This is a genomic window from Pseudoalteromonas haloplanktis ATCC 14393 (assembly GCF_000238355.1).
GTDB classification, from domain to species: domain Bacteria; phylum Pseudomonadota; class Gammaproteobacteria; order Enterobacterales; family Alteromonadaceae; genus Pseudoalteromonas; species Pseudoalteromonas haloplanktis.
Window position 1 is genome coordinate 402,189 of the sequence record NZ_AHCA01000002.1, and the last position, 57,671, is coordinate 459,859.

General features: G+C 39.8%; 48 protein-coding genes (1 of these 48 only partly in view). 22 read left to right on the forward strand and 26 right to left on the reverse strand.

The window, feature by feature from the left end; translation table 11 throughout:
- The 4 genes from PHAL_RS0105940 to pgi form a co-directional block, all read right to left on the reverse strand.
- Nucleotides 1-2,213, reverse strand: the 5' portion of a protein-coding gene (locus PHAL_RS0105940) for a TonB-dependent receptor (RefSeq protein ID WP_016707506.1). It extends 436 nt beyond the left edge of the window; the window shows 2,213 of its 2,649 coding nt (coding positions 1-2,213); its start codon is at nt 2,211-2,213; the stop codon falls past the left edge of the window.
- A gap of 846 nt (nt 2,214-3,059) precedes the next feature.
- Nucleotides 3,060-3,770, reverse strand: coding sequence for a 6-phosphogluconolactonase (gene pgl, locus PHAL_RS0105945; RefSeq protein WP_016707507.1), 711 nt, complete (start codon nt 3,768-3,770; stop codon nt 3,060-3,062).
- Nucleotides 3,771-3,772: 2 nt separating this feature from the next.
- Nucleotides 3,773-5,245, reverse strand: a complete 1,473-nt coding sequence (gene zwf / locus PHAL_RS0105950) for a glucose-6-phosphate dehydrogenase (RefSeq protein WP_016707508.1) — start codon at nt 5,243-5,245, stop codon at nt 3,773-3,775.
- 302 nt (nt 5,246-5,547) lie between these two features.
- On the reverse strand, nt 5,548-7,194 hold the full coding sequence (gene pgi / locus PHAL_RS0105955; protein WP_016707509.1) for a glucose-6-phosphate isomerase: 1,647 nt from the start codon (nt 7,192-7,194) through the stop codon (nt 5,548-5,550).
- Between the two features lie 349 nt (nt 7,195-7,543).
- Here pgi and PHAL_RS0105960 point away from each other — a divergent pair, with 349 nt between their 5' ends.
- Entirely contained in the window at nt 7,544-8,572 is a 1,029-nt protein-coding gene (locus PHAL_RS0105960) for a LacI family DNA-binding transcriptional regulator (protein WP_016707510.1), read from the forward strand.
- 67 nt (nt 8,573-8,639) lie between these two features.
- Here the strand turns inward: PHAL_RS0105960 and PHAL_RS0105965 are convergent, their stop codons facing one another.
- From PHAL_RS0105965 to PHAL_RS0105975, 3 genes are all read right to left on the reverse strand, one after another.
- Nucleotides 8,640-10,889, reverse strand: a complete 2,250-nt coding sequence (locus tag PHAL_RS0105965; protein WP_029216047.1) for an aminotransferase class V-fold PLP-dependent enzyme — start codon at nt 10,887-10,889, stop codon at nt 8,640-8,642.
- Nucleotides 10,890-11,009: 120 nt separating this feature from the next.
- Nucleotides 11,010-12,083, reverse strand: a complete 1,074-nt coding sequence (locus PHAL_RS0105970) for an AI-2E family transporter (RefSeq protein WP_016707512.1) — start codon at nt 12,081-12,083, stop codon at nt 11,010-11,012.
- Nucleotides 12,076-12,294, reverse strand: coding sequence for a sulfurtransferase TusA family protein (locus PHAL_RS0105975; RefSeq protein ID WP_016707513.1), 219 nt, complete (start codon nt 12,292-12,294; stop codon nt 12,076-12,078). The genes PHAL_RS0105970 and PHAL_RS0105975 overlap by 8 nt, the downstream gene beginning before the upstream one ends.
- A 133-nt stretch (nt 12,295-12,427) precedes the next feature.
- Here PHAL_RS0105975 and PHAL_RS0105980 point away from each other — a divergent pair, with 133 nt between their 5' ends.
- The 5 genes from PHAL_RS0105980 to PHAL_RS0106000 are packed head-to-tail and all read left to right on the forward strand — an operon-like array spanning nt 12,428 to nt 15,975.
- Nucleotides 12,428-13,093: a hypothetical protein gene (locus tag PHAL_RS0105980; protein WP_016707514.1), complete on the forward strand. Its 666-nt coding sequence runs from the start codon at nt 12,428-12,430 to the stop codon at nt 13,091-13,093.
- 1 nt (nt 13,094) lies between these two features.
- On the forward strand, nt 13,095-14,555 hold the full coding sequence (locus tag PHAL_RS0105985; protein ID WP_016707515.1) for a M48 family metalloprotease: 1,461 nt from the start codon (nt 13,095-13,097) through the stop codon (nt 14,553-14,555).
- Between the two features lie 54 nt (nt 14,556-14,609).
- Nucleotides 14,610-14,957, forward strand: coding sequence for an arsenate reductase (glutaredoxin) (gene arsC, locus PHAL_RS0105990; RefSeq protein WP_016707516.1), 348 nt, complete (start codon nt 14,610-14,612; stop codon nt 14,955-14,957).
- On the forward strand, nt 14,957-15,511 hold the full coding sequence (gene wrbA, locus PHAL_RS0105995) for an NAD(P)H:quinone oxidoreductase (protein WP_016707517.1): 555 nt from the start codon (nt 14,957-14,959) through the stop codon (nt 15,509-15,511). The genes arsC and wrbA overlap by 1 nt, the downstream gene beginning before the upstream one ends.
- Nucleotides 15,508-15,975 carry a DUF2069 domain-containing protein gene (locus PHAL_RS0106000; RefSeq protein WP_016707518.1) on the forward strand — a complete coding sequence of 156 codons (468 nt, stop codon included), beginning with the start codon at nt 15,508-15,510 and terminating at the stop codon, nt 15,973-15,975. Before wrbA ends, PHAL_RS0106000 begins: the two co-directional genes overlap by 4 nt.
- Nucleotides 15,976-16,032: 57 nt before the next feature.
- Here the strand turns inward: PHAL_RS0106000 and PHAL_RS0106005 are convergent, their stop codons facing one another.
- Entirely contained in the window at nt 16,033-17,370 is a 1,338-nt protein-coding gene (locus tag PHAL_RS0106005) for an ankyrin repeat domain-containing protein (protein WP_016707519.1), read from the reverse strand.
- Between the two features lie 258 nt (nt 17,371-17,628).
- Nucleotides 17,629-18,225, reverse strand: coding sequence for an MlaC/ttg2D family ABC transporter substrate-binding protein (locus tag PHAL_RS0106010; RefSeq protein ID WP_016707520.1), 597 nt, complete (start codon nt 18,223-18,225; stop codon nt 17,629-17,631).
- A gap of 239 nt (nt 18,226-18,464) precedes the next feature.
- Here PHAL_RS0106010 and PHAL_RS0106015 point away from each other — a divergent pair, with 239 nt between their 5' ends.
- Nucleotides 18,465-19,007: an acyloxyacyl hydrolase gene (locus PHAL_RS0106015; RefSeq protein ID WP_016707521.1), complete on the forward strand. Its 543-nt coding sequence runs from the start codon at nt 18,465-18,467 to the stop codon at nt 19,005-19,007.
- Nucleotides 19,008-19,221: 214 nt separating this feature from the next.
- On the forward strand, nt 19,222-19,362 hold the full coding sequence (locus PHAL_RS24635; protein ID WP_016707522.1) for a DUF2897 family protein: 141 nt from the start codon (nt 19,222-19,224) through the stop codon (nt 19,360-19,362).
- 37 nt (nt 19,363-19,399) lie between these two features.
- Here PHAL_RS24635 and metE read toward each other — a convergent pair whose 3' ends face one another.
- Nucleotides 19,400-21,673, reverse strand: coding sequence for a 5-methyltetrahydropteroyltriglutamate--homocysteine S-methyltransferase (gene metE / locus PHAL_RS0106025; protein ID WP_016707523.1), 2,274 nt, complete (start codon nt 21,671-21,673; stop codon nt 19,400-19,402).
- A 291-nt stretch (nt 21,674-21,964) separates the two neighbouring features.
- On the opposite strand from metE, the gene PHAL_RS0106030 reads away from it, so the two are divergent.
- Together PHAL_RS0106030 and PHAL_RS0106035 are read left to right on the forward strand one after the other, a co-directional pair.
- Nucleotides 21,965-22,852, forward strand: a complete 888-nt coding sequence (locus PHAL_RS0106030; protein WP_016707524.1) for a LysR substrate-binding domain-containing protein — start codon at nt 21,965-21,967, stop codon at nt 22,850-22,852.
- 52 nt (nt 22,853-22,904) lie between these two features.
- Nucleotides 22,905-23,669, forward strand: a complete 765-nt coding sequence (locus tag PHAL_RS0106035) for a YdcF family protein (protein WP_016707525.1) — start codon at nt 22,905-22,907, stop codon at nt 23,667-23,669.
- 13 nt (nt 23,670-23,682) lie between these two features.
- On the opposite strand, the gene PHAL_RS0106040 is transcribed toward PHAL_RS0106035, so the two are convergent.
- Nucleotides 23,683-24,435: a Nif3-like dinuclear metal center hexameric protein gene (locus tag PHAL_RS0106040; RefSeq protein WP_016707526.1), complete on the reverse strand. Its 753-nt coding sequence runs from the start codon at nt 24,433-24,435 to the stop codon at nt 23,683-23,685.
- A 150-nt stretch (nt 24,436-24,585) separates the two neighbouring features.
- On the opposite strand from PHAL_RS0106040, the gene PHAL_RS0106045 reads away from it, so the two are divergent.
- A complete protein-coding gene (locus PHAL_RS0106045; protein ID WP_016707527.1) occupies nt 24,586-24,954 on the forward strand; it encodes a hypothetical protein in 369 nt (122 codons plus the stop codon).
- A 27-nt stretch (nt 24,955-24,981) separates the two neighbouring features.
- Here the strand turns inward: PHAL_RS0106045 and PHAL_RS0106050 are convergent, their stop codons facing one another.
- Nucleotides 24,982-25,458, reverse strand: a complete 477-nt coding sequence (locus PHAL_RS0106050) for an HPP family protein (RefSeq protein ID WP_016707528.1) — start codon at nt 25,456-25,458, stop codon at nt 24,982-24,984.
- Between the two features lie 92 nt (nt 25,459-25,550).
- On the opposite strand from PHAL_RS0106050, the gene PHAL_RS0106055 reads away from it, so the two are divergent.
- Entirely contained in the window at nt 25,551-26,132 is a 582-nt protein-coding gene (locus tag PHAL_RS0106055) for a TetR/AcrR family transcriptional regulator (protein WP_016707529.1), read from the forward strand.
- A gap of 51 nt (nt 26,133-26,183) precedes the next feature.
- On the opposite strand, the gene PHAL_RS0106060 is transcribed toward PHAL_RS0106055, so the two are convergent.
- The 8 genes from PHAL_RS0106060 to PHAL_RS0106095 all read right to left on the reverse strand — a co-directional run bounded on the left by PHAL_RS0106060 (nt 26,184) and on the right by PHAL_RS0106095 (nt 41,029).
- The gene (locus PHAL_RS0106060) at nt 26,184-29,363 is read right to left on the reverse strand and encodes an amidohydrolase family protein (protein WP_016707530.1); all 3,180 of its coding nucleotides are present in this window, start codon (nt 29,361-29,363) and stop codon (nt 26,184-26,186) included.
- Between the two features lie 125 nt (nt 29,364-29,488).
- Entirely contained in the window at nt 29,489-30,313 is an 825-nt protein-coding gene (locus PHAL_RS0106065; protein WP_016707531.1) for a M90 family metallopeptidase, read from the reverse strand.
- 162 nt (nt 30,314-30,475) lie between these two features.
- Nucleotides 30,476-31,714 carry a M23 family metallopeptidase gene (locus tag PHAL_RS0106070; RefSeq protein WP_016707532.1) on the reverse strand — a complete coding sequence of 413 codons (1,239 nt, stop codon included), beginning with the start codon at nt 31,712-31,714 and terminating at the stop codon, nt 30,476-30,478.
- Nucleotides 31,715-32,028: 314 nt separating this feature from the next.
- Entirely contained in the window at nt 32,029-33,954 is a 1,926-nt protein-coding gene (locus PHAL_RS0106075; protein ID WP_016707533.1) for a hypothetical protein, read from the reverse strand.
- 313 nt (nt 33,955-34,267) lie between these two features.
- Entirely contained in the window at nt 34,268-37,159 is a 2,892-nt protein-coding gene (locus PHAL_RS0106080) for a ligand-binding sensor domain-containing diguanylate cyclase (RefSeq protein WP_016707534.1), read from the reverse strand.
- A 176-nt stretch (nt 37,160-37,335) separates the two neighbouring features.
- On the reverse strand, nt 37,336-37,971 hold the full coding sequence (locus tag PHAL_RS0106085; protein ID WP_016707535.1) for a CatA-like O-acetyltransferase: 636 nt from the start codon (nt 37,969-37,971) through the stop codon (nt 37,336-37,338).
- Nucleotides 37,972-38,062: 91 nt separating this feature from the next.
- The gene (locus PHAL_RS0106090; RefSeq protein WP_016707536.1) at nt 38,063-39,103 is read right to left on the reverse strand and encodes a Leu/Phe/Val dehydrogenase; all 1,041 of its coding nucleotides are present in this window, start codon (nt 39,101-39,103) and stop codon (nt 38,063-38,065) included.
- Between the two features lie 399 nt (nt 39,104-39,502).
- Entirely contained in the window at nt 39,503-41,029 is a 1,527-nt protein-coding gene (locus PHAL_RS0106095) for a fumarate hydratase (RefSeq protein WP_016707537.1), read from the reverse strand.
- A 159-nt stretch (nt 41,030-41,188) separates the two neighbouring features.
- Here PHAL_RS0106095 and pabB point away from each other — a divergent pair, with 159 nt between their 5' ends.
- From pabB to PHAL_RS0106110, 3 genes are all read left to right on the forward strand, one after another.
- Nucleotides 41,189-42,535, forward strand: coding sequence for an aminodeoxychorismate synthase component I (gene pabB / locus PHAL_RS0106100; RefSeq protein WP_016707538.1), 1,347 nt, complete (start codon nt 41,189-41,191; stop codon nt 42,533-42,535).
- Nucleotides 42,536-42,539: 4 nt separating this feature from the next.
- Nucleotides 42,540-43,124, forward strand: coding sequence for a CoA pyrophosphatase (locus tag PHAL_RS0106105; RefSeq protein WP_016707539.1), 585 nt, complete (start codon nt 42,540-42,542; stop codon nt 43,122-43,124).
- A 100-nt stretch (nt 43,125-43,224) separates the two neighbouring features.
- Nucleotides 43,225-44,601, forward strand: a complete 1,377-nt coding sequence (locus tag PHAL_RS0106110) for an L-serine ammonia-lyase (RefSeq protein WP_016707540.1) — start codon at nt 43,225-43,227, stop codon at nt 44,599-44,601.
- A 58-nt stretch (nt 44,602-44,659) separates the two neighbouring features.
- On the opposite strand, the gene cysB is transcribed toward PHAL_RS0106110, so the two are convergent.
- Nucleotides 44,660-45,637 carry an HTH-type transcriptional regulator CysB gene (gene cysB / locus PHAL_RS0106115; protein WP_016707541.1) on the reverse strand — a complete coding sequence of 326 codons (978 nt, stop codon included), beginning with the start codon at nt 45,635-45,637 and terminating at the stop codon, nt 44,660-44,662.
- 310 nt (nt 45,638-45,947) lie between these two features.
- On the opposite strand from cysB, the gene PHAL_RS0106120 reads away from it, so the two are divergent.
- Entirely contained in the window at nt 45,948-46,706 is a 759-nt protein-coding gene (locus PHAL_RS0106120; protein ID WP_016707542.1) for a hypothetical protein, read from the forward strand.
- Nucleotides 46,707-46,742: 36 nt separating this feature from the next.
- On the opposite strand, the gene PHAL_RS0106125 is transcribed toward PHAL_RS0106120, so the two are convergent.
- On the reverse strand, nt 46,743-48,035 hold the full coding sequence (locus PHAL_RS0106125; protein ID WP_016707543.1) for an NCS2 family permease: 1,293 nt from the start codon (nt 48,033-48,035) through the stop codon (nt 46,743-46,745).
- A gap of 126 nt (nt 48,036-48,161) precedes the next feature.
- On the opposite strand from PHAL_RS0106125, the gene PHAL_RS0106130 reads away from it, so the two are divergent.
- Nucleotides 48,162-48,617 (forward strand): tetratricopeptide repeat protein, encoded by a 456-nt coding sequence (locus PHAL_RS0106130; protein ID WP_016707544.1) that lies wholly within the window; start codon nt 48,162-48,164, stop codon nt 48,615-48,617.
- A gap of 94 nt (nt 48,618-48,711) precedes the next feature.
- Here the strand turns inward: PHAL_RS0106130 and PHAL_RS23565 are convergent, their stop codons facing one another.
- Nucleotides 48,712-49,182 (reverse strand): LysR substrate-binding domain-containing protein, encoded by a 471-nt coding sequence (locus tag PHAL_RS23565; protein ID WP_016707545.1) that lies wholly within the window; start codon nt 49,180-49,182, stop codon nt 48,712-48,714.
- A gap of 6 nt (nt 49,183-49,188) precedes the next feature.
- Nucleotides 49,189-49,599, reverse strand: coding sequence for a LysR family transcriptional regulator (locus PHAL_RS23570; protein WP_016707546.1), 411 nt, complete (start codon nt 49,597-49,599; stop codon nt 49,189-49,191).
- Between the two features lie 123 nt (nt 49,600-49,722).
- Here PHAL_RS23570 and PHAL_RS0106140 point away from each other — a divergent pair, with 123 nt between their 5' ends.
- A complete protein-coding gene (locus tag PHAL_RS0106140; RefSeq protein WP_016707547.1) occupies nt 49,723-50,799 on the forward strand; it encodes an NAD(P)/FAD-dependent oxidoreductase in 1,077 nt (358 codons plus the stop codon).
- A 1,079-nt stretch (nt 50,800-51,878) separates the two neighbouring features.
- Here the strand turns inward: PHAL_RS0106140 and PHAL_RS0106150 are convergent.
- Together PHAL_RS0106150 and PHAL_RS0106155 are read right to left on the reverse strand one after the other, a co-directional pair.
- Nucleotides 51,879-52,178 (reverse strand): hypothetical protein, encoded by a 300-nt coding sequence (locus tag PHAL_RS0106150; protein ID WP_016707549.1) that lies wholly within the window; start codon nt 52,176-52,178, stop codon nt 51,879-51,881.
- Nucleotides 52,179-52,249: 71 nt separating this feature from the next.
- Complete coding sequence (locus PHAL_RS0106155; protein ID WP_016707550.1) at nt 52,250-53,416, reverse strand: acyltransferase family protein; 1,167 nt, start codon at nt 53,414-53,416, stop codon at nt 52,250-52,252.
- A gap of 153 nt (nt 53,417-53,569) precedes the next feature.
- Here PHAL_RS0106155 and PHAL_RS0106160 point away from each other — a divergent pair, with 153 nt between their 5' ends.
- From PHAL_RS0106160 to PHAL_RS0106175, 4 genes are all read left to right on the forward strand, one after another.
- Nucleotides 53,570-54,715, forward strand: a complete 1,146-nt coding sequence (locus tag PHAL_RS0106160) for a sensor histidine kinase (RefSeq protein ID WP_016707551.1) — start codon at nt 53,570-53,572, stop codon at nt 54,713-54,715.
- Complete coding sequence (locus PHAL_RS0106165; RefSeq protein ID WP_016707552.1) at nt 54,693-55,307, forward strand: response regulator; 615 nt, start codon at nt 54,693-54,695, stop codon at nt 55,305-55,307. Before PHAL_RS0106160 ends, PHAL_RS0106165 begins: the two co-directional genes overlap by 23 nt.
- Nucleotides 55,308-56,324: 1,017 nt before the next feature.
- Nucleotides 56,325-56,759, forward strand: a complete 435-nt coding sequence (locus PHAL_RS0106170; RefSeq protein ID WP_029216051.1) for a SulA-like leucine-rich domain-containing protein — start codon at nt 56,325-56,327, stop codon at nt 56,757-56,759.
- 38 nt (nt 56,760-56,797) lie between these two features.
- Nucleotides 56,798-57,277 (forward strand): YchJ family protein, encoded by a 480-nt coding sequence (locus PHAL_RS0106175; RefSeq protein ID WP_016707554.1) that lies wholly within the window; start codon nt 56,798-56,800, stop codon nt 57,275-57,277.
- Nucleotides 57,278-57,671 lie beyond the last annotated feature (394 nt).

Below are 57,671 nucleotides of genomic sequence, written 5' to 3' on the forward strand. Positions count from 1 at the left end.
CCTGTAGTCGTTCCACCAGGACCATTTTCTGGACGTGTTACTGTCGCACTGATCCACATATCTTCTTCTTGGTCGTAGAAGTCTTGCATGTAGGTACCAGAGGTTTGGTAGCTTTCAATATCTTTATAAAATAATGTTATTGCAAAAAGTGATGCTTCATCAAAATAAAATTCCCATGCAGCATCAAACTGATTAGCTAACTGTGGGTCTAAGTTAGGATTACCCGCTTGCGCTGTTGGGTTATCTTCACCTAAATCACCAGGTGCTGTAATTGGTGAGATATCAAAAAAGTTAGGACGAGCCATTGTTCTTGCCGCTGATAAGCGAACAATTTGATCTTCAGCTAAATCATATGACAAGTTAAAGTTAGGTAAAATTTCAGTATAACTACGCGATTCTGTTACCCACTCAAGCGTTGATGGAACTAAATCAGGATTCAAGCCTGGATTATCAACTGTTAATAGACCTGCTGAATCAGAAGAGAATAAATAACCTGAAGAGTCTTGATCAGTCTTCGCAACACGAACACCTATGTTACCTCGGAAATCATCACCAGAGAAGTCACCCTGAATGTAATATGAGGTCTTTTTCTCTTCAACTGCAAATATTTCGCCAAGTACTTTGTGTGCTGCATATGATGCGTCTGGACCTAAGCCAAGTTCAAACATTTTAGCGCTGTTATGCGTTAATTGCTGCGTGATATCACCATTTACAACATCAGCACCTACTGAATCAGAACCAATAGCAAGGTCACATTGTGCTAAAGTAGGGCAATCAGTACCAATAATTTGGCTCATGTAGTTAGCACTAACACCATCGTTTGCATAACCCCAGTGCCAGCTGTACGCTTCTCTATCTTGAGTACGTTTCTGGTCACGATACTTCACACCCACTTTAATAGCAGTGAATGCGCCCATATCAACAGGAATATCAAAATCTACTTGACCATAACTTTCTTCGTCTGTCGTTGGCTTATTACCACCCCAGATCCAGCCGCCATTAAATTTAGAAGGATCAGTACCATCAACACCTGCATTAACCGTTGGTGTGCTTCCCGTTAAATCAAAGTTATAATCGCCTTGACCACCATACTCCCAAGACGTTTCATTCAAAGTACCACCTTCAGCCTCGGTTGTACCTAACTCAACATTCATGCTGAAAGAATCTGTTGCAAAATCAATATCTAAATGAATTGAGCTTGTGTCAGTGCTTGAAATACGGTTAATGTGATTCCAGCGAACATCAGTACCACCACTTCCATACACAGCATTTTCCCCTTCGTAACTTAGGGTAGCGTTAGATGCTGGATTCATAAGTAGATAGTTTGAGTTCGTGTTATTCACATCCATATTTGAATCTAAGATGTTTAAAGTAGCACTAAAATCATCTGATGGTGCAAATTGAATTGCTGTAAATAATGTTGTTCTTTCACGGTCTTGACGGAATACTGGTACACCCATAGTACGAGGTGTGTATGTACCATCATCTTGTGCATCCCAACCTAGCACTTCAAAGCCTTCACGACGAACTGTACGGTCTGATTTAGAGCCAGAAACTAAAATACCAAACTTTTCATCTTCATTTTTCCATGAAAATAAACCTTCAATTAGTGGGTCATGCTCTTCAGATGTTTCTGAATATTGGCTTTGAAGGTTGATGTGAGTCGTACCAGAGTCTAAGTCCAGAGGTTTACGAGTATGAAGAATTACTGTACCACCGATCGAACCTTCGTCTAAACGCGCTTCTGGTGACTTATAAACTTCCAAGTTACTTACCAAAGAAGATGGTAACATAGTGAAGTTAAAGCTACGTGATGGATTATCAAGAATAAACCAATCAGCTGTACCTACGTTTTGACCATTAAGTAAAGTACGGTTTTTAGTAGGATCAGAACCACGAACAGTGATCTTCTCACCTTCACCAAACTCTCGACTTACACCAACACCCGTAATACGTGAAAGTGATTCAGCAACGTTTTTATCTGGAAATTTACCAATATCTTCAGCAGTAATAGAATCAACAACTGCATTTGCAAAGCGTTTGTTGTTAATATCAGCTTTAGTTGAGGCACGAATACCACGTACTTCAATGACTTCAACGTCTTCTTTGATTTGCGTTTCTTCAGCTGCGAATGCAGCACCAGTGAATCCGGCACTCATTACAAGACCGATATTTACTGCTAATAAGCTTTTTTTAAAATTTTTAGCTAACACAGGATTCCCCTTGAATCATTTTGTTGGTTTTATTTATCACTTCTGCCCAGTGATGATGACAGCGTTGTCATCTAGTAACAAACCATACACTCTAAATTACAATTGTGCTACATCTTTTTAGCTATATTGTGTAAAAAAATAGCTATAAAAACACTAAGCAATTGAAATTAAAAGAAATAAAAATAATGAACTTTATGGATTGTTACTTTTTAACGGCGTGAATATAACATGAATATGTCAAAAAAGAGAAAAGCAAATGTACGATTTTAGGTAATTTTAAGATTTTTGATAAGTCAAAGTGTAAAAAAAACGTTCCACCTGATCCTTACAAGTGGAACAATACTCGTTTAAACTACAATAATATTAATTCGATTAGCTGTAATAAAACGCACCTATTGACACTCATTATTTGGTAAATTAGGGCAAATAATCTACCTAAGGGGAACTTGAGTAAATGGTTATCAATATCAATGACAGCGTTGTCATTTTTCAATTATAAAGACCTATACTACTTATGTCTACCTTTATTTCGTGAGTATTCCATTTATCGTAGCTAACTATCGAAAGAATACATTAAGGTCAATCGTGTTAACTCAGACTATTTGCAGTGACTGATAGACACAGTAATAACAAGGTGAAATTTTTGACATGTTACTGTTCTACTTAAAAATTCATAACGCTGTCAACGTCTTAGTTTAAGTTAAACATTTAATCGATTAGTGTCAGGTGGCAATTTTCACATAAACTCAAGTGTGCAGCCTCAGCTATACAATGAGCTAATTTTAGCTGAAAACAAAAAATGCAGACTTAAAAGTCTGCATTTTAAAGTGTTGAGCAACTATATACTTATGGTGCCCAATAAACTTCAATATTAATGCTTGGGTGATTTAATACTGCACGCAACGGCATATCATTGACATCACCACCAGCTTTTGCAGCTTTATAAACAGCTAGCTTTTCTTCACCGCTTATCAACAACTTAACAACTTTAGATTGGGCTATGGCTGCCAACGTCAAAGTCATACGCTCAGTAATACTGCCTGTCACGTCACTTTCAATAGCGTTAATTGCACATACCAAGTCTGATGTCGTTAGTCCGTATTCAAGACCTTTAGCATGTGGAAATAATGAAGCTGTATGGCCGTCAGGACCCATCCCCAAAATAGTCACATCAAATGGACGTTTAAGCTGCTGATATGCGGCTTCACATTCTGCGCTGCCCTGCTGAGCTGTAGCAGCACTATTCTTCATTGTGATAAAGTTTGCATCGGCGCCATGGTTTTGTAGTAATGTGCTTTTTATGAACGCTTCATTACTTTTATCATGCTCTGCATCAACCCAGCGCTCATCGACCATGGCAACGTCGATTTTCGCCCAATCTAAAGCTAAATTAGATAAGTGTTTATATGCAGGTGCAGGAGATGAACCACCTGATACCATAAGTACTGCACGTCCACTCGCTTCAATACCATCAACTAGGCTTTGTTCAAGCGTTGCTGATAACTCTGCTGTTAATGCATCTTTTGAGTCAAAAAACTTTTCTACGATGGTTGCCATGCTTATACCTTATCGCCAGTGTTAAACCAAACATGGTTATTTTCAGCTAATAATTCGTCAGCATCATCTGGTCCCCAGCTACCAGCACGGTATAAGGCCGGTTTACCTTTTTCTTGCCAACGCTCAATAATAGGGTCAATCCATTTCCATGCCTGACGTACTTCGTCACGATGTATAAACAATGATGGGTTATTTGCTGCAGCATCAAGCATTAAACGTTTGTACGCATCGGAGTGAAAACCATTACTATAAGCTTGGGAAAGCTCAATATTCATAGTTACAGGCTCAAGTTGCATCTCAAGATTATCAAGACGTTTTGACATCAAGGTTAATTGAATTGTCTCTTCAGGTTGCAGACGAATAACTAAGCGGTTTGGTTCAATTTTTCCTACGTTATCGCCGTACACGTTATGTGAAACTTTTTTGTATTCAACCACAATTTCAGCACAACGTTTAGCCATACGCTTACCTGTACGCAAGTAAAATGGCACACCAGCCCAACGCCAGTTATCAATGTGCGCACGAATAGCAACGAAGGTTTCTGTCTTACTCGAACCTTCATTAAGTTCTTCAAGGTAACCTGGAACTATTTTACCCGCTAAATCGCCTGGTACATATTGACCACGAATAATATTGTCGTCTACATCCGTTCCTACAAGTGGACGAAGTGACTCTAATACTTTTAATTTTTCAGTACGAATACTGCTGGCATTTAATTTGTTTGGTGATTCCATTGCCACTAAACATAGCAACTGTAATAAATGGTTTTGCACCATATCACGTAATGCACCGGCTTTATCGTAAAAACCAGCGCGACTTTCAAGGCCTACGGTTTCAGATAAGCTGATTTGAATATTATCAATTGATTTAGCATCCCACATATTTTCAAATATTGAATTTGAAAAGCGCAATGCCATTAAATTCTGAACGGTTTCTTTACCCAAGTAGTGATCGATACGGAAAATTTGCTCTTCAGTAAAATACTCAGCAATTTTTGCATTGATCTCTTCAGCCGAGCTACCGCAATAGCCTATTGGCTTTTCGACTACAACACGAGATGTTGGTGTGATAAGACCTTTCGTGGATAATATTTCACAACAACTGCCATAAACGGCTGGAGGAAGTGACAAATAAAATACGCGAGATTTATCTTCATCATGTTCATTAAGAATTGTTTTTAGTTTGTCCCAATCGTCATCCGCTTCGGTAACGTTAGTTACGACAGGTACTAAACACGCGGAAAAAGCTTTCCAGTCTTTGGCGTTAAACTCACCTTTACTTAAAAACTCTTTTAATGCTTGGTGAGCTGTTTCTATATATTCCGCACGTTTACTTTCTTCACGAACCGTCGGTAAAATACGTGAACCTTGCGGAAGGTTGCCTTCTTGATATGCGCGATACATTGCTGGTAATAATTTGCGTAATGCAAGATCACCACCGCCCCCAAAAATTACAATATCAAAAGGATTTAGCATAATTTACTCTCTACGTTTGCTATGCCTCGTTGTCGACTATCTGTTATTGATAGTACAGGCATACATTCTTATTGTTTAGATGATGTCAGCTTTTTGGCATCGTGATCGAGAAAAAGCCTGTTGAATTCGCTTGTCTTTAGTGCTGAATATTGTTCCAGCTTTACTCATAGTAAACTGGTAATTAAATGAGTCTTAGGGGCTCTGTATATCCTCTCACAAATACACAGGCCCTAAGAACTCCAGCGCTACCCGTTCAAAGGTATTTGGTTGCACAATACAACTCATTATACTGTGCGAATTTTTTACTGTGCTCGTCGTTGTTTATAGTAGCTCATTAAACCATTTGTTGAGCTATCATGAGGGTGAGTGACACTGTCATCCAATAACTCAGCTTCAATTTTTGATGCTAAACCTTTACCTAATTCAACACCCCATTGATCAAACGAACATATCGCTAAGATGATACCTTGGCAGAAAATCTTGTGCTCATACAAAGCGATTAAACGACCCACTGTTTTGGCATCTACGGTGTCTAACAACATTGATGTCGTTGGACGATTACCTTGATGAATTTTATGATTCAGCAACTGCGTGATTTCAGCCTCAGTTTTACCTTTGGCTGTTAAATCTGCACGCACTTGCTGTGCATCAACACCCATCATCATTGCTTCGGTTTGCGCAAAGAAATTCGATAATAATATATCGTGGTGCTCACCTACGTTGATTTGCGGCTTAATTGACGCAATAAAATCAGCGGGTACAACAACGTTTCCTTGATGCAAACACTGATAAAAGGCATGTTGACCATTGATACCTGTCATACCCCAGATAATTGGCACTGTAGTATACGGCACGGTATTGCCCGCAAAGTTTACATGCTTACCATTACTTTCCATCTCACCTTGCTGTAAATAAGCTGGCAACATATGCAATGCTTGGTCGTAAGGCAAAATGGCCTGTGAATCAAAACCTAAGAAGCTGGTGTTCCACACACTTAATAATGCCATCAAAAGTGGAATGTTTTCCTGAAACTCAGCTGTTTTAAAATGTTCATCTACTTCAAATGCACCATCAAGCACGGCTTCAAAGGCCTCAAAGCCTAAGTATAATGCGATTGGTAATCCTATCGCACTCCATAATGAAAAGCGACCACCAACCCAATCCCACATAGTGAATACGTTTTCATCGGCAATGCCAAATGCAGCCGTTTTTTCTAAGTTAGTACTTACAGCTACAAAGTGTTTTGCAATCGCTTGCTTGTCATTCGCTGATTCTAAAAACCACGCAACGGCAGTTTTTGCATTGGTCATGGTTTCTGATGTAGTAAACGTTTTTGATGAAATCACAAACAACGTCGTTTCTGGATCAATCTCTTTCAAAACAGAAGCGATTTGCACACCATCGACATTTGAAACATAATGCACTTTCAAAGTGTCATCAGCGTAGCTTTTCAGCGCTTCAGTTGCCATTTGCGGCCCTAAATTTGAGCCACCTACACCAATACTGACAACATCTTTAACCGCTTTACCGGTATAACCTAACCATTGTCCACTGCGAACTTTATTCACGAACAACTTAATCTTTTGTAATTCAGCGTTCACCACCGAGCTTACATTCTCATTATCAACAACTAGCGATGATTCATTGCGATTACGAAGCGCTGTATGAAGAACCGCTCTATCTTCAGTGATATTGATTTTTTCACCGCTGAACATTTTGTCACGCCAAGTGGCGATATCGCACTCTTGCGCTAAAGAAATCAATTGAGTGACCACATTGTTATCAATCAATTGCTTTGAATAATCAAATAAAACACCAGGGATTTGAGTCGAAAATTGCTCGAATCGAGTGCTGTCATTGGCAAATAAATCTTTAAGATGAATTTCCTTCATCTTATTTGCACTTGTTTGTAATGCTTGCCAACTAGCTAACTGTGAACGACAACTCATTTTTTAACATCCCCTTAAACTTGCAACAAACTGATTTGTAACTATCTTTATATAAATAAAGTGAACTGATAGCGTATTAACCTACAAACGAAGTTAACGATAAGTTAAAATGACAACGCTGTCAATAAGCTACTTTTATATTTTACAATCGAGATAATAACGCACTTTTACTCATTTGACACCGGTATCATAAAAATTATCTCAATTATTTTACTGCTAATTTTGTTGAACATTAGATACACTAACTGGTCTAGATGAAGAATTAATGAATAGAGCACTGCTAAGTCTACTCATAAATACTCATCGCAGGAACAAGACAACACTAAAACAATAACCTAAAAGTAACTCTATGAAAGTAACTATAAATGATGTAGCGAGACTCGCCGGAGTGTCGATGAAAACAGTTTCACGGGTGATCAACAAAGAACCTTCTGTTCGTAAAAAAACTTACGATATCGTGATGGAAGCTGTCAATGAGTTGAATTACCAACCTAACCTTGCAGCGCGAAATCTAGCCGGTACGTCATCATTTACTGTAGGTTTAGTCTATGACAACCCCAATGCCTATTATGTTATTGATATGCAAAATGGTGTGCTCTCTCGCTGCAAAGACGAAGGCTATGAATTGGTGATCCACCCTTGTACTTACACTGATGCCAATATGGAAGCAGACTTTATCACTATGATAAAACGCTCTCGTCTAGCAGGGCTTGTACTCACCCCTCCATTATCAGAGCAAAGTAGCATCACTAATTTGTTAGATGAATTAAATATTCACTACGTTCGCGTCCTATCTGGGCGACCCACTGATGATGATCAAGATACCTGTATTTATGTAAACGATTACAAAGCCGCGTATGAAATCACTACTCATTTACTTGCACATGGCCATGAAAATATAGGCTTCATTTGTGGTGATAAAGAGCATAAATCCACATCAGAGCGTCTTGAAGGCTATAAAGCCGCACTGGCAGATCATCAAGTAAAATTTAACTGTGACTTTGTGTATGATGGTAAGTACTCTTTTGAATCTGGTGTTGAAGGCGCAAAAACATTACTAGCCGACAACAACAAACTGGCGATCACCGCCATCTTAGGTGGTAACGATGAAATGGCCGCTGGAGCCTTGTTTGCATCACGCTTAATGGGTATCGCTATTCCTGAGCAATTATCCATTACCGGCTTTGAGGATTCACCCTTCTCACGCCAGACATGGCCAAAACTAACCACCGCACACCAAGCAAATGATATTATATCTCAACATGCAGCACGCTTGCTCTTCACAAAAACCCGAGGGGCACGCAATCAAGATAAAGACATCATTACTTCGTTTACTCCCTCTATTGTTGTAAGAGAAAGCTCAGGACCCAAACAATAGCATTGCCACGTTACTAACAACAATAAAGGCGCTTGTAAGCGCCTTTATTGTTGTTAGGCACTTTTAATTAAAGTAATGCCATACCACCGCTGAGGTTATACACTTGGGTAAAGCCAAGTTGAGATAAATTAGTAGCCGCTTGTTTTGAGCGATTACCACTGCGACAAAGTAAAATATATTTATTTTGCGTATTCAATTGCCCATCTACCAACGCATTTGCCATTCTACTAAGCGGAATATTCATCACACGATCAGGGGTAATTGCTAATTGCTGAGAAATATCATTAGCGCCATGCTCATAGGGTTCTCGGGTATCAATTAAATGGACATCTGCAAGTATTAACATTTCTTTCGCTTGCGCTGCATTTACCTCATACGCTGTACTGTGCTGTAAACTATCTGCATAGCCGCACAAAGTTGCAAATTTCGATAGGTTGCACTCGTCACTGTGGTGTTTTTGCTGTGAGAATTCGGCATCTGTTATTTCATTCGTTAATAGTGCCTTCAATAACGGTGTCTGCTGTTGTTGCACTTGCCAATTAATCGCAAAACATTGCTGGTAATCATGCCCTGAGCAGATCACTGTCGAATTGTCCAAGCATTGAGATAGTTGCCGTAATGAATGTGCCATCACTAACGCATTACCACCATCAATAGCTGTATTACCAAGCCCTGCTGGAAGCAGTAGATCGCCACAAAAGCAGAAGCGTACTTGGTGTGAGTCATTACACTTTAATAAATAACTAACACTATCTTCACTGTGACCTGGTGTTGCGATCCGTTCTATTGTGCACTCTGACAATTCAATCCGATCCTGTGAAATTGGCCAACCTAATTGATCTGTGTCAGCAAAACTGAACTTTAGGGCTTGTGCTAACAACGCTGTTGCAGCACAGCGTTCTTGATGTGCGTGAGTATCTAAAATCGCTGCTACAGTTAAATTTTGGGTATGCACTATTTTTTCAAGGCGTGGAATGAGCTCTACAATCGGATCAATAATCACCGCGTGCTTATTTTGGCTGACATAAAGCCAACAACATGCACCTTGGTGTCTAAATTGAGTGAGTCCTAAGGCACATACTTCTTGCAACGGTAATGATGAATCAGACACCATTAAACAGTTTGCTTGTAATATAGGTTTAAGTGAACGAATACGTGTACAAGCTGTGGTTATTTCAGCTTGGGTTGTCGCAGGTCCAAATGATAAACGTATTGCATTTTCACTACGCCAATCACTCACCCCCATAGCATCAAGAACAAAGCTGCGACTCGCCCCTGAGCTACACGCAGAGCCGCCACTGATACGAATACCGGCCGCATCAAATAAATCCATTACTTCTTTGCTGCTTAGTTCATCAACCGAAAAGTTTAAAGTGGTTGGTACTGATAAATCAAAGTCATGGTTAAATGTTAAACTGCCGAAGGTATCAACTAACGCATGCTGCAATTGTTCACGGTAGCTATGCAACACATCAAGTGATTTAAACGTGTCGTTTGCTTTATCAAGTAATAAGGAAAATAATTTGTTAAGTCCTGCAATACCGGGTAAGTTTTCAGTGCCTGATCGCATCCCACTTTCTTGGCCCCCCCCAGCAATAAATGGGGTGTATGCACTGCCTTGACGAATATACAACACACCAATCCCCTTAGGTGCATAGAGCTTGTGGCCTGAAAAAGGCGCATAGTCTATACTGGTATCACTTAAAGCAAGTGCCGTTTTACCTAAAGCTTGTACACAATCAACCATCCAAGCAACGTCAGCATTATGACTGCGAATTACTGCTTCAATGGCCGTTAAATCTTGATAAACACCGGTTTCATTATTTACAGCCATAGTACAAATCATCAATGCATTTCTAGCATGCTCAGCGATAAATTCTAAGTCTAATAGACCATCATTTGAAACAGGTATCGCAAGCACTTTAGCGTTAATGCCTAATACGCTATTCCAGTGTATTAATGTATTTGGTACCGCTTTATGCTCAGTTGCACCATATAATAAAACGGGGTTTTTAATAGTGTGATTTTTAGCAGCAATTAACGTCGACACAACAGCCGTTTGAATGCCTTCTGTCGCCCCTGAAGTAAATAAAATACCCCCCTGCTGCGCGCCAATGACATCACGCGCTTTTTGACGAGTTTGCTCTAATAAATGCTTAGCTTGAATGCCAGTAATATGTGAAGAAGACGGATTACCAAAGCAAATTTGCATGGTGTGTGACACAACCTCGGCAATACAAGGTAGCACGGGAGTCGTTGCGTTTGCATCAAGGTAAATTTGTGACGAAGTGTCAGTAGGGAATAATAGATCAGACATTAAAAAACGCACCATATTACTAAAAGATATATCTTATAACCCATTCTACATAAAATTAATGCATTGCGTAATAATCAATTAGTCTCTCAAGTGCGTTATCTATGCTATTTATGACTAAAGCTAGTTTTCTTCGCTCGCGACTTCTTCATATTTAGTTGACCAAGCGTTGAGTAGCGCTTTCACTAGAGAAGCGAGTGGGATGGCAAAAAACACCCCCCAAAATCCCCATAAACCACCAAAAAACAATACTGCGACAATAATAAACACTGGATTTAAATCAACCGCTTCAGAAAACAGTAACGGCACTAATACATTGCCATCTAGCGCCTGAATAACGCCATAAATAATTAATATCGTCCAAAATTGTGTTTCTAAACCAAACTGAAATAGTGCTACAGCTGCAACCGGAATAGTCACTAAAGCCGCGCCCACAAACGGAATGAGCACCGATAGACCAACCAATACACCTAATAACGCGGCATAGCGTAAATCAAAAATAGTGAACGCGATAAACGAGACAGCACCAACAATCAAAATTTCAAACACTTTGCCACGAATATAATTCATGATCTGCTGGTTCATTTCGTGCCACACCTGCAATATTAATCGACGCTGTTTTGGTATCAGTTTTTCAGCACTGCCGATCAATTCAAGCTTATCTTTGAGCATAAAGAACACTAGTAGGGGCACCAAAATTAGGTAAATAAGCCAAGCCACGACATCTTTTAATGACGTTAAAGACACCGATAACAGCACTTGACCAAATTCAATGGCTTTAGTTTCGACACTTGTGACCACTGACTGTACTTGCTCTGCACTAATTAAACTGGGGTACTGCTCAGGTAAATGCAATAAGAAAGACTTTCCTTGCTCTATCATGTGTGGCGTTTCTTGTACTAGGTTACTAGCTTGCTGCCAAAGAACAGGCCCCATACCAATAACTAAAGTCAACATTAAACCTGAAAAAATCAACATCACGATAATAGTAGCAGTAAAACGATGCAAGCCAAGCCGCTCTATGTGCGCTACTGGCCAATCAAGTAGATAGGCAATGACCAATGCAATTAATACCGGTACGATAAACGCACCAAAGAAATAAAACATTGCCATTAGCGCCAGTAGTAAAAATAATAACGTCACAGAATGTGGATCTGAAAACTTCCTTTCATACCACGTTTTTACATATTCAAACACGATTTAGCTCCACGATTAACAACCCATGTTGTTGCTCTAATTGGTAAAGGTAATGATTTTTTTGCAAAAAACGTTCAATATCTCGAGTCGATTGATGCGCCAAAAAAGTGAACTTAATAGCTTGCTCAGTTTTGACCGCTTCGCGTAATGCTAACTTAAATTGTATAAATTGCTGTGGGCATGTAAATCCTCGCAAATCTTGTTCTAGCATAACCAATTATCTACTCTATAAAAATGAATAATAAGTCTCATATCAGCGGTGTTGATAACAAATGTAACTTTTTCTTAAAACACGCATCGCAATAGTTTATCCTTATAACATAATTTGTAGTAAGGATAAGTTAATGTCTGGTACGCATAATAAAGCGCAACTACCCAGTAATCCAACGCTTAAAGAAATTAACTGGTATAAAAAACAAATAAATTGGGGCGAACTCCCGCCTTTCTATCACTTGGTGGCCTCATCTGTTAGTGAGTCAGAGGGGATATTAGAGCATGGTTTTGATAATGCAGTGAAAAGAATCATTGATAAACGTAATTGGAACCTCGATCTATTAGACGGACATGAAGACACTTTTGGAGAAATTCACTGTGTTAATAAACCACGGATTGCGTTACATCAAGTATTCACAGACAGAGGCTTCGAATTGTGGGCTCTACCCTACGCTAAAGACGCCACAATAGATACTTACGTAAAAGATAACCGATTCATGGAGTTTAAAGAGTGGGATCCGGTTTCAATGAAAAGCTTGATCCGCATTAATCAATTACATAAATTTATTGGCTTTTACTTTGAGCGTGGGGATAAAGCAGATAAGGCGCTTATTTTACACGCACATAAAGTTGTGCATAAAATCATTAGTTTTTTACAAAGAGAATTGAACGTTGTAAAGCTAGATGGGGTCACAATCAAAGAGTTATATCAATTATGCGAACGAGACAGCAGAGCATGCAGTGACGAAATTGACATTGCAAAACTGATGCTCGGTGAAAACCAAAACAAGGAATAAAATGCAGCTTAAATCAGCCTTTATTACATTATTCAGTACACTTTTAACATTTAGTGTGCTGGTAAGTGAGCCATTAAAGGCGCAATCCAGTTTTACACTACCTGATCTTGGTACTTCAGCATTACAAGCCTTACCTCTTGAAAAAGAACAAGCGATTGGTAAAGTGATGATGATGCAAATTCGTGGCTCTTCGCCAGTCATTAACGACCCAGTGCTTGATGAATACTTAACCACACTTGGCCGAAAACTGGTGGCCAGTGCCAATGATGTACGTTTTCCATTTTCATTTTTTTGGATCAACAACCCTGAAATAAATGCATTTGCTTTTTATGGTGGGCATGTAGGTGTACACACAGGCTTAATTGCACAATCGGATAATGAGAGCCAATTTGCTTCGGTATTAGGGCACGAAATAGCTCACGTAACACAGCGCCACCTTGCACGCCGCTTGCAACAGCAGCAAGATAACAGCGCAATGACAATCGCTGGGATGATTGCTGGTATTTTAGCGACTGTGGTATCACCCGATGCGGGGATTGCAATTATTTCAGCAAGTCAAACACAAAGTGCATTTAGCCAATTAACTCACAGTCGCTCTGCGGAGCAAGAAGCTGATCGTATTGGTATGCAAACGCTCAATAACGCAGGGTTTGACCCCTACGCTTCGAGTGAGTTTTTAACTAAACTTGCAGCGCAAATTCGTTACAAATATAAACCACCGGCATTTTTACTGACTCACCCATTGCCAGAGAGCCGAGTTTCAGATGTTCGTTTGCGCGCGCAACAATTTGAAAAACGACAACTTCCAGATAGCTTGGATTTTAATCTTGCCAAAAGTCGAGTGGTTGCTCGTTATCACCATAAACCCGAAGCGGCAGAAAACTTATTCAGAAAACTCATTCGTGAAAACAGTTTCTATAATACAACGGCACTTAACTATGGTTTAGGTATTAGTTTATTGGATCAAAAAAAGCTTGATGAAGCCGCTTCAATTTTAGACAAGCTTTTAACGTCTGATCCTAAAAATTTATTTTATATTGATACACATACCGATTTATTGATCGCACAAAATAAAGCCGATGAAGCAGTAAAGTTTTTAGCTACATTGCATGACAATCGTCCCAACAATCAAGTCATTACATTAAACTACGCAAATGCCGCCATAGAAGCTAAACAATATGATCTTGCAGTGACTATTTTAAAGTCATTTTTGCTGGAAAAGCCTGAGCATAATTTAGGCATGCAATTATTAACGGATGCTTACAAAAAGCAAGAAAACTTAGCTGCTTACCACGAGTCGAATGCTGAAGTATTAGCGCAATATGGCGCCTATTTAAAAGCCGCTGACGAAGTTCAAAAAGCACTTAATTTTGTCGAACCGCAAGAACTAATTAAACAACAGCGCCTCAAAGCACTGCTAACTCAATACCGACAAATGCAAAAAGAGCTCGCGAGACTTTAAGTCTCGCGCTGCTTGCCCTAAAATAGCCCTACTTTATCTAATTGGATTGTTACTATGTCTGTTACTATTTTTCATAATCCACGTTGCTCAAAATCACGTGAAACTTTGGCCCTACTTGAACAAAAATCGATTCAACCAGATATCATCGAATATTTAAAAACACCACTTAGCACTGAGCAGATCAGTACTTTAGTGCAGCAGTTAGGGTTTTCATCAGCACGTGAATTAATGCGTACCAAAGAAGATATCTACAAAGAACTAGACCTTAAAAATGAGCATGATGAAAGTGCTTTAATCGCCGCAATGCAAGCTCACCCTAAGCTAATTGAGCGCCCAATTGTCATTAACGACAATAAAGCAGCATTGGGCCGTCCACCTGAAAACGTCCTAAGCGTACTTTAATGAGCACGACTATCGTTGTTTTGTATCACTCAAGTCATGGCTCAGTTGCCGCCATGGCTCATGAGATAGCAGAATCAGTTGAATATCAAGGTGCCACGGCACTGCTGCGTACTTTTGAAAAAAGAGAACCTCACGATATCGTGATCAGTAAAGATGATTTGATTCAATGTGATGGTTTAGCATTTGGCACCCCTACGCGGTTTGGTATGATGGCCGCCCAAGCAAAAGCATTTTGGGAAACCACCAGCGATATCTGGCTTAAAGGGCAGTTAATCGATAAACCTGCGTGTGTGTTTTCATCTTCAAGCAGTATGCATGGCGGAAACGAAGCAACCTTGCTTAACCTGTCATTACCCCTGTTACATCATGGCATGATGTTACTAGGTGTACCTTACGAAGTGCCTGAATTACTTGCAACACAAACCGGTGGGACTCCGTATGGTGCAAGCCATGTAGCGGGTTCACAAAATAGTGCTCAATTGAGTAAAGACGAAATAAAAATTTGTCAAAGCGTTGGTCAACGCCTAGTTAAAATCACGAGAAAATTACAATGACAACCCGCAGCGATGTAACTCCACAACTAACGCCGAAAAAAGCCATCACAGTTCGCTTCCAGCGTATTGCTATTATCGGCTATGTTGGCCTATTACTGCTTATGCCACTTTGGTTATTTTTAATTGCTCCTAGAGAGGGCCACAGTAACGGCTTTATTTTTACTGTGTATATTTTACCGTTATTACTACCACTAAAAGGCATAATTCAAGATAAGCCCTACACCTACGCATGGGCTAATTTCATCGTTATGTTCTACTTTATTCATGGTTTTACACTACTATGGGTCGCACAAGATCAATTGCTATGGGTATTATTAGAGTTATTATTTGCCAGTATGATGTTTATTGGTTGCACATATTATGCGCGCCATCGCGGCCAAGAACTAGGACTGAAAATTCGTAAATTAAAAGATGAATTAGCACAAGAAAAAGCAGAGCAAGAATACGATAGAAAAAATCGTTAACCCGATATATATAACAAAAAACGCGCCAATTGGCGCGTTTTTTATATAAAATATGAACTACACAACCTCACTCAATGTTGCAAGTGCAACGATGCTCGCTAAGCCTAGTTGCGCGATTAAGCTAAAAAATGAAAAACAGCGTAATACAAACAAGCCCCATGGGTGCTTTAAATGAGGGTATAATGCGCAGCGTTTTAAACTCATTGCAAAAAAGAAACAGACGATTGCCAACATAGTTAAGCACAGCGTCAACTCACTTTTGATTGCTATCGAATCATCAAAAAAGAAAAACAGCTGCAATGGTAATAACAGTGTCACTATCGCATGTAAACCATGAACTTTCTTAATTCGTGAAAACTGCCCTTCTGGCGATAATTCCTTGATGCCAAAGTCTCGTTCGAGACACTTAACTAATTGAGTAGCTTTAACACTCACGGCTAAACGATAGCAACTTAACCCATCACTATTACGCGCTCGAAAATCATACCCCGACTTCAATAACAGTACCATCAGCGGTTCATTTTTTGCTAATACAGCATAATGTAAAGCACTGTTACCAAGCACATCACGTTGTTTTTTATCTTGCTTATCTAAAAGGGTCTGTACTAAATTAACAAAGCCTTTTTCAACTGCCCACATGAAAGCCGTTTTACCATTGTCATCCGCAAGCGTTCCTGTTGCTCCTTGCTCTATAAACCGCATAGCCATTGTTTGCTTAGCCGTTTTAACACTTAAGTGTGCCAGCAATGCTTGTTCTAGTAACACCACAGAGTCAACTTCAGGCGATACTTGGGTCAGCAAGGTAAAATAATCTTTACCGCTGGCCACTTTTTGCGCAGCTAAATCACTAAGCGTACTTACATCATCAATTGCATCTGGAATAAAGCTGCTTAACCGCTCTCTAAAATCAACTTCTTTCCATAAAGCCAATGCATCTTCTGCCGTCATTTTACTGCCCGCATTAAGTACATGCTCAATCACTGTAAAATAGCGTTTTGAAAATAACTGAGACAGTAATGTGATCGGTGTTTTTATCGTTGTTTGCGCAGCAACACCCGCATATTTTTCAAGACGTTGACACAGTAATAACACGAGGCCTTCGGGGCTGTAATCGTTGTCAAAATAGTAGTTTTTTGCTGCTAAAATATATTGCTGAGCCGCTTCATCATACTCACAAATATGTTGAAAAAAACACTCTTCAAATGGCTCGAGGGGAGTTAACCAGGTTAGGTAATAAATAGGCGGTAATACAGTGGTACATACACCGTCATCTTCTTCTGTCGAGCGACATGCAGGCCATGCTTCTAAAGCGTCTAAAATGAATGCACCGTTTTGCTCAATAAGTCCTTTGACTAGTAACGGGTATTCTTTCGGCCAAATAAGTACATTTTCCATTAAAAAAACACAACTCCAGTGTCTGTCTTGCTCGGTACAAAGGTCAGTTGATAAGTTTAACAACTAAAAACTGACACTGCGCTTAATATAATTATATGTGCTCTGCTAATTAAAAATGCAAGAGGTTACATTGGCGTTTATTCTAGCATACCCAAAACCACACGCTATAGACAAACAATGTGATTTTAAAAGAAAATAACAAAGCGGCACGGTGTTTTCACAGCGTGCCGCTTTTGGTTGGAGACGTACTTAAAAAGATTACTTACTATTAAGTTCAGCTATAACTTGATCAAGCCCAACCTCTGAAATTCGTTGGATCACTTCTTTTTGTTTTGCACTAAGTAATGAGATACCCTCAGCAACAATGTCGTACACTTTCCAGCTGCCATCTTTGCCTTGACGAAGCTTAAAATGTAGGTCAATGGTGGGCGCATTATCATCAATGATTTGTGTCTTTACCGTGGCAAAATCACCTGCTGTTGTGTCACTGCTTTCTTCAAACTTGATTTCTTGACCAGTATATTTCATTAACGCACTTGCATATGTTGTGGTTAAGTAATGCTCTACCGCACTGATGAATGCAGTCGCTTGTTCACGCTCAATCCCTTTTATATGCTTACCTAACAACTTATAAGACACAAATTTAATATCAATGTTAGGCATTAAATACTGTTCAACAATCTGCGCCATGTCATTTTTACTTGCACTACCTTGACTGTTTATTTTGCCAATTTCGCTAAACAGCTGATCACCTACTTGGGTGAGCAACTGGTGTGGTGACGGTTGAGACTGCGCGAACAGTGAAGCACTAAAAAAAAGTGAAACAACTAAAAAAAAACGGCTAAATAAAGTCATTGTTGAAAATTCCTAAGTAAATCTTATAGGGTAATTTACGCTGTCTATAAGAGATTAAAAAGACACAAAATGGCACCTTATTAATGCCAATCTGGCACCAATAGATTTAATCTTTTTATTTCATCTTGTTAGCTAAACTCTTGCATAAATGCACAGAGTCTGTGAATTTATGCTACTTGAATTAACATTCTTCTCGCCCTTACTTTGTAAATATCATTCACACCATAAGAGCTTTATTAATGTTGCTTAAGAAACTCACCTTAGTAGTTTTAGTCTTAACTTTCATGTCCAGTGGTTTATCCTATGCCAGCGATTCCATGCTTTCGCCTCACGGTTATGCGATTGATTACATTCAGGGTGAAGGTGATGTGAAAGGAATAAAATTAGCATATCAGTATCATCCTGAGCCCCTACAATCACTGTTTAAGAATACTCATATTTACTTAGAATCAAGTATTAACTTTTGGCAATATGGTACTGAAAATAATCATCAGACCAATACCGTGCTCGCTTTGTCGCCTGTATTTCAATACCCAATCGGGTCAGTGGCAGGCATCCCTCTTTTTTTTGAAGCAGGAATTGGGGTTTCATTAATTAATGACACTCATTTTGCTGGCAAAGACGTAAGTACCCACTACCAATTTGAAGACCGCCTCGGCTTTGTGGCTGACTTTGGAAAAACCAAAGCCGCACTACGTTATTTACATTATTCAAATGCAGGCTTTAAAAGTCCAAACCCCGGGCTTGATTTTATTTCTCTGTCGTTAGCAAGGCGTTTTTAATTCCAATCGTGTTAAGTTACTGACCATTTATAGCGACAGATAAATGGAGTGATAACAAGGCATAAATTTTGACATGTAGTTGTTCTACACGAAAAATTTATAACGCAGTTAGCGCTTTATTTAGCCCGCTAGAATGGTTAAATATTTAAGTCGATTGGTATAAGGTGCATAATATCGGCTAAACTAGCTAAAAATTAATTTATCACTACACGTTATGCAGATTTGGCAAGTCCTGATTATTATAGTTGTGCTCGCAGTTATTATCGGCAATATCATGCTATTAAAGCACTCAGCAAAAATTGGCTTTAAAATCCCGGATAAAAAAGCAGACACCAAACAGCAAAAAAAGCCCTAACCGAGTAGGGCCTTGCTCGTAGAGGATGCTCTTTAACCTATTTTAGTTCAGCTCTGAGCTCTTTAGCTGCTTTAACCATGTTATCGAGCGCTTGTCGCGTCTCTTCCCAGCCACGAGTTTTCAAACCACAGTCTGGATTAACCCACAAGCGTTCAACCGGTATTTTTCGCGCCGCTTTGTGGATCAGGGTTTTTATCCACTGGATGTCTGGCACATTTGGCGTATGAATATCATATACCCCAGGGCCGATATCATTTGGATATGCAAACCCCTCAAATGCGTCAAGTAATTCCATGTTTGAGCGTGACGTTTCTATGGTGATCACATCAGCATCCATATTTGCAATCGCTGCAATGATGTCGTTAAACTCGGCGTAGCACATGTGGGTATGAATTTGCGTTTCATCTTTTACGCCGCTGGCCGACACTCTAAATGCATACGCAGCCCACTCTAAATAGGCTTGCCACTGGCTTACTTTTAGCGGCATGCCCTCACGAAATGCTGGTTCATCAATTTGAATAATTTTGATACCCGCATTTTGTAAGTCTAGCACTCCATCTCGCAGTGCAAGTGCAATTTGCTTGGCAATGGTTGCTTTATCTAAGTCATCTCGGATGAATGACCAAAATAATAAAGTCACAGGACCTGTTAGCATGCCTTTCATTTTCTTGTCTGTTAGGGATTGTGCATAGTGAATCCATTCAATCGTCATTGGTTTTTCACGGGACACATCGCCCCAAATTACTGGAGGTTTCACACAGCGAGTACCGTAGCTCTGCACCCAGCCAAATTGAGTAAAAGCAAAACCTTCAAGAAGCTCACCAAAATATTCAACCATATCGTTACGCTCAGCTTCTCCATGGACTAACACATCAAGGTCAAGCGCTTCTTGCTCTTTAACTGCGTAGCGAATTTCTGCTGCCATTTGCAATTGGTATTGTAAAGTTGATAACTTACCAGCTTTAAAATCACGACGGGCTTGGCGAATAGTGTGTGTTTGTGCAAATGAGCCAATCGTTGTGGTAGGTAATAATGGTAAGTTAAGTGCCGCGCGTTGCTTAGCGATACGTTGAGTAAATGAGCTATTACGCTGACCATCTGCTACCGCTAATGCACTGACACGTTGTTGTACAGTAAGGTTATTCACACTTTTTGATGTCAAACGCGCTTTTATCGGCGCGCAATAACTTTGCAACGCACTGATATCATGACTGATTAGTGTGGCTTTTAATAATGCCAGCTCTTGTCCCTTTTGCTTAGAAAATGCAAGCCACGCACGTAACTCATTATCTAGTTCTTGTTCTTGCTCTAAATCCACAGGGGTATGTAACAACGAGCATGATGGTGCAAGCCATAAGTTATCGCCTCGCTTTGCGGCAATGTTTTTGATCTTCGCATAAGTAGTCTCTAAGTCAGTGCGCCAAATATTACGCCCATCGACGACGCCAAGTGACAGCACTTGCGCTGAACTAAGCAGTGAGTCGAGTTTTAGCATATCAACATCACTAGTAACACAATCAAAGTGCACGCCCTCAACGGGGTAACTCGCAATATCGGTATAATAATCACTCACCGAATCAAAATAGCTGGCAAGTAGTAATTTTACACCTTGCCCTGCTAATGCACTGCAACTTACTTTTAGTGCATCTCGATACTCTTGCGTGAGCTCAAGAGTCAAAATAGGTTCATCAATTTGCACCCATTCAACCCCTTGCACGGCAAGTTTAGCCAATACTTGTTGATAAACAGGCAGTAGCTTTTCGAGTAGACTTAATTTATCAAACTCTTGACCTGCACATTTAGCCAAATAAAGATAAGTAACTGGGCCGACTAACACCGCTTTCGCTTGATGGCCTAATTTTTGTGCTTGTTCCACCTGCTCAAATAATTCACTCCACGTTAACTGAAATTGCTGATCGCAGCTAAGCTCTGGCACAATATAATGATAGTTAGTGTTAAACCACTTAGTCATTTCGCTTGCTGCACACGCGCAGCCAGTAGGTGCACGGCCCCGACCAATACGAAATAAAGTATCCAGATCGACGCTACCACATGCTTTTCTATGACGCTCAGGGATCGCCCCCACTAACAAACTAGTTGCCAATACATGGTCGTACCAAGCAAAGTCACCAACAGGTAATAGCTCAACCCCCGCACTGGCCTGCAGTGCCCAATTTTCTTCACGAATAGTCTCACCTTGCGCTAGTAGCTGCGTTTGAGTGATATTCCCCGCCCAATAGGATTCAACTGCAAATTTCAGTTCGCGTTTTTTACCTACGCGTGGAAAACCCAAGTTATGTAATCGTGCCATGTGATGCCATCTCCATTTAGCTGTTTAGATGGCTAAAATTTACGCTCGTGATTATGATCAGACAACTGATGCTTTCTCAGTTTCAACTTGAGGTAAATTCATGAAAATAATTTTAAAAATATCTAATAACATAATGACAACGCTGTCAATTTTAGTGCTATAGTAAAGTTGTAAAATTTACGTAAAACAAGTGAGATTATTTAGCCATCTAGACGTTGAAGCATCTTCAATAAAAGCGTACTATGTCTGTAATCTGAGTTAGACTCACTTTTACCATGAGAATTATTAAAGATGATTGATGTAAAACATTTAAAGACCATCGCAACCTTGAAAGAAACCGGTTCTTTGGTGAATACTGCGCGGGAATTATTTTTGACTCAATCAGCTTTATCTCATCAAATCAAAGATTTAGAGAATAAGCTTGATTGCCAACTGTTTGAGCGTAAAACACAACCCGTACGTTTTACTCCCCAGGGTATGCTGTTGCTAGAGCTTGCAAACGAAGTATTGCCTCGCGTTGAAGCAACTAAGTGCCGTTTGAAAGAAAGCCTTAACCAACCCATTTCACAATTACGCCTAAGTGTAGAATGCCACGCCTGCTTCCATTGGTTGCTACCGACGATTAAAGAGTTCAATAACTTTTGGCCAGATATTAAAGTGGATTACGAACGCGGCTTTAGTTATGACGCTATACCCGACCTGCTCAACGATGAACTGGATTTAGTATTAACCTCAGATATTCGTGAGCCAGATAAACTTGAGTACGCACATTTATTTGATTTTAAACTTAAGCTAATTGTTGCGCCTGATCATGAACTGGCAAAAAAAGCCTATGTCACGGCGCTTGATCTAAAAAACGAAACCATTATTTCGTACCCTATTCCTCGTGAACGTCAGGATATATTTAAGCATTTCATTCAAAATGCACGTTTTGACGGTACATTAAAAACGGTTGATCAAGGCTTATTAATTTTTCAGCTGGTGAGTGCTGGAATGGGGGTCGCAGCATTACCTGATTGGTTAGTCACACCTTACGAAAGCCAAGGGCTGATAAAATCGATTCCGCTGGGAGCACTTGGGTTAACTCGCCCTATGTACTTAGCAATGAAGAAAAATATGAAAGATAACCCAGTCTATCGTCACTTTTTAAATACTTGTAAGTTAAATAACGGTCGATAAAATAACAGTTACGCAGTAGCATACAAAAAACCCTTTTATGTGTGCTACTGTAATGTTTGAATTAAAAAAAATCCTCGGCGCAATGCTCATGCCGTTACCTTTTTTAGGCATGCTGTGCTTTATTACTTTGATTATCGCTTTGCGCACCAATAAGTTCAGCGCGTATATTGGTATCATTGCAATCAGCTGTTTATTGCTTATCAGCACCCCTTTTATTGGCCAAAAAATAATAGATCCGGCCACACAATTAAAATACACCTTTCCCTCAAGTAAGCAGCCAATACTCGATAAAATTGTAGTGCTTGGTTGTGATGTAAACCCCAACCCACAGCTGAATGCTAATAGTCAACTCGGCAATTGTGCTAAAAGCCGCTTAATTGAAGGCTTGCGACTAGCTAACATCTATCCTAATGCGCAACTTATTGTTTCAGGCGGAGGCTATGGGAAAGTCACAAATAGTAGCTTGATGCAACAAACAGCTATTAGCTTAGGCATTGCAGCTGCGCGTATAAAACAAAACCCCGCAGCGATGGATACCGCCGACGAAGCAAAACTGTTAGCTCCAACACTTGTTGATTTTAAAGTGGCACTGGTCACCTCAGCCAGTCACATGGCCCGGGCAAGCAATTTATTCAATGCTCAAGGCGTTGATGTGATCCCTGCGGCTACGGATTTTCATGACTTTAATGCTTGGCCGGCTCATAAACAATATATTCCAAACGCAGACGTACTGTTGGCAATAAGTCGTGATATGTATGAAAAGATAGCTCTATGCTGGATAACTTTACGCCGCTGGATTGACCCAGAGGCGCTATAAATCAAGCTCAGCGTTATACTGGGTTATCGATGTCAATAAAGGTTACGTCAAAGCCATGATGCTCAGCCAATAATTCACCGAGTGCTTTAATACCATAGCGCTCGGTGGCGTGATGGCCTGCGGCAAAAAAGTCAATCCCTTGCTCTCGAGAGCTATGAATCGTTTGCTCAGATGCCTCACCAGTCAAGTAAGCGTCTATGCCTTGGTTTGCAGCTAAATCAATATACCCTTGCCCACCACCGGTGCACCAAGCAATAGTTTCAATTGGCTCATCACGCACTGAACTAACCAACGGCTCTCGATCTAATACTTTTGCAATTTTTTGTGCGAAATCCTCAGCACTTAGCGGGGTTTTTAATCGCCCTTTTACCGCGACACTATTTGCCATAGGTTCTAAACCTGCGGTCATTTCTAAATCAAGTAATAAAGCAAGTTGTGCGTTATTGCCTATCTCTGGGTGCACATCTAGCGGTAAATGATAGGCAAATAAATTGATATCATGGTTGAGCAGCGACGCTATACGACGTTTTTTCATACCCGTAATGGGGTGTGCTTCCCCTTTCCAAAAATAACCATGGTGAACTAATATTGTATCTGCCCCCTGAGCAATTGCTGCATCTATCAGTGCTTGACTGGCAGTGACACCTGTCACAATTTTTTTAACCTGTTCTCGCCCCTCAATTTGTAATCCATTAGGACAAAAATCTTGGATAGTGTCAGGTTTTAAAATAGTGTTTAATAAGTGGTTAAATTCTCTGCGCTGCATTTTATTATTCCAGATTGGCGTTAAATTCTGTGCAAATTTTGGCGTTTATAGGGCTAAAATGGAAGGAAAATCGCAAAAAATTGAAAAGTAAGTCAAAAATAGGTATAAATAAATATTCTCAATCTGTGTTTACAACGTATAGGGCCTCTGATGAGCAAACTAGACAAAACAGAAGTATTAAATGCCTTTGAAGCAGCATATGAAGCAGCCAATGGTAAGAAACCTGAAATAACCACTAAACCTGGTTGGTACAGCATCGATGGCGGAAAAAACTTACGCCTTGCAGATGTTGCTGAATTAACTGAGCAGTTAACATCAGGCGCACCGTCTGACAAACCTGCCGCTAAAGCGCCGGCTAAAAAAACTAAAACTAAAGCAGCTCCCGCTAAAGCAACTGTTAAAAAAGCACCATTTACGGTTACAACAGCGAATGAAGATGGCTACACAGCCGAAGAGTTTTGGATTGTGTACCTCGCTGAAAAAGATCACGATTGTCGTCTACCTCGCGGCGTAGTGTAAGCTTTTAGTCTATTAAAAAAACCGCTTTTAAGCGGTTTTTTTATCTGCCACAAAGTGTGCAAACTTTTTATTTATACTATTTGAAAATGATCCACACAGCACAATGAATACCGTACCAAACAACACTGGCATCAGCAAAAAGTCCCAACTTTGCCCGCTTAATATAACCAAAATAGGGTTTGCTCCCGCCGCAGGATGAATGGTATCTGTAAGCATCATCGCTGTAATCGCCAAGCCAGTAGCGACTGCAATGCTAACTGGATCAACACCCACAAAATTCACAAAAACAACACCAATTAACGCCGTCAAAAAATGCCCTACAATCACGTTTTTTGCTTTTGCCAGTGGGCTCTGGGGTACGCCAAACACTAACACTGCAGTGGCGCCAAAAGGGGCCATTAACCAAATACCATAATTTCCTAAACTTTCTAAATACGCCAGTACCAATAAAGTCATTGCAGAAAATACACCTGCACAGAGTGCTTTATAAAATGAATAGTTCATAATTATCCCCCAAAGGTAGACCGACCTGTCTACACACAACAATATAGACAAGTCGGTCTACTTGTGTCAAGCTTATATTTTCAGGAGTAAGCATGGATAAACGCACCCATATAATAAATACTGCGCTGGATGCCTTCTATCAAAAAGGCATCCACAGTGTCGGTATTAACGAAATACTCAAACTTGCAAATGTGGCAAAAAAAACGCTTTATAACCATTTTGTAAGTAAAGAAGAGCTGGTATGTGCATGCCTAGAGCTCAGAGATCAACGGTTTAATACATGGCTAAGTAAGCAAATAGTAAACTGTACAACACCACAACACCTTGCCAGGGCATTATTTGCAGCTATCGCAAGTTGGATAGATAATAAAGCGCCTGAGCTTGGTGATTTTAATGGCTGTTTTTTTATTAATACAGCGGCCGAATACCCTCAGTCTGATCACCCAATTGCTAAGCTGTGCGCAGCACATAAACACGCGGTATTAAACCTGCTCATTGACACGCTCAGTCAAACTACGCAATTGCAAAATCAGCCCGCTAAAGCAATCGAGTTGGCGCAATTACTAATGACCCTAAAAGAAGGCATGATCTGCCAAGCCCGCGTCACACATACCACTAATCACTTTTTACAAAGCCCTGAGTTGTTATGTCGATTAATGGATGTACAAGCATAAAAAAGCGGCTAGTGAAGCCGCTTAAGTTATAGTCCAAAAATAAGTTAACTATTACTGCTCAAAGTACAGTTTATCGCGCTGTTTTTGGCCAATCTCATTCATGGTTGCAGCATCAAACAAGCGACCATTGATCATAGTGTAATCTACTTTATCCGTATCACGGATATTGGTCAGCGGATTGCCATTAATCACGATTAAATCGGCAAGCTTGCCAACTTCTAACGAGCCAATATTTTTATCAAGGCCTATGTATTTAGCTGGATCAAGCGTCGCGGCGCGAATTGCCTCAAGAGGTGTCATACCGCCTTGCGCAAACATCCAGATCTCCCAATGCGCGGCAAGCCCTTCTCGCTGGCCATGGGCACCTAAATTCACTACTACCCCTAAATCTTGCAGCTCTTTTGCTACGCGAGCATTATTAAAGTGATTATAGTGGTGATCGGGTGCTTTAACACGACGCATTGAACGCGGAAGCAGTTGATTTTTCGGCACAAATTTACTCAAGCGAGGGTGATTCCACACGTCAGTTTTATCATACCAATAGTTTTCCCCCCAAATACCACCATACGCAACACCTAACGTGGGCGTATATCCCACATCACTTTGCGACCAAAGCTGTTTAATATCATCGTAAATGTTTGCTACGGGTATTGAATGCTCAATACCCGTATGACCATCGACTACCATAGTCAAGTTATGTTGTAATAATGAACCACCTTCTGGCACCACCATCATCTCAAGCTCTCTACCCGCTTCAATTACTTGCTGGCGTTGCTCACGGCGAGGCTGGTTATATGACTTAACACTAAATGCGCCGACTTTCTTTAAACGTTCTAGATGGAATTTAGCATCGTCTAACGAATCGATATGCGAGGTATAACCAGGCATATTGGCGCCATACAAAATAGTGCCGGTTGAGAAAATACGCGGGCCAACAATACTCCCCGCTTTTTGCATTTCGCTGGCTGCAAAAATTTCCGTTGTATCATTTGATGGATCGTGAATAGTGGTGACACCCAACGATAAACCAGCTAAGTTTTTCCAATTTTGCTCAGGAATGATTTCATCACTACCTTGTGAGCCATGTGCATGAGCATCAACAATCCCTGGCATAATGGTTTTACCAGTGACATCAATCACTTTCGCGCCTTTTGGAATGCTCACCTCAGCTGCATTACCAACGGCTTTAATATGCTTACCATCAGTGAGCAGTACGCCATTTTCAATAACTTGCTCACCTTGCATTGTGATTATGCGCGCCCCTGTAAGCGCGATCATGCCTTTGGGTTCAGCCATTTTGCTGGTAAAACCAATATTTTCACCACTTTTAACTTTGAAGTCAGCATCATCTGATTTATTAATATCAAACAAACCCGCTAAGCTAGCGTGGTAAAGCTCAGGGCCTAAGCTCCAATACAGTTTATCGCTATTAGTGCTCCAGCTGATACTCTCACCAGCGCGTACAGATAACTGTTCGATTGGGAATTGGCTGTCTTTAGGGCCTATATTAATAGTTTTACCACTTTGCACTAAAGGAGTAACAAACACTTTAAAGCGCTCTGCAAAGGCTAAGTATTTGCCATCCGGCGATACTCTAAACTCGGTGGCATGCTCAGATTCATATAATTTAGAGATTTTTTTAGAATCCAACTCAATCATGCTCAATGTGGGCTTTGGCCAAGGACTCATTACATAAATGCGATCATTTTCTGCTGCAAATTGTGGCTGATAACCACTTTTAGTAATAAGTTCTGCTTTACCACCTTTGCTACTAACGGCATATATACCCGGGTGCAAAGACCAATCAGGGTTTAAAATACTACCGCCAGAGGCTTTACGATACACAACAGTTTTACCATCAGGACTAAACGTTGGTTCAACATATTTACCCGGCTCAGAGGTTATATCATCACCGCGACCGCTACGTGCTGATACAACACGAACAGCACCTTGCTCGTTATCATCCCATGTTACGTAAACAATTTTTTTACCATCACGCGAAAACTGTGGAAACAACTCAAAATGGTCGTCCTGCTTTGTTAAACGCTTGATTTTTCCTGATTCTAAATCACGTTTATAAATATGCCCTAATGCTTCAAAAATAGCCGTTTCACCATCAGGCGAAACTTGCACATTACGGAGCATTTTTACGTCAAACTCATCACTGTCAATGTTCTGTGTAAAGCGCACTGCTTTTTGTATTTTCTTACTGGTTTTAACTGCAAATGGCACGGTTTCTACATCGCCATCGCCCACATTCAGCTTGTGGATAGTCCCCCCGGCCCAAAACACCAATTCTTCATTATTAGGCGTCCATGCAATCGTTGGATACACACCATGGATGGCCCACGTTTCTTGCATGTCACGTTCAAGTTTATCGTATAACTTAGTGTGCTTACCGCTGGTTAAGTCATATAAATACAGGCTCGTTTGGAAGTCATCACGCTTAATATACGCCAGTTTTTTTCCATCTGGGGAAGGGGTTGGACGAATTGCACCTCCTACCCCATCAATAATCGTCTCGATCTCACCGGTTTGGCGATCATAACGTTTGATTTTATAAATACCTGCGACAGAATCCTTTGAATAATGGAAAGTTTTCCCCGGTGTAGCATCATGAGAAAAATACACATAACGACCATCAGGTGAAAACATTGGCTCGCCTAAATCTTTTTGGTCATCCGCGCGTTTAGTTAGTTGTACACCTTTACCACCCGCTTTGTGATAAAGCCAGACTTCACCAGCACCGAGTGAACGAGTTGCAGTAAAGTGTTTACGTGCAACTATGTAGTCGCCATCAGGGCTCCAAGCAGGGCTATTGAGTAGACGAAACGTTTCATCAGTCACTGGCGTTTGGTTTTCACCATTTAAATCCATTAACCAGATATTATCGCCACCACCTTGATCTGAGGTAAACGCAATGTGCTTTCCGTCAGGGCTAAACCGTGGCTGCATTTGCCATGCAATATCAGATGTAAGTTGTACCGCAGTGCCACCAGCTAGCGGCATAGTATAAATATCACCCAGCAAATCAAACACGATGGTTTTACCATCAGGGCTGACATCGACATTCATCCACGTGCCTTGTGAGACACTAATGCTCGCATCAAGAAATTGTCCTTGTGGGGCATCTACTTGCCACTTTTCATCATTGTTATCTTGTGCCTGAGCTTGACCATATAAGGCCAATGACACTGCAACAGCCATCGCTGTATGTAGCATTGTTTTCATTACATTCTCGCTTGTTCTTGTTGTTTATTAACCTAAACTCTGGTTAAGAGATTTATTAAGAGTGATTGCAACAAAATCAGCAACAAGTTACCAGTGATATCTGATAAAGCGCAGTTATTTGGCGGTTAATGCCATTTTATCGGGTCAAATTGGTAATAACCGACCAGCAAACTATATATTTCAGGATCGTAATGGCGCAACTCGGCAGGTTTTTCAAGAAAGGTTTCTGTGATCACGGCAAAAAATTCAGCTTCATTGGTCGCGCCATAACTATGAATAACATGAGGCATGTTATAAGCCACATGAGTTTTTAACTGGTTAAAAGCACGGCTAAAAACACGCCCCCACTGTTGATAATCAGCTTGTTTAGCTAATAACGGTGTGCCCGTTGTTTTCCCTGTTTCTTGATCAAGCTGATGTGCAAATTCATGAAACACTAAATTATGGCCGTCACTTGGCAAGCGGTTCCCTTCTAATACATCATGCCAACTCAGTACTAAAGTGCCGCCTGGCCATGACTCTCCTTGGCGCACTGTATTGTGATAACTCACCAACCCGGCGCTGTCACGTGACGTTTGCGGGGCATAATATGCACTTGGATAAAGCAAAATTTCTTTTACATTTTGGTATAAAGGCCAAGGCTTATTGAGCACTAAAACGCATGCATCAGCAGCAACAATTAACTTCATCGCCTCATTGAGTTTTAAGCCATCGCAGCCGATAAAGCGTTTTTCATTTAAAAACCAGACAATATGGCGCTCTAACTTCTCTCGTTCGCTATCGGTCATTCTTTGGTAAATTGGCATACAACGTAGTAGCAAGGCTTTTTGTTTATCGTCTAAACGGAAGTCTTGATATTTCCTTTGCCACAATCGATTTTGAATGACAGGCCATTGCCAATAAACAACGACAAACGCAATCAGCGCCAGCATTAATAATCCGTTGACCATATGAGTGTCCACTTAAAAGCTATGCTGTATTAATATGTCCATTAGCTGACAAATTCAATTAGTTTACGGTAAATAAAAAGCCGCATATCCATTGAGGAGCTGCGGCTACTTGTAGTTAACCTCTGTTATACACTGCAATTTACAAACAGCAAAGCACTACAATCAACGATACAGTGGCTGCCATGCACAAGTACGATAGCCATTACGTTCAAAGTAGAAACGGTTACAGTTATCGTCATAGTTACTAGTGCCGACATCGATACGATGGCCACTAATGTACTGATTGTGCAATGACACCTGTTGACCGTTATATAACAAAGTGAAATGTACGTGTGGGCCTGACGATTGCCCACCTTCACATAGCGCTTGGTTATAGCTATTAGCATAACGGCCAAGCCATGCACCAGGTTGCACATAATCGCCACTGTTATATTGTAAGTTAGACATATGATAGTAGTTAGTTGAGTAACCACTAGAATGCGTTACACGGATATTACACGATGAAAAACGTGTAACTGTGCCTCCATGAGCCGCTTGTACATAGGGCGTATTACTTCCCCAACCTCCTGAACCATTATTAAAATCAAGTGATGAGTATGGATACCCTGAACCTGTATTGGAGTGGGCTCCACCGCTATACCAGTAACCAGATGGCCAGGGTAGATCCATAGAAAAACTAGCAGCTAGAGCTTGCTGATCAATACTGTGTATCTCATTGTTTGGTGAACGTTGTAATTGGACACTACTATCTGGAAATAAGCTGTCAAAAGTCGCTAAAAAGTCGATTAAATTGCTACTAACATGATTAGCCTTCCCTTTTTCCACAGCCAATTTCTTACGTTTATTAAGCATACTAACCAAAGCTGCTGTTGCAGCAGTACTGCTATTTACGCTCGCCGAATTGGTTATCGCCGTACGCGTAGATTGTGATTCTTTTGCCGTAACTTGGCTTTCTTGCCATTGCTTAAAAGCATAAAACCGCTGACTTAATTTTGTAGTCACATCTTCTACTTGGGCATCAAAACCCTGCTCATCAGATAAACCTGATAAAGGGTTATTGAAATCAGCATCTGGGTTTGAAAGTAACCCACTTTGCTGCTCAATTAAGGCCAAAATAATTTTCGGATTAATACTCGTAAAGCCCGCCCAATGTAAAATAAGTTCTTGTTTATCTTGTAGTGCAGGGGCATATAATGCAAAAAAGTTATCCCAATCTTCATTTAATAAAGCATTATTAAATACAAACTGAGTATCATCAACAGCCAGTAAAGCATTTAATTTTAGTGATTCAATAGACTCGGCTGTAAAGGAAAAATTATCGTGTTTATGACCTTCTGCAAGTACCGCAGGTGAGATACCTAAGACACCTGCGAGTGCGAGGGTAATTATATTATTTTTCATCTTTTGTTCCTTGTATAAATATCAAAAAGATCCCTAACTGGGAACAAAAGGTATAGCATCAAGGTTAAATAAATGTTAATAAAATGTTTTTATGTTTACATTAACATATTTTATGTACCTGATATGGTGTGGCCTGTAGCAGGTTTTCTCAACTAAAAACAAAATGCACAAAAAGCGCACAATTCAAGGGCTAAACACTATCCCTATAATGATCTAACAGCGATAGAGATAACTTTAATTAAGAACTTTGGCTAACGAGAGGTATAGCTGAAAAAGGGTAGAGTAGCATCTACCCCTTTAAAACGAGCTAAGGTTTAAAGTACAGGCAAGGTAATTTGACCCCTGACTACTTCTGAACTTCCTTTTACGGAGTATTCATACCCAAAAGTAATATCATTTTTATTACCGATTTGGTTATCTTCTAATCTATCCAGAGGATAGCTAAAGTTTTGACGATACCACTTACCATCAGTTAAGCTAGTATAAAAAGCAACATTATATTGTACACCTTGAATGCTTTCATTAACTGCAACTGATGCAGTATAGTGAAGATCTAGGTTACGGGTATACTCTGCAATAATTGGATACTCTTCATACACTGATACTGCTGTACCATTAATAGTATAACCCGTTAAAGTTAATTTTAGATAACTTAGAGTATCAATCGATTCTGGAAAATACATATAACCATTTGGCGAAGTAGACCCCGATGCAGCTTCTCCAGCCGTATTTTTTTCAACAATACGATTACCTGCGGTAAAACCGTTATTGTTATCAAATTTTAATGTATTAATATCAAACACAGCTTGGTCAGCAACTGTCATCTCTTTAGTGAAATCAAAATCAACGATTTTATTTGTCGATTTATCAAATACCTTTTCTAATGCGTACCTATAATTTCCTGCTGTAAGAATCTCTTGTGGTAATACCGTTACAAAAGTACTGTTAAACTTACTCGTTGCTGAAGTTTGGACTAGTTTATCAGCGAATGAAATATAAGTAACGCCTGGGGGAACAAAGTCATCTGCCTTATCGTTACCTTTAATCACCGTAAAATGGTTTTTCTTAATGAGCGTTGTTTTATCTGCAACTAACTCGATTGGTGAATCAACTAGTAAATACAAACCTTGAGTTACGGTGTCTGTAACTGAGCTCACCAGACTAACCGTCGAGCCGGCAGTATATTTATAAGGCTTTACAACTAATGATAAAACTCCATTTTCTAACTCATAAAAACCATCTAAATGACCAAATGACGCATCTACGTTAACACCATCATTTATAGGTGATAAATTGATTTCACTACTGCCGTAACTATTACCATTAGCATCAGTAAAGCTTGGTAAAAGCAACTTCATTTTTGAACTACCTTGATATTCAAAAACATATTCTTTTGCCTGTGCATCGAAAGTCGCAGGCGTCTCTTTAGTTAAGCTTTTTAATGAAACTAAATCTAATGAATCAAATGTATTGCCAAACTCATCTATCACAGCTATACGAACTTGAAACTCTGTATTTTCAATAGTTTTAGAGACATATAACGTGTTACCTTGCATTAAACTTGCAATAGTTAGGTAGTTATAACTATCGAAACCATGTTGATAAATAAAATCATCAATTGAATCATTATCAACATCAAGATCCATTGCCAGACTTTTTTCGAAACCTTTCACTTTGCTGATTGAGTACCTGCCTGTGTTTTCGTCGTACGTAGAACGAATGAAATGTTCATTACGATTTGAAAATTCATCATACATATTAAACGCAGTAGAAATACTGTAGCTAAATTCAAGTCCCGCCACAGGGGTATTTTCACCATTCAGTAATACTTCAAACTCTACGGTTTCAGCATTCGAAACCTCTAAACGTCCTAATTGGGCAATACCATAATTTGTCTTACCGTAAAAAGCACGCTCCTGAAAAGAGCCATCAACACTTGAAACAAGAAGAACATAGTCTGAATATTGCGGTAACTCATTCAATTCAAATAAGCCATTTGAGACAGCTACAGGCTCGCTCCAATCATTACCAATTTTAATTGATACTTGAGCATTATTAACAGACTCGCCTGTTAATAAGTGTGTAACTGAACCTGTTAATGTTACATTTTCAAGCTCAGCTTGAGCATTATTATTTTCAATTGCAGCTACTATGTCGTCATTATTTTCTTTAACGTCTAGACAACCAGAAAGAAAGAAACTTGATGAGATGGCAAGTGCGATAGCGGATTTTTTTAACATTTGAACTCCATGTATTTATTTTTTTACCCGTAACGGGCTCATCCAAAGTATACAGGAGCATTTGCTGACGGCAAAACACATAATCCAAAATGCAGGCTTTAAATACCTAATCACAATACAGGCTGTTCACTTATTAACCAGCACTGTTTTTAATTGTATTTTATTGCAGCAATTTATGTAAAGTAAAGAGCTCCTTACGATAATAAGTATTAAGGGAATATCTAAACATCAATTACTTTATACCGAGTATTTACATTAAAGGAGTAATATAAAATTTCATTATTAAAACATGCTTAAAGTCATGTTCTAGTACTTATATACTGTTTATTTCCACACAGTTCCTGCCAATAGTCTTAGCTTTATATAAAGCCTGATCAGCTTGCGCAAGTAACCGGTCATAATCATTCACAGTCAATGAATCAGCCACACCAAAACTAACGGTTACAGATAGCCCATTGGCAATCGTTGAAAAATCATAGTTTGCAATTTCCAACCGTAATTCGTCACATAATTCCGCGGCTTGCTGCGCTGTTTTATTTGGGAATAATAAGGTAAATTCCTCACCTCCCCATCTAGCAACTTCACTGGCATCACTTTTAACACATTGACTTAACAAATGCGCAACGACACAAATAACCCGATCGCCAATAATATGTGACCACCCGTCATTAATTCGTTTGAAATGATCTATATCCATAATGGCAATAGCCAGAGGTAAAGCTTGCTGTTTAAAATCAGAAAAATTCTCAGCGAGCCAACTATCAAAGGCACGACGATTTGGTAAATCGGTGAGTTGATCATGGGTTGCTTGATGCGCAAAGGCATCTGTTTGCTGCTGAAGATCTCTAGTTTGTTGCTCGACTCGAATTATCAGTTCTTTTTCGATTTTTTTATAATGATAAAGGCGATATTGATATAACCCAAAGGCAAGTAAGAGTAACGTAAAAAACATCACAAGCTTGAAGCCTGTTTGCTGCCAAAAATATGACTGAATAACAAAGTTTATGGTTTTATAGTTATCCTGCCACTGCCCATTCGGGTAGCCTGCTCGTACCATAAAAGTATATTTACCCGGTGCTAAATTCGTATACTCTGTTATTGTTAAGCGTTGACGATTAACCCATTCATTATTATAACCTATTAGTTTTGTTTGAAAGTTAAGCCGTTGCGGCATAATAAAACTCAAGCCAGCATAATGAAATGACAATCGAGCAGTACCTGGCGGTAATACTAATTCTTCATCATATAATATAGGGGTATTTTTACCATCGACGTACAAACTTTCGATCACGGTAGGCAAAGAGATTTGTGAGGCTTGTTTTATACGCTCAGGTACAACTGTGCTTGCTCCTTGGGACGTCGCAAACCAGATACTGCCATCATTATGAAGTGTCGCAGCAGGGTTAGAACCACCGTTTGCTTGAGCACTCAGCATCCCATCGCCTTCATCGTAAAGCTGATACTGTAGTTTTTGACCTTTTATACTGCTAGGATCATTTAGTAACTCATTTACTTGCTGTTGCTTTACTTGAATAATACCGCGATTGCTCGACAGCCAAAATGAATCATCTTGTACAACTAACTGAAACAATTTATCAACGGGTAAACCTTGCTCGCGGCCGAGTATGGCAATTTCACCAGTAATAATATTAAAGCGAATTAATCCTCTATCAGTAGTCATCCACATAAAGTTTTGCTGAGCATAAAAACCAAATGCGTATTCTGCATTAAATTGCTTAGGAAATGCCTGTCCTTTAAACTTTTCTAACTCACCATTAAACATTGCCACACCAACACCTGTGCCCACCCAAATATTGCCACGGCTATCAAGCGCAAGCGCCATAATAAAATCGCCGGGTAAGCCTTGCTCTGTTGTATACTGAACAACAGAACCGTCAGGGTCAATACGTGTTAGTCCAGCAGCAGAGCCTACCCACAGTCGTTGTTCGTTATCAAACAAAAGTGCTCTAATTTCATTACTGAGCAAACCATTATCACGATTAATGACGGGGTAGATTTTTTTATCAACTACACGCATTAAACCACTGGTATAAGTGCCAACCCATACACCCCCTTGGTTATCTTCGGCTAAGCTAAGAATGGATAAAGGGCCTTGCTCAAAAGCTGGGGGGATGGCTACAACGCTATCATTATTGACTCTATTTAAACCTAAGCTACTGCCCACCCACATACTGCCATCTGAATGAGATAATACGCTGCGAACATAATCACCATTTAGTCCGCGTTTTTTCGTCCATGACGAAAATGGTGCTTCTCGTAATCGATATACGCCGCCGTTAGTACCCACCCATATGCTTTTTTCACGGTCTTGCATTAACGATAAAATACGATTTGCTGGTAATCCTGAGTCGGCATCTAGTTGCTCTAAGCCTATTTCACTAAGCCTAAATAATCCTTTATTGATAGTACCAAACCAAATATCATCATGATCATCTTGTAATAAACTAGAGATAGACTCGCCATCTAATTTCGGGTGAATACTTTCAAACATGTCACCCACTAATCGCCACGCGCCTTTTTCTCCAGCAACGATTAGTTGACCTTGCTGAGTTAATAATGCCGAATAAATAGAGCTATGAGGCAAGCCACTACTAGGGGTCACCAATTGAGCTATTTTATTCTCTATCTTATATAAACCATCGCTCGTTGCAGCCCAAATAACACCACGCTTATCTTCTACTAGCCTATACGCACTTAAATTAACTAAAATCGTATGCTCTGGCCCATTATCATAATCACGATATGCAATACCATCGCCTTCTAATGCTAACCACATTTCACCACTGCGGGTCTTTAAAACATAATTAACCATGGCTGACGCATTGTTTTGCACAAGCCATTGTCTATTCTTTAAATGACTTACACCACCGCGCGCTCCTGAAATATACAAACTACCATCTGCTTGCGGGGCTAAACTGCGTAAACCAGAATCAGGTAGATCTGGTATTTCTGAGCGAGTAAATAGCTTAAATTCGCGACCATTAAAACGGGCTAAGCCTTCCCAAGTTGCAATCCATACATAGCCATCATTGGTTTGCGCAACACTATTGATACTATTATGCGGTAACCCCGAACGGGTATTCCATGTTTCAGCAAAATAGTCATTCAGTGGTAAACGTGTTTGCTCAGCAGCTAAACAGCTAAAAGCAACAAAAAAGAAAAAGCAAAGACTGAAATGAATCATTATACTAAACGCCTTTGTAATTATGGCGAGCTAACAACTGAGCATTAACACAAAATTAAATTAATAATGATTTATTAGTAGTTAATTATCATTACATTTGACTGTTCGGTTATTATACTAACATAGTCTTAGTTTTATTTTCATTAACTAAATAACACAATCTGTTTACGTCTAAACTAAACACAAAGCTCATCAATGCACAGTTGCAGTTGCTCAACAAACTTGGCCACATGTAAACCATCCATTAGTGCATGATGTACATCTATAGAAAGCGGCATTTTCCCAGTCTTAGCATTAAACTTACCGAATACTAATTTTGGAATACCGAAATTATCGGTTTGATTAAAAGCATGTGAGAAGCTCATAAAATCTAACCAAGGTAACACTGAAATATGCAGCAAATCCGCCTGTCCTTCAGTGCATGAAAAAGCTTCTGAAAATAACGGCTGTTGTTTTGCAGCTAAACTTACCGCACTGGCATGCTCTTGAAAGTCCGCAAAGCTTGACTGTTGCAATAAATAACTAAACCGAAAAGTATTATCATCTGCAAGTTCAACAACGCTGGCTCGTTGCGTAGCTAACTGCCAAGGCTGGTTATCTATTATACGCAACAGCATCGGCTGATACGTGTTGCTCGCCTGTAACGCAGCATAAATATAAGCATGGAAAAATGAACATTGTTGTACTTTACAGGACTGATAAAGTGCGCCTACATCAAGCTGAACACATACATTGAAATAAGGCTGTGTAAACTCTTTAAACAATGAAAAATGTTGTTGGCGTGGCCAGGTAGTTAAATCAATTGGGATCATTACTTAAAACTAAATAGCTGAGGGTAAACGTATCGTGAGGGATTTATTCACTAAAGTAAAGGCGCGCTATTGCACGCCTTTAGCACAGTTATTATAAACCGTTTTTAATGATTTCTTGTGCCAATTCATCGGCAATTAAATGTGTCGATTTTTGCTCTTTTTCACTGCGTGCAAAAATTTCAGTTAGAGTATCGTAAATACCTTCTACATGTTTATTTGACGCTGCAACGGAATAACCTTCTGGTGCAGTTTCATAATAAACATTAATAATACCACCTGCGTTGATCACATAATCTGGTGCATACAAAATTCCTTTCTCACGAATTATTTCACCGTGACGGGACTCAGCTAATTGGTTATTTGCACAGCCGGCAATGATCGTCGCTTTAATACGAGGAATAGTTACATCATTAATAGTTGCACCCAATGCGCATGGTGCATATACGTCTACATCAAGGTCGTATATTTCATCAATACTTACCGCGGTTGCTGCAAAGTCATTAACTACACGATCAATCGCAGTTTGATTAATATCGGTTACAAATAATTGTGCACCGGCTTCATGCAAGTGTTTACATAACCCGTAAGCGACGGCACCTAGACCTTGTACAGCAACTTTAATTCCAGCTAGATCCTGATGACCACGTTGGTGCTGTAAGGCAGCTTTAATACCTAAAAAAGTACCATAAGCAGTAAATGGTGATGGGTTACCACTTTTACCTTCAAGGCCCAGTACATAGTTAGTTTCTTTATTCATAATGGCAACATCATCACACGTGATGTTTACATCTTCTGCCGAGTAGTAGCTGCCATTTAAACGCTCTAACTGACGGCCAAAGGCACGAAATAGCTGCTCAGATTTAATCTCTTTCGCATTACCAATGATCACTGACTTACCACCACCAAAAGGTAAGCGTGCTACTGCATTTTTATAAGTCATGCCTTTTGATAAACGCAGCGCATCAACTACCGCATCGTCATCACTTGCATAATCCCACATTCTGCAACCACCAACGGCAGGACCTAGATTCGTATTATGTACGGCAATAATTGCTCGAAGGCCTGACTCTTTATCTGCACAAAAAACCACTTGTTCGTGGTTATCAAAGTCAACTTGATTAAACACAGCCACTTTATCTTACTCCGAAATTTGTAACCCGTGAGAGGGTATGCACGCTGAAATTGCCGAGACTTTATCACTTCAAATTGCACCTTACCACTATATGAGATGATAAAACCAATCAAAATAACTAAACATCATAAACACATTAATTACAATAGACTTTATGCATATTTAATTCACGAAAATAAAAAATAGAACCATTTAAATGCAAATTAATAGAAAAATTAAAAATACAGCCTTACGTGAACGTAAAAGGAATGCTTAATGTAAAGTAAAGATTACAATCAAAATTGCAAATATAAACGTTTAAATAGAGGAAGTTATGAGATTGTTGGAGGTATTGACAGTGGTCAGATCTGATATGCGGTATTTAACATTTGCTAAATACCGCATAATAATATTAATGGTTTATTTTAATTTACCGCCTAACTCTTCGATTTTTGCTTTCCAAATCGCAGGGCCCTGAGTGTGTGCGTTAGCACCTTCACTATCAACTGCAACGGTCACTGGCATATCTTCTACTTCAAACTCATAAATAGCTTCCATACCTAGGTCTTCAAACGCCACTACACGCGCTTTTTTGATTGCTTTAGATACTAAGTATGCTGCACCACCTACCGCCATCAAATACACTGACTTATTGTTTTTGATAGATTCAACCGTTGCAGGGCCTCGCTCTGCTTTACCGATCATGCCAATAATGCCTGTTTTTTCTAACATCATATCGGTAAATTTATCCATACGGGTTGCCGTTGTTGGGCCTGCAGGGCCTACAGCTTCATCACGTACCGCATCAACAGGTCCAACGTAGTAGATAAATTTATTATCAAAATCAACGCCCTCAGGTAAACCTTCACCAGAGTTAATCATATCTTGCAAACGTTTATGCGCCGCATCACGACCGGTTAAAATAGTGCCTGACAATAATACTGTCTCGCCCATTTTCCATTCGCGAGTATCTTCTTTGGTTAAGGTATTTAAATCAACGCGACGTGTACCTTCACCAACTTCAAACGTCACTTCTGGCCAATCTTCAAGTTTTGGCGCTTTTAAGTTTGCAGGGCCTGAACCATCAAGAGTAAAGTGAACATGACGAGTCGCCGCACAGTTTGGGATCATAACCACAGGTTTTGATGCTGCGTGCGTGGGTGCAGTTTTGATTTTTACATCAACAACCGTTGTTAAACCACCTAAACCCTGCGCGCCAATACCTAATTTGTTTGCGCGTTCGAAAATGTCTAAACGCATTTTCTCTTCGGTTGTTTCTGCGCCGCGCTCTATTAGCTCATGAATATCAACAGGATCCATTAGTGATTCTTTCGCAAGTACCGCTGCTTTTTCAGCTGTGCCACCAATACCTATACCCAACATGCCCGGCGGACACCAACCAGCCCCCATCGTCGGTAAGGTTTTCTCAACCCATGCAGCTACGTCATCAGATGGGTTTAACATCACCATTTTCGTTTTATTTTCTGAGCCACCGCCTTTAGCAGCAACCATTACTTCAACTTCGCCGCCTGCCACTAAATCAATGTGGACGACTGATGGTGTGTTATCTTTAGTATTTTTACGCGTGCCAGCAGGATCGGCAACAATGGATGCGCGTAAAGGGTTGTCTGGGTTTAAATATGCGCGACGTGTTCCTTCATCAACCATTTGTTGTACGGTTAAATCTGTTTTATCCCATTTTACATCCATACCTACTTTCACAAAACAGGTAATAATACCAGTGTCTTGACAAAGTGGGCGCTTCCCTTCAGCCGACATACGCGAGTTAATTAAAATTTGCGCAATGGCATCTTTTGCCGCTTTACTTTGCTCTTTGTTATAGGCTTTTTCGAGCGCTTGAACAAAATCAAGTGGGTGATAAAACGAAATATATTGCAAAGCATCTTCAATGCTATCAATAAAATCTTGCTGACGGATCGTGCTCATTTCAGTTCCTTAAGTTACCTTTACGTATTAATACACGTAACATAAATCAAACCGGTGACGGTGGTTTGTAACGCAATAGGCAACTAAACGCTGCCAAAAAATTTAACTTATGATACCCTCCCAGCCCGTTTCGAGCCAGTTTTTCAGGGTAAAAAATAGATGATAGAGCAACAAAATACCTGTATTCAATTAGACATTTCGCTCAACTGTGTAGAGGTTTTCGCTTATTTTGCTGATCTCCCCTTTGCCGTGTTACTCGATTCCGCTAATAGCGAACATGTAAATAGCCGTTACGATGTTATTGCTATCGCACCGAGCATGCGCTTAGAAGTAAAAAATAATCAAACATATATTGATGGAAAACCCAGCCCAAAAGATTGTTTTGCAGTTATACAAGATGAGCTTGCTAAGCTTGAACACAGTAAACCACGACAAGAACTGCCGTTTACGGGTGGCTGGCTAGGTTATTTTGGCTATGATTTAGGTCGCGTGATTGAGCACCTACCAGAGCAAGCCATCGATGATATTGCTATGCCACAAATGGCGATTGGCTTATATCCAGATGCGTTGATTTACGACAAGCAATGCGGGCATTGGTTTTACGTCGCGCAACCAAGTATAGATAGACAAGCCCTGTACCTTGAGCCGCTAAAAACCAAAACACCGGCTTACTCTGAGTTTGCAATAACCCATGACTGGTCATCAAATATGAATCTTGCTCAATACAGTGATAGATTTGCCAAAATCCAAGCATACTTAACAAGTGGCGACTGCTACCAAATTAACTTAGCACAACGTTTTACGGCACAATATCAAGGTTCGCCGTGGCAAGCTTACTGCACTTTGCGTGACGCCAATAAAGCGCCTTTTTCCAGTTTTATAAATCACCCTGATGGGGCTATTGTGTCTATTTCGCCAGAGCGCTTTATCGCGATTAGCCAAGGGCACATAGAAACTAAGCCCATTAAAGGTACTCTACCGCGCTGTACTGATAAAGAAGCTGATGCAGCACAAGCCATTCGGCTACAAAATTCAGCAAAAGATCGCGCCGAAAATGTGATGATTGTTGACTTACTGCGTAACGACTTAGGTAAAGTCGCAAAACCAGGTAGCGTACAAGTACCTTCGTTATTTGCCATTGAAAGCTTTCCGGCAGTACATCATTTAGTGAGTACGGTTACAGCACAATTGGCCGATGACAAAACTGCGGTTGATCAGCTCAAAGCCGCTTTCCCAGGTGGCTCAATCACCGGTGCACCGAAAATACGCGCGATGGAAATTATTGAAGAATTAGAGCCACATCGCCGTAGCGTATATTGTGGTTCCATCGGTTATTTGAGCGCCTGTGGCAATATGGATACCAGTATTACCATTCGCACCTTAGTGTGTCATAACCAACATATTTATTGTTGGGCTGGCGGTGGGATTGTCGCAGATTCTCAAGTGGAGTTGGAATACCAAGAAACTTACGATAAAGTAAATAAAATTCTCCCCTTATTGAAGTAATACTGTGAATACTCAACAACTTTTAGCGCGGTTTCAGTTAAGTGCACCGATTGAAAAAACCGAGCTAAGAAGTAGTAAATTGAGCGCATCGAAACGAGCGAGCGCCGTTATATTGCCGCTAATTGATATTGACCATCAAGCCCACATATTATTGTGTAAACGGCCTATTCACTTAAAGCACCACCCTGGGGAAATCTGCTTACCTGGAGGCAAGCATGAGCGAAACGATAAAACACTGCGTGATACCGCTTTACGAGAACTTAAAGAAGAACTGAATATTTCTCCTCAACAAGTCTCAATTAGCGGTAAACTTGCGAACTATTCCACTTTGACAGGCTTTACTATCACTCCCTATGTTGGCTTACTTGCGCCAAACACTCATTGGCAAGCTGATCAGAATGAGGTATCAGCAAGTTTTTTAATCCCTATCAGTCGGCTCATTGATGTAAACAATTGGCAACCATTACCGTTTGAGCGACACGGAGAAATAGTTACTTTACAAGGATTTTCAACTCCTTACGGGTTACTGTGGGGAGCAACGGCCAGCATTATAAAAAACTTTACAAAACAGCTCGCCATACCAGTTTAAATCTGTCTTACAAAAGGTTACAAGGCTAGAATTACACGTTATTATGTGCCACCGTTCAAAGGCAGCAATCGTGCTGAGTAAAAAGTAGAGTAAAGTTATTATGATCAGTGCATTTGATATGTTTAGTATTGGCATCGGCCCATCGTCTTCACACACCGTAGGGCCTATGCGTGCATCACGTTTATTTGTTAACGAACTACAACAACAAAAGCTATTAACCGATGTCACCAGTATCAAAGTCGAATTATATGGCTCTTTGGGTCAAACAGGCATTGGCCACGGCTCAGGTAAAGCCGTTATTTTGGGCCTTGCCGGTTATGATCCAGAAACAATTGATGCAGATTTAGTCGATGACATACTTGCCAAAATCGAAAATGAGCAAGTTATTTACTTAAATCAAGTCCATAAAGCCAAATTTCCAAAGCAAGGAGCAATTGTATTTCATCGCCGCAAAACCTTGCCTAAGCACTCTAATGCTATGGAGATCATCGCATACAAAGGCGACGAAAAGCTCCACAGTAAAGTGTATTACTCAATTGGCGGTGGCTTTATTGTCACCGATGAAGAGTTTGAAAATGAAAAACAAGCAGCGTTAGATATTCGCGAAGAAAACCCAGCCCCTTATCCTTTTGGCAGTGCCAAAGAATTACTCGAAATGTGTAAAGAGTCAGGGTATAGCGTATCAAGCTTGATGATGAAAAATGAAAAAACCTTGCGCACTGAAGATGAAATCAAAGATGAACTTTTCAATATTTGGCAAGTAATGAAAGCCTGTATTGAACGCGGAATGCGCACTGAAGGGATTTTACCTGGTGGTTTAAAAGTAAAACGCCGAGCACCAAGCTTATACTTAAAGCTCAATATTGAAGTCAGTAACGATCCACTTCGAGCGATGGACTGGGTAGACTTATTTGCCCTTGCGGTTAACGAAGAAAATGCCGCAGGTGGCCGCGTTGTAACAGCCCCAACCAATGGCGCAGCAGGAATTTTACCTGCGGTACTGATGTACTATCATACGTTTATAAAAGAAGTGGACCGTGATATTGCTACCCGCTACTTACTAACAGCCGCTGCAATTGGTATTTTATATAAAAAGAATGCCTCAATTTCAGGCGCTGAAGTAGGCTGCCAAGGCGAAGTCGGCGTTGCTTGCTCTATGGCCGCTGGTGCACTTACTGAAATTGTCGGTGGTAACGTAGTACACGTTGAAAATGCCGCTGAAATCGGTATGGAGCATAACCTCGGCTTAACCTGCGACCCAGTAGGAGGTTTAGTACAAGTACCGTGTATTGAACGAAATGCCATGGGGGCAATTAAAGCGATTAATGCCTCTCGTTTAGCTATTCGTGGCAGTGGCGAGCAAAAAGTATCACTCGATAAAGTGATAAAAACCATGCTCGATACTGGTAATGATATGAAAACCAAGTACAAAGAAACTGCTCGTGGCGGTTTAGCTGTGAACATTATTGAGTGCTAATGTTTAGTAGGATCAAAAAAGCCGCAAACTGCGGCTTTTTTGATTTAGTAAGTCGCCTTTATTTAACTGGCAATTCAATATCTGCAAATAACTTGTCTACATCTTCTTGATTACGTAATAAACTCGCTCTTTCAACTCGTTCCTTAGTTAAGTGCGGTGCAAAACGTTCAATAAAGTCATACATATAAGTACGTAAGAAACTACCTTTTCTAAAGCCTATCTTAGTTGTACTCGCCTCAAATAAATGACTTGCGTCAATACAGACTAAATCGGTATCTGATATTTGATCTATCGCCATAGAAGCGACTACACCCACACCTAACCCCAAGCGTACATAGGTTTTAATAACATCAGCATCGGTTGCAGTAAACACGATATGCGGTTCAAGACCTTGCGCATTAAATGCCTTATCAAGTTCAGAACGGCCTGTAAAACCAAATACATAAGTAATTAATGGATACTGTGCAATATCTGCAACAGTGAGTGATTCCGCTTTTTTGGCAAGTGGATGATCTTTAGCCACCACAATACTGCGGTTCCAGTGATAACATGGCAACATCACCAAATCAGAATACAAATGTAGAGCTTCTGTGGCAATGGCAAAGTCGGCATCTCCGCGAGCCGCCGCATCGGAAATTTGTTGTGGCGTACCTTGATGCATATGTAACGATACTGCCGGATACTTTTTCATAAAGCCTTGGATCACGCTCGGCAACGCATATCGCGCTTGTGTATGCGTAGTGGCAATATTTAATTTACCTTGATCTGGTAATGTATGCTCATTGGCAACCGCTTTGATCCCTTCTACCTTAGAAAGAATTTCGCGAGAAATATTAATAATTTCAGTGCCAGCACTTGTAACGTGAGTTAAATGTTTACCACTTCTGCCAAAAATTTGCACACCCAACTCATCTTCTAACATACGAACCTGTTTAGAAATACCTGGTTGTGAGGTAAATAAACTTTCAGCTGTTGCTGAAACATTTAGTTTATGATTTTGGACTTCGACAATGTATCTGAGTTGTTGTAATTTCATGGCTGCAATTTTTAGTGTAGTTATACTGCTTATTTATAAATGCTACATCGCGTCAAGCCAAGTGTTTTCTAATTAATAATAGAAAAAGGCTCTTTAGGTTCAGCTTTATAAGGTTATGTCCTTAGGCTAGCATAAACCCTCGGATTGAGGTAGCCATCTTTTTGACGTAATAGAAAAATCATAATATATGTAATAATAAATACTGATAAAGTAAATTCTTTTCTTACATAAAACGCGCAAAACTATCCAGTTAGCGTATATTTAATGTAAGATAAAAAATTATTCGCTTGTGAAACCTGAGATTTAAACCATGATCGTTTCTATTATAATTATGTTGATTGTTGCACTCATCGTTATTGCCCTGTGGGTCAGTGCGGTCCAACAACATAAAGAGAAACAAGAAACCGAACGTCGCAAAGATTTAACGAAACAAAAAAAGATCATTGAAGAATCAGAAGACGTGCTCCTAAACAGCGCTAATATCCCAATGTCTGAGCATATTTTACGTATTGTTCAGCGCCGTATTCATGATGCTTTAGTTACTATGGTGCAACTTTCTCCCAATTCAAAAGAGTTAAAAAGCCGCTTAAATGAAGCAAAAGAGCGTTTAGGCAACCAACTCGATGCAACAAATTCAGAAACTCTAGTCCTTCCTGACAACGACAAGCAATTAATAACATTGATCCAAGGAATAAAAAAGTTACGTGCAGTACTTCGCTCTGAGCATGGTAAAGGTAAGGTTGATAGCCAAGTTTTTGTTGCTGAAGATAAGCGTTTAGAAAAACTGCAATTAAGAATTAACATAGAAAGTCAAATTAAACGAGGTATCTCTGCTCGCTCTGCCAACATGGTTGGATCTGCGCGTCAATACTTCGAAAAAGCTTATGCAACGGTATCTGCAGTCGCCTATAGCGATGACTATATCACCAGTAAACGTCAAGAATTAGAAGGCTACTTAGAAGCCATTAGTACAGAATTAAAAGCATCAAATGCAACGGCTAGAAAGAAAAAAGCCGAACAAGAACAAGACGATTTAGATGTGTTATTTGCGCCAAAGAAAAAGTGGTAAGCCACTTTTTCTTTGCATTAATAATAAAAAACTAAGTTACGATAAAAACGCAAATTTAACGATAAACATAGCCGTTAAAACCCAGACACTGACACTTACTTCTTCACGCTTACCGCATAATACTTTCACCGCTGTATACGAAATAAAGCCAAGTGCAATCCCGTGCGCAATAGAGAAAGTTAATGGCGTCATAAGCAATACTACACTGACTGGAATAGCATCTGTCATATCATCCCAATTTACAAACTTAAGATTCTGCAACATTAATACCGCCACATATAAAATAGCACCTGCAGTAGCGTAAGCTGGTACCATTTGCGCCAGTGGTGCAAAAAACATCATCAGTAAAAAGCACACACCAACCACAACCGCAGTTAAACCAGTACGACCACCCACCGAGACCCCAGCAACTGATTCAATGTATGACGTTGTTGTAGAAGTACCCAACATAGAACCCGCAATAGTCGCGGTGCTATCAGCACTAAGGGCACGGCCTAAACGTGGCATATTACCCTTTTCATCTGCTAAACCAGCCTTTTGAGTGACAGCCACTAAGGTGCCAGAGGTATCAAACAAATCAACAAACAAAAATGCAAAAATAACACTCAACATTGACAGTTCAAACGCAGCAGCAAAATCAAGTTGCATAAAAGTAGGTGCAATTGAAGGTGGCATTGATACCACACCTTGGTACTCAACCAAGCCTAAGCTAAGCGCTATTAAAGTCACCGCTAAAATACTGATTAACACGCCACTTTTAAAATCACGATACAGCAGTGCAGCAATGACAAAGAAGCTAAAAATAGCCAATAATGGTCCTGCTGCTGTAATATCCCCAAGTTGAACTAAGGTTGCAGGACTTGCCACAATGATCCCAGCATTCTTTAGTGCAATTAACGCTAAAAATGCGCCAATCCCCGTAGCTATTGCTTGCTTTAAAACCAAAGGTATTGCATTAATGATCCACTCTCTGACTTTAAACAAACTTAAAAATAAAAAGATACAACCCGACATAAACACCGCACCTAATGCCGCCTGCCAGGTATAACCCATGCCAAGTACCACGCCATAGGTAAAAAACGCATTTAGCCCCATACCAGGAGCCAGCGCTAGCGGATAATTAGCCCACAGGCCCATAATAAAACAACCAATCGCTGCAGCAATACAGGTTGCAACAAACGCAGCCCCCTGATCCATGCCAGCTTCAGCTAACATAGCAGGGTTTACAAAAACAATATAAACCATGGTAATAAAGGTCGTAAGGCCAGCAATACATTCACGGCGCACTGTTGAATTGTGCTCGCTAATTTTAAATAACGCATCAAGCATAAATGGATTTCATTTTAGATAAGAATAATTGTGTAATTTTATCATATATTTCAACAATAGCAGGACAATTTACCTTGTATTGAACTAAACTTACACGGTAATAGACAACAATAAATACGTGGCACTATGACAGATACCTCGCCCATTGGCTTAGATTTAGAACAACAGCTAGATAATGTTTTATCGTTTATCACGCAACCAAACAGCAATTCACACAGTGATACTAAAGCTGATACACCAGACAACACAGTGAATAAAGCACTGTATTATTTAAAAAATGAACAACCTCCCCTTGCGTCAAAATGGATGAGACTCGCCGCAATGGCGGGTAATCATCGCGCACAATTTTACATGGGGTTATTTTTTATAAAAGGTCAAGGCGTACCACAAAGTGTATTTCATGGTGCGGTATGGTTAAGTCTTGCCAGTAGCCAAGGTTATGATCCTGCGACAAGTGCTTTAACAGATTTAAGAAAGCACATATCAACTAAGCGTTTTCAAGATGCAAAGTGCTATGCTGCTACACTGTATGAACAAATTCACCAACAGCAATTTAAACATTTAATTCCTAAGGCTCCATAACGCGAACTATAACAATTAACGCTAATTTTAGCGCTGCTAAGTTTCCACTTAAAAACTAAAGTAACCATACCACTGTGCTGTACCAGGAAACGATTTATTTAAGTGCAGCAATTGCGTTGTGATACTCATCACTTTTTAAAATAGTTAAAAATGCCTGAATTTTTTCAGAGCGATGTAAATCACCATGAGTCACAACCCAATTTTCAAAGTCCCATTGAATATGAGGTAAAACACGACTTACATTACCGTGCAGTTGTGAAAACTGGCACTGCATAAAGCCAATACCAACTCCATTTACAATGGCGTGTTGCAGTAAATTTTGGTTATTACTGGTACATACAATTTGCGCTGGTGGCACAACCTCATTAAACCATTTTACAATAGCTAAACGCTGTGGGGCTTCGTCGGCTAATACAAATTGGTGTTTTGTTAAGTCAGCTTCGTGATTAGGTATACCATGCTGTTGTAAATAGCGCTCACTGGCGTAAAGGCCAACACTGAGCGTACTAAAAGGCAGCACCACATAATTGTCGTCTTGTGGCTTAGCTCCCGTGCGGATTGCCACATGCGCTTAACCATACTCCAATTTCATCAATTCAGCACTGGTAAGCCAACGAATGCGTATTTTCGGGTGTTTTTGACTAAACAACTGTACGGCGGGCATTAACAAATGGGCTAAAGCATCTAGCGATGTTAAAATAAACTCCCCTTCTAGCTCGCCTTGCTGGCTTTTAGCGCGGCGTGCAAAGTCGTTAAATTGTTCATCGGTTAATTTTGCAACGCGCAGTAAATCTTCGCCCAATTCTGTTAACTGGTAACCTTTGCCGTCTCGCAAAAACACCTTTGCGCCTAACTCATGTTCAATCACGTCTAAATGTCGAAGAATGGTCGCCCGGTGCACACCCAAAGCTCTTGCCGCCCCACTAATACTGCCTGTTTGAGCAACAAAATAAGTGGTTCTTATTTCACTCCAATGTTTCATATCGCCTCAATGTATAATATACGCACACCTAGATACAATTATCGCTCATTGTCGCATTTTTTGTACACTCTAAAATAGCCTTATAACATAAAAATTAACCCAACTTTTAGAATGAGCCTACAAATGAATACAACAACGCACACGCTAATTATTGGCGGGGGCTTCGCCGGCGCCACTTTGGCGCAAGAGCTAGCAAAGTCGAACATTGCAACGACGTTAATCGACCGAAAAGATTACTTTGAAGTCACTATGGCAACACTGCGTAATATTGCAGACTACGATAAGGTTAAAGACACACCCAGAATACGCTATCAAGATTTTATTTCGGGTGAGTTTATTCAAGCCACTGTTACTGAATTAACCGAAAACACTGCACAACTCGAAAATGGTCACTCTATATCGTTTCAACAAGCTATTATAGCTACAGGATCAAGTTATCCATCTTTTTCGATCGCTAAATCTAACCATGCATTGACTTTAGAGGAGCGAAATCAAGAGCTAAAAAATGCTTCGCTTGAATTAGCGAAAGCAAAATCGGTTCTTATTATTGGCGCAGGTGCTGTAGGTGTTGAGTTGGCGGGCGATATTGCATATAGCTACCCTAATATAAATGTAACGTTAGCTGATTCATCGGACAGTGTGCTGGCCAGCTACAGCAAAAAAACCCAACAAAAAGCCACCAAACAATTGCAAGCACTGGGTGTAAACATACAAACAAACCACTATTACCAACATCAAAACGACACGTATATCGATAAACACACAGGTCACCAACTTAACGCAGACATTACCTATATCGCCGTTGGGGTCAAAGCCAACTCACAGTTTATGCAAGCCCAGCTTAACAAATGCCTAAGCGAGCACGGTCTTATTAAGGTCAATAGCGATTTTCAAGTTACAGGCACCAGCTCGTTATGGGCAATAGGCGATGTAGCTAATTTAAAAGACTTAAAACTGGCCGCAGCCGCAATGCCTCAAGCAAAAGAGCTAGCCGCAAACCTAATTGCTAAACAGCAAGGTAAAAAAACGAAGGCGCATAAACCTATGCCGGAAATGGGGCTGATCCCTATCGGACAAAAAAAAGGGGTGGCGCAAATACCTCTTTTTGGCACTGTTACTTGGCAACCCCTAATAAACTTTAAAAATAAAGATTTGCTTATTAATTATGTATTTAAGGGATTGGCTATTAAAGATATTTAGTGAGTAACGTCACTCATACCAGCTCAAAGCGACAGTTCCCAAGGGTTAAGCCACTGTAACGAAGTAATACAAATGGTACACGCGTATTACTTTTTACCATACAGCTTAACCATATTGGGTCTGCTGAGCGCTAAGGCAAAGCTAATAAAGGAATATAAAGTTTATCTATTGCTTAGCAGTTACTAAGCCTGTTGTTAATTACACAGTACTCACACCAGCACCATATACACTGCTCGTTTGCTGATTCAGCATTTCAGCCTGTTGTCGTGCTACGTTCAAACCCAACCTTTATGAGAAAGATCTAAACTAGGTATGACCACCCTCCTCTACAGCCCTTGCTACGAAGACTCCCTATTTAAAATCTGTGAACAGTAATTCCAGAATGACTTGAGAAAGTACAATAATGTTCTTTCTCATTTAAGCTTGGAATGAGGCATTATCTATAGCGAGGTTGTGATAGGTGAATTTCTCATAGAAACTTTGAAAATTTCTCATGCACAGCTGGAATCTGTCAAATTTATCATTGAAAGCTGGAATGAGGAAAATTAAAATTACAACAGCTGTTATTTCAGTAATTGTGTTAGAGGGCAACGTAAAAGCTCCATCTTGCCAGTCCGTATATAAACAAGAGTTTTTCCGGTCATTTTTAAAATCAATACCAGCAAAAAGTACTTCGAGTGGTAAACCTTGCCTTTTACACTGCTAACCGAACAACGTTGTTGATATTGCTGAAACATTAACCAATTTTTGTTTATGATCTTTAAACCTACGATTGATTTTTTTCCAATCAACCTTACTCCTGCAGATACATCGACCAATAGACGAAATAACATGGCGCTCTTTCCAAACTCTTCTCGAGCAACTTAACTAGCACATTATTGTTATTTGATAGCTTCTTCCCTAACACGATGAGCGGATGAGCTTTTTTTACCCAAACCGAGCTTAAGCAATAACGTGTTTATCAAATTCATGTTTTTACTGAATACCAAATTAAAATAGCGTCATATTTTTATATGAGCATTATTAGGTACATTAAAACAATAACTATTTTGATGAATTACCAGCCATTGCGCTTCGCACTATTGGGTAAGTAATTTAATCCACTCATCTGCGTTTGACACAATAAATTGATATTTATTTCCATCACTTAATACGATCTCAATCGCATCGTGTGTAAAAGGAAAAATGCCCGCAACTTTACCTGTGCATTTACTCACCTTCACAATTTCACGTCGTGAAAAGGTGTAGGGCCCTAGCCCAAATTTCGTGTTAAATGGAGTAAAGGTTAAATCGCTACCGGTTAACGTAAACTTACCGTCAGCTTTGATAGCCCCTCTTTGAATGGTGGCCGTTATTGATTTGATTACTACTGCTTGCATAATCGTATTCCTTTATATAGCTCTTAATGTGTCAGTTTTGCTGCTTTTAAGTCATTACCAAGTGACGACATTTAACCTCGCTGTATTACCTTTTTATTGGTTCGCCTACCATTGAGTAGTGCGCCCAACCACGTATTTTTTACTATTAATAAATAACTTATTTGACCTATAAGTAATGTAACAACCACGCTAACTATAAACTTTACTAAAACTGGCAAATTAGTATTAATTAATGGCATCTGTATATAAATCAACACAGGAACATGGATTAAGTAAATCCAGTATGAAGAATTTGAGACGCTACGACTAAACTTACTTTCATAATTTAAAAAACGATGCCCAAGTAAAAACGCCATAGCTGTTAACAAAATGATGCTCGTGACTTGCAGAACAACATGAAGCGCGTGTTGTTGCTTTACTGCAAAATGCCCCGTGCTTGCAGCGTTAATTACTTCATCGAGAGTAGGCGCTACTGGTAACAAAGCAAAATAAACAATAAGAGATAAAGCCGCACCAACGATAATAGGCCATAAATACTTGTGATATGAGGAAAGTTTATGCTGCTTTTTATAGATCCCCACCCCTAACCAATAAAAACTGCCGTAAAACCCATACGACCACAACTGAGGCGTGAGTTTATCGGGCGCAGGAAATGGAATAGATTGCCCCATGAGTGACAGTGCTAATAAAGTAGGAAGCGCCCCCCACAAAAATAATGGATTATTACCAAGCCCATCAAGCTTACCTCCTAACAAGTTACTCTTTCTTAGCAGCCAATGTATCAAGCAAAACTGAAATAAATTCCACAAAAACCATAAGTGCATGGTGCTAATGACAGGCTCTTTAATGACTTGAAACACAGCAAATATCGGTGGTGTTGGTTTAGCTATACTGGCCCCAAAACTCAAGGCATGAAAATAAACCGCAAAACCTAAAGGTAAAAAAACAATAAAAGGCAATAAAATATGTTTACTGCGATGGCGTAAAAAATGCCGGCTACTCGATTTAGCAATTAACAATGCACTGCAAAACCCTGCAATAATAAAAAACAATGGCATACGAAATAAGTGCAGAGAATGCGTGATGTAGTCAAATAGACGGTGTGTGCTTGGATCAGCCGAAAACCAAATATTGCTAAAAAATGGGCTGTAAGCCAGTGCAGCATGAAACACAATGCCGAGCAATAGTGCGAGGCTTCGTAAATTATCAATGTAGTGTAATCGACTTTCTTTATTCATTAATATGCCCAACTATTATCCTGCGTTAATAAAAGCATAAATTAATGAGTGAGCGTGGGACTAGTCACAAAACTCACAGCCAACGCTATGACAGATGTCACTGTTTTTACAATGCAAGTTCTGTAATAATTGCTAAAAAACATGGCTGTAGTAATGGAATCAAACATACGACATACAACCGATTGGCGTTTCTCAACATTGGCCTCTTGGCTGGGTGTTACATCAGCGTGTGCATATTATGCAAACTCTGAACTAGCATTGTATTTACAAATTTTGGTGAGTAGCTCTATATTAGCTATTTTGCTTTATGTGTTAAAACAGCCCAACAAATATGTTTATGGTGTGGCGGTAAGTTATTTTCTGCTCATATTAGCAATGATGCAACTTAGCTCAACGTCCTTAGTTTTTATTCACTTGGTTATGTTTACCGCTGTTTTTAGCCCTCACTTTTCACTGCCTAAAATACTGGCTTGTGTTGTAGCCGCCATGCTAGTTTATGGTCTAACGCATTATTCGCGCTGGGAAAATGGCATACCTTGGATCACCTTTACTATTTGGTTTTTCTTTTGTTTGATGAATTGGTTTGTCAGTCGCCGGATTGTCGAAAGTTTAAATACACATTACCAATCCCGACAAAACTACAAAGAGTTAAAAGCCACTCAACACATGATGGGCGCCATGCATGCAGCGCAAGAGCGACAAAATATATCACGCGAGCTCCATGACTCACTCGGCCATAAGCTCACCGCACTCAGCATTAATTTAGATTTTGCTAAAAGAGCAGCAAACGAAGCAACAGTTGAAACCCTGTCTCTTTGCCATCAACTTAGCCAAGAAGTGCTGGCAGAGGTGCGCGAAATCGTTTCAGCTCAGCGCGATGACAAAACAGTACTCAAACAAGCACTCGAAGCCATTTGCGAACTGACACCTAACTTACGCTGCGATCTCCAGCTAAGTAAGGAGACAGAGCAACTCCCTCAAGACTATGCCCTGTGTGTATTACGGTTTAGCCAAGAGATGATCAGCAACACACTTAAACATACCAAAGCAAACCACTTTACTTTGCATGTAGGTATATCTCACGTTGACCACCCCCCTCTGTTGATTGCAAAAGCGTATCACAATCAACCAGAAACCAACTTACCAAAACAAGGCAATGGGTTAGCAGGGTTAAATGAGCGAATGACACAGTTTGGCGGTGAATTTTCACAACATCTAGAGCAAAAAACTCTGATTAACACCATGACATTACCACTAAATTTAGAAGAAAATAGCCATGATAAAGTGCCTACTTGTTGAAGATCAGACCTTAGTTCGCTTAGGCCTCGCTAATTTACTTAACCTCGATAGCGCCATTAATATTGAAGCCCAAGCTGAAGATGGCTTGCAAGCGCTTGCCCTATTAGCAGAGCATAGCGTTGATATTGTTTTACTCGATATGAGAATGCCGAATTTAGATGGGCTCGGCGTACTGCAAAAAATGCGTGAAAAGGGTGATAAAACCCCCGTGCTGATCATTACCACATTTGAAGATTGTGATGTATTAGTCAAAGCCCTTAACCTTGGAGCTCGTGGGTATGTGCTTAAAAATATTGAGCTTGAAGAACTCATTAGCGCTATCAAGCAGGTCGTTGCGGGTGAGCGAGTCTTACAAAGTGCAGTAACTGATTTTTTACTCAAAAAGCAACTAAGCCCTCAGCTCTGCTTAACGGACAAAGAACAAACCGTATTACAGTGTATGTCTTTGGGGATGTCAAACAAAGTGATTGCCAAAAAATTAGATAATTCTGAGGGGACTATACGCAATCATGTGTCACAAATTCTTGCTAAATTAGACGTAAAAGACCGCACTCAAGCCGTTATAAAAGCCATAAATCAAAATTTAATTTAATACGCTAACAGCAATAAATTACTATTTTTGATTAAGGTATATTGATTAACACAGAACGCTTTTTAAGTGCCTCTATTTGTCATCAGGCTTCAGTGGTGCGATTAGTATAAATAAAAGTAAACAAAACCAGCTAATAAACAAACAGGCGACTATCCATGCTAACTTCTCTTGACTTCCCACTTTTTTGTGACCTAGCAATGAGTATGATTGGTATCACCCACATAATGAATAAAACAAGCAGCAAGGGAAACCAAGATATAAATATTTGAACAATGTTATCCATCATTTAGTATTTATGCGACAGGCAGTTTATGTTGCATAATCGCTTGTTGAACTGAGGCGCTAGCTGCTCGGTGTGTCAGAGTTGGTGTTGTTTATACTATGGGAATTTGCTTTTTTAAGGTTCTAGCTAAATCGGCTTACCTATTATAGTTTAAGCTTTCCCTGCATTGCTCAGCGTTAACTATGTATCCATTACACTTAAATTCTACTCAATAAGCAACTATATTTAGTCAATCTCAATGACCAATCGCTCTTAGCCGAACTTCATCAAGGTGCTGAAAGCTTGCCTTTCCGGTTTAACTCACTTCGGTCCAAAAATGAGTTTACCCGATCGTCTGTTTCTCACTCAAACTTGCCTGACGAATTTTAAAATTCTGAGTACTAAATTCGCAATATCCTGCATAAATGTCGATCACTATATATGCTGTATTAAATACAAAAAAGATACATTATCGCTTCTGGTTTAACTATTTCATGTTTCAGCCTGTTTGTAGTTCAACATACGAATTCCAACCCTAATGAGAAGAACCCCAACAGGGAACGCAATTACCACCTCTGTAGCCCTTGCCACACCTGACTTTCTATTCCAGATCTGTGAGAAACAATTCCAAAACGACTTGAGAAAGTACATTAACATTAAAAATCGTATAAAAAATTAGCAAAAAACACTTGCGTCAAACAACTGTATAAACTACTGTATACACATACTGTATAAACAACCAGTGAGTGAACATTATGTTACAGCCAATTACTATAAGAACTGTTAAAAGCTACCAACAAGATAATCAAAGTTCATCTGTTAACTTAATTCAAATTGAAGATGAGATCTCAGCAACCTTTGAATTACTTAAAGTATTACACCATTACAATAACCAAAATGCATGGACACTACTCATTGCACCCGATCATGTACCTAGCAAGGCATTGCTTGATTCATGTTCTATTGATACTAGTAAACTACTCGTAATACGCCAAAAACATCTTGTAAACTTAGAGTATGTACTAAACTCGGCATTACATAATGGTAATTTTGCAGCCGTGATCACCTGGACTGACATTGTAAAAGATAATCAAATTGCTGATCTATCGCTAAACTTAGACCAAGCAAGTGCAAAACTATATTGCTTTACTAAAACTCAACAAAGTACAGATATAGCATTGCCGCAATAAGCTGTTAAAATACCGCTTTTCTATCAAAACGATTTTGCATGACTTCACTTACCCACAGTAATTGCTTATGCGGCAGTCAACAAAGTTACCAAGACTGCTGCCAAAAGCTCCATTTAGGCACAGAGCAAGCAAACACAGCGGAGCAACTTATGCGCTCTCGCTACGTTGCTTATGCATTAAAAAACGCCAAGTACATATATCAAACTTATGCTCAAGAAAAACAAACTGAGAACCCAGTCAATGAAATTGCTGCTTTTGCTAACAGCTGTCGCTTTATAAAGTTATCGGTGATCGATGCCGAACAACACGAGTTGACTGCGGATGTTGAGTTTTGCGTTAGTTATTTTTATCAAAATCTATTTTGTCAGCTACATGAGAAATCAAATTTTATTAAAGAGAATGGGTTATGGCGCTACCTTGATGGCGAGATATTTCCAGTTGCGGATATAAAAGTTAGTCGTAATGACGAATGCCCATGCGGTAGTGGAAAAAAATATAAAAAATGCCACAGCGTCTAACCTAGCGCATATTGCTGCTATAAACTTTTTTATGCAGCATAATATCCTCTCTACAACTTAAAAGGTTACTAACGAACACCTTTGCAGAGTTACCGCTGTGTACTTTATTTATGTATAAATTTACAAGCTCAGTTCCCATCTGAATGAATACTGATCACCCTTTTTATACCAATCGTGTTAAGTTACTGACCATTTATAGCGACAGATAAATACAGTGATAACAAGGCATAAATTTTGACATGTAGTTGTTCTCGGCAATTGCTCCTGCATTGCTCTACCTCCTGCATCCATGCAGTCGTACATGAAAAATTTATAACGCAGTTAGCGCTTTATTTAGCCCGCTAGAATGGTTAAATATTTAAGTCGATTGGTATTATCAGGCATTTATGGCTAA

Bases quoted from the DNA above. Each gene is read 5' to 3' on its own strand.
- pgl (WP_016707507.1), bottom strand. From the start codon at position 3,770: ATGGCAACCATCGTAGAAAAGTTTTTTGACTCAAAAGATGCATTAACA.
- zwf (WP_016707508.1), bottom strand. From the start codon at position 5,245: ATGCTAAATCCTTTTGATATTGTAATTTTTGGGGGCGGTGGTGATCTT.
- pgi (WP_016707509.1), bottom strand. From the start codon at position 7,194: ATGAGTTGTCGTTCACAGTTAGCTAGTTGGCAAGCATTACAAACAAGT.
- PHAL_RS0105960 (WP_016707510.1), top strand. From the start codon at position 7,544: ATGAAAGTAACTATAAATGATGTAGCGAGACTCGCCGGAGTGTCGATG.
- PHAL_RS0105965 (WP_029216047.1), bottom strand. From the start codon at position 10,889: ATGTCTGATCTATTATTCCCTACTGACACTTCGTCACAAATTTACCTT.
- PHAL_RS0105975 (WP_016707513.1), bottom strand. From the start codon at position 12,294: ATGCTAGAACAAGATTTGCGAGGATTTACATGCCCACAGCAATTTATA.
- PHAL_RS0105980 (WP_016707514.1), top strand. From the start codon at position 12,428: ATGTCTGGTACGCATAATAAAGCGCAACTACCCAGTAATCCAACGCTT.
- PHAL_RS0105985 (WP_016707515.1), top strand. From the start codon at position 13,095: ATGCAGCTTAAATCAGCCTTTATTACATTATTCAGTACACTTTTAACA.
- arsC (WP_016707516.1), top strand. From the start codon at position 14,610: ATGTCTGTTACTATTTTTCATAATCCACGTTGCTCAAAATCACGTGAA.
- wrbA (WP_016707517.1), top strand. From the start codon at position 14,957: ATGAGCACGACTATCGTTGTTTTGTATCACTCAAGTCATGGCTCAGTT.
- PHAL_RS0106000 (WP_016707518.1), top strand. From the start codon at position 15,508: ATGACAACCCGCAGCGATGTAACTCCACAACTAACGCCGAAAAAAGCC.
- PHAL_RS0106005 (WP_016707519.1), bottom strand. From the start codon at position 17,370: ATGGAAAATGTACTTATTTGGCCGAAAGAATACCCGTTACTAGTCAAA.
- PHAL_RS0106010 (WP_016707520.1), bottom strand. From the start codon at position 18,225: ATGACTTTATTTAGCCGTTTTTTTTTAGTTGTTTCACTTTTTTTTAGT.
- PHAL_RS0106015 (WP_016707521.1), top strand. From the start codon at position 18,465: ATGTTGCTTAAGAAACTCACCTTAGTAGTTTTAGTCTTAACTTTCATG.
- PHAL_RS24635 (WP_016707522.1), top strand. From the start codon at position 19,222: ATGCAGATTTGGCAAGTCCTGATTATTATAGTTGTGCTCGCAGTTATT.
- metE (WP_016707523.1), bottom strand. From the start codon at position 21,673: ATGGCACGATTACATAACTTGGGTTTTCCACGCGTAGGTAAAAAACGC.
- PHAL_RS0106030 (WP_016707524.1), top strand. From the start codon at position 21,965: ATGATTGATGTAAAACATTTAAAGACCATCGCAACCTTGAAAGAAACC.
- PHAL_RS0106035 (WP_016707525.1), top strand. From the start codon at position 22,905: ATGTTTGAATTAAAAAAAATCCTCGGCGCAATGCTCATGCCGTTACCT.
- PHAL_RS0106040 (WP_016707526.1), bottom strand. From the start codon at position 24,435: ATGCAGCGCAGAGAATTTAACCACTTATTAAACACTATTTTAAAACCT.
- PHAL_RS0106045 (WP_016707527.1), top strand. From the start codon at position 24,586: ATGAGCAAACTAGACAAAACAGAAGTATTAAATGCCTTTGAAGCAGCA.
- PHAL_RS0106050 (WP_016707528.1), bottom strand. From the start codon at position 25,458: ATGAACTATTCATTTTATAAAGCACTCTGTGCAGGTGTATTTTCTGCA.
- PHAL_RS0106055 (WP_016707529.1), top strand. From the start codon at position 25,551: ATGGATAAACGCACCCATATAATAAATACTGCGCTGGATGCCTTCTAT.
- PHAL_RS0106060 (WP_016707530.1), bottom strand. From the start codon at position 29,363: ATGAAAACAATGCTACATACAGCGATGGCTGTTGCAGTGTCATTGGCC.
- PHAL_RS0106065 (WP_016707531.1), bottom strand. From the start codon at position 30,313: ATGGTCAACGGATTATTAATGCTGGCGCTGATTGCGTTTGTCGTTGTT.
- PHAL_RS0106070 (WP_016707532.1), bottom strand. From the start codon at position 31,714: ATGAAAAATAATATAATTACCCTCGCACTCGCAGGTGTCTTAGGTATC.
- PHAL_RS0106075 (WP_016707533.1), bottom strand. From the start codon at position 33,954: ATGTTAAAAAAATCCGCTATCGCACTTGCCATCTCATCAAGTTTCTTT.
- PHAL_RS0106080 (WP_016707534.1), bottom strand. From the start codon at position 37,159: ATGATTCATTTCAGTCTTTGCTTTTTCTTTTTTGTTGCTTTTAGCTGT.
- PHAL_RS0106085 (WP_016707535.1), bottom strand. From the start codon at position 37,971: ATGATCCCAATTGATTTAACTACCTGGCCACGCCAACAACATTTTTCA.
- PHAL_RS0106095 (WP_016707537.1), bottom strand. From the start codon at position 41,029: ATGAGCACGATCCGTCAGCAAGATTTTATTGATAGCATTGAAGATGCT.
- pabB (WP_016707538.1), top strand. From the start codon at position 41,189: ATGATAGAGCAACAAAATACCTGTATTCAATTAGACATTTCGCTCAAC.
- PHAL_RS0106110 (WP_016707540.1), top strand. From the start codon at position 43,225: ATGATCAGTGCATTTGATATGTTTAGTATTGGCATCGGCCCATCGTCT.
- cysB (WP_016707541.1), bottom strand. From the start codon at position 45,637: ATGAAATTACAACAACTCAGATACATTGTCGAAGTCCAAAATCATAAA.
- PHAL_RS0106120 (WP_016707542.1), top strand. From the start codon at position 45,948: ATGATCGTTTCTATTATAATTATGTTGATTGTTGCACTCATCGTTATT.
- PHAL_RS0106125 (WP_016707543.1), bottom strand. From the start codon at position 48,035: ATGCTTGATGCGTTATTTAAAATTAGCGAGCACAATTCAACAGTGCGC.
- PHAL_RS0106130 (WP_016707544.1), top strand. From the start codon at position 48,162: ATGACAGATACCTCGCCCATTGGCTTAGATTTAGAACAACAGCTAGAT.
- PHAL_RS23570 (WP_016707546.1), bottom strand. From the start codon at position 49,599: ATGAAACATTGGAGTGAAATAAGAACCACTTATTTTGTTGCTCAAACA.
- PHAL_RS0106140 (WP_016707547.1), top strand. From the start codon at position 49,723: ATGAATACAACAACGCACACGCTAATTATTGGCGGGGGCTTCGCCGGC.
- PHAL_RS0106150 (WP_016707549.1), bottom strand. From the start codon at position 52,178: ATGCAAGCAGTAGTAATCAAATCAATAACGGCCACCATTCAAAGAGGG.
- PHAL_RS0106155 (WP_016707550.1), bottom strand. From the start codon at position 53,416: ATGAATAAAGAAAGTCGATTACACTACATTGATAATTTACGAAGCCTC.
- PHAL_RS0106160 (WP_016707551.1), top strand. From the start codon at position 53,570: ATGGAATCAAACATACGACATACAACCGATTGGCGTTTCTCAACATTG.
- PHAL_RS0106165 (WP_016707552.1), top strand. From the start codon at position 54,693: ATGATAAAGTGCCTACTTGTTGAAGATCAGACCTTAGTTCGCTTAGGC.
- PHAL_RS0106170 (WP_029216051.1), top strand. From the start codon at position 56,325: ATGTTACAGCCAATTACTATAAGAACTGTTAAAAGCTACCAACAAGAT.
- PHAL_RS0106175 (WP_016707554.1), top strand. From the start codon at position 56,798: ATGACTTCACTTACCCACAGTAATTGCTTATGCGGCAGTCAACAAAGT.